Source organism: Winogradskyella costae (assembly GCF_013403865.1).
In the GTDB taxonomy this organism is placed as follows: Bacteria; Bacteroidota; Bacteroidia; order Flavobacteriales; family Flavobacteriaceae; genus Winogradskyella; species Winogradskyella costae.
On record NZ_JABFDK010000010.1, the window covers coordinates 57,672 to 101,100 of the forward strand.

The 43,429-nt window shown below is 33.8% G+C and carries 34 protein-coding genes and 1 tRNA gene (1 of these 35 running past the window's edge); 16 read left to right on the plus strand and 19 right to left on the minus strand.

All coding sequences use genetic code 11. The features are described 5' to 3' along the window. The 9 genes from HM986_RS15995 to HM986_RS16035 form a co-directional block, all read right to left on the minus strand. Positions 1 to 585 carry the 5' portion of a Lipl32 family lipoprotein gene (locus HM986_RS15995; protein WP_179336067.1) on the minus strand. 96 nt of this gene lie to the left of the window's left edge, so 585 of the gene's 681 nt are visible here — the first part of the coding sequence; the start codon lies at positions 583 to 585; its stop codon lies off the left edge, out of view. Between the two features lie 44 nt (positions 586 to 629). Beyond that, entirely contained in the window at positions 630 to 1,247 is a 618-nt protein-coding gene (locus HM986_RS16000; protein ID WP_179336068.1) for an SIMPL domain-containing protein, read from the minus strand. Positions 1,248 to 1,282: 35 nt separating this feature from the next. Further along, positions 1,283 to 1,702 (minus strand): hypothetical protein, encoded by a 420-nt coding sequence (locus HM986_RS16005; RefSeq protein WP_179336069.1) that lies wholly within the window; start codon positions 1,700 to 1,702, stop codon positions 1,283 to 1,285. Positions 1,703 to 2,058: 356 nt separating this feature from the next. Continuing rightward, on the minus strand, positions 2,059 to 2,700 hold the full coding sequence (locus tag HM986_RS16010) for a response regulator transcription factor (RefSeq protein ID WP_179336070.1): 642 nt from the start codon (positions 2,698 to 2,700) through the stop codon (positions 2,059 to 2,061). 4 nt (positions 2,701 to 2,704) lie between these two features. Beyond that, the gene (locus tag HM986_RS16015) at positions 2,705 to 4,738 is read right to left on the minus strand and encodes a tetratricopeptide repeat-containing sensor histidine kinase (protein WP_179336071.1); all 2,034 of its coding nucleotides are present in this window, start codon (positions 4,736 to 4,738) and stop codon (positions 2,705 to 2,707) included. A gap of 217 nt (positions 4,739 to 4,955) precedes the next feature. Next, entirely contained in the window at positions 4,956 to 5,675 is a 720-nt protein-coding gene (locus HM986_RS16020; protein ID WP_179336072.1) for a hypothetical protein, read from the minus strand. A 30-nt stretch (positions 5,676 to 5,705) separates the two neighbouring features. Further along, positions 5,706 to 6,464, minus strand: a complete 759-nt coding sequence (yaaA, locus tag HM986_RS16025) for a peroxide stress protein YaaA (RefSeq protein WP_179336073.1) — start codon at positions 6,462 to 6,464, stop codon at positions 5,706 to 5,708. Positions 6,465 to 6,851: 387 nt separating this feature from the next. Next, positions 6,852 to 7,889, minus strand: a complete 1,038-nt coding sequence (locus tag HM986_RS16030; protein ID WP_179336074.1) for an RluA family pseudouridine synthase — start codon at positions 7,887 to 7,889, stop codon at positions 6,852 to 6,854. A 9-nt stretch (positions 7,890 to 7,898) separates the two neighbouring features. Beyond that, positions 7,899 to 8,447 carry a PASTA domain-containing protein gene (locus HM986_RS16035; RefSeq protein WP_179336075.1) on the minus strand — a complete coding sequence of 183 codons (549 nt, stop codon included), beginning with the start codon at positions 8,445 to 8,447 and terminating at the stop codon, positions 7,899 to 7,901. Positions 8,448 to 8,572: 125 nt separating this feature from the next. Between HM986_RS16035 and HM986_RS16040 the strand changes: the two genes are divergently transcribed. The 3 genes from HM986_RS16040 to HM986_RS16050 are packed head-to-tail and all read left to right on the plus strand — an operon-like array spanning position 8,573 to position 10,768. Beyond that, positions 8,573 to 9,550 (plus strand): D-alanine--D-alanine ligase, encoded by a 978-nt coding sequence (locus tag HM986_RS16040; protein WP_179336076.1) that lies wholly within the window; start codon positions 8,573 to 8,575, stop codon positions 9,548 to 9,550. A gap of 60 nt (positions 9,551 to 9,610) precedes the next feature. After that, entirely contained in the window at positions 9,611 to 10,072 is a 462-nt protein-coding gene (coaD, locus tag HM986_RS16045; protein WP_179336077.1) for a pantetheine-phosphate adenylyltransferase, read from the plus strand. Between the two features lie 33 nt (positions 10,073 to 10,105). Further along, positions 10,106 to 10,768 (plus strand): hypothetical protein, encoded by a 663-nt coding sequence (locus HM986_RS16050; RefSeq protein WP_179336078.1) that lies wholly within the window; start codon positions 10,106 to 10,108, stop codon positions 10,766 to 10,768. A gap of 86 nt (positions 10,769 to 10,854) precedes the next feature. On the opposite strand, the gene HM986_RS16055 is transcribed toward HM986_RS16050, so the two are convergent. Both HM986_RS16055 and alaS read right to left on the minus strand, forming a co-directional pair. Then, positions 10,855 to 11,805 carry a GSCFA domain-containing protein gene (locus HM986_RS16055; protein WP_179336079.1) on the minus strand — a complete coding sequence of 317 codons (951 nt, stop codon included), beginning with the start codon at positions 11,803 to 11,805 and terminating at the stop codon, positions 10,855 to 10,857. Positions 11,806 to 12,034: 229 nt separating this feature from the next. Then, positions 12,035 to 14,647, minus strand: a complete 2,613-nt coding sequence (gene alaS, locus HM986_RS16060; protein ID WP_179336080.1) for an alanine--tRNA ligase — start codon at positions 14,645 to 14,647, stop codon at positions 12,035 to 12,037. A 132-nt stretch (positions 14,648 to 14,779) separates the two neighbouring features. On the opposite strand from alaS, the gene HM986_RS16065 reads away from it, so the two are divergent. From HM986_RS16065 to HM986_RS16090, 6 genes are all read left to right on the plus strand, one after another. Next, a complete protein-coding gene (locus HM986_RS16065) occupies positions 14,780 to 15,751 on the plus strand; it encodes a M23 family metallopeptidase (RefSeq protein WP_179336081.1) in 972 nt (323 codons plus the stop codon). A gap of 1 nt (position 15,752) precedes the next feature. Continuing rightward, entirely contained in the window at positions 15,753 to 16,082 is a 330-nt protein-coding gene (locus HM986_RS16070; RefSeq protein ID WP_178984514.1) for a MerR family transcriptional regulator, read from the plus strand. A 12-nt stretch (positions 16,083 to 16,094) separates the two neighbouring features. Continuing rightward, positions 16,095 to 16,691 (plus strand): LemA family protein, encoded by a 597-nt coding sequence (locus HM986_RS16075; protein ID WP_179336082.1) that lies wholly within the window; start codon positions 16,095 to 16,097, stop codon positions 16,689 to 16,691. 13 nt (positions 16,692 to 16,704) lie between these two features. Beyond that, complete coding sequence (locus HM986_RS16080) at positions 16,705 to 17,142, plus strand: TPM domain-containing protein (RefSeq protein WP_179336083.1); 438 nt, start codon at positions 16,705 to 16,707, stop codon at positions 17,140 to 17,142. Beyond that, positions 17,142 to 17,966, plus strand: coding sequence for a TPM domain-containing protein (locus HM986_RS16085; RefSeq protein ID WP_179336084.1), 825 nt, complete (start codon positions 17,142 to 17,144; stop codon positions 17,964 to 17,966). The genes HM986_RS16080 and HM986_RS16085 overlap by 1 nt, the downstream gene beginning before the upstream one ends. A gap of 62 nt (positions 17,967 to 18,028) precedes the next feature. After that, the gene (locus HM986_RS16090) at positions 18,029 to 18,538 is read left to right on the plus strand and encodes a TPM domain-containing protein (RefSeq protein WP_179336085.1); all 510 of its coding nucleotides are present in this window, start codon (positions 18,029 to 18,031) and stop codon (positions 18,536 to 18,538) included. Here the strand turns inward: HM986_RS16090 and HM986_RS16095 are convergent. From HM986_RS16095 to der, 3 genes are all read right to left on the minus strand, one after another. Further along, positions 18,535 to 21,315, minus strand: coding sequence for an outer membrane beta-barrel protein (locus tag HM986_RS16095; protein WP_179336086.1), 2,781 nt, complete (start codon positions 21,313 to 21,315; stop codon positions 18,535 to 18,537). The genes HM986_RS16090 and HM986_RS16095 overlap by 4 nt on opposite strands. Before the next feature lie 87 nt (positions 21,316 to 21,402). After that, complete coding sequence (locus tag HM986_RS16100) at positions 21,403 to 23,841, minus strand: T9SS type B sorting domain-containing protein (protein ID WP_179336087.1); 2,439 nt, start codon at positions 23,839 to 23,841, stop codon at positions 21,403 to 21,405. 16 nt (positions 23,842 to 23,857) lie between these two features. Further along, complete coding sequence (gene der, locus HM986_RS16105; protein WP_179336088.1) at positions 23,858 to 25,162, minus strand: ribosome biogenesis GTPase Der; 1,305 nt, start codon at positions 25,160 to 25,162, stop codon at positions 23,858 to 23,860. A gap of 352 nt (positions 25,163 to 25,514) precedes the next feature. Between der and HM986_RS16110 the strand changes: the two genes are divergently transcribed. The 5 genes from HM986_RS16110 (at position 25,515) to HM986_RS16130 (ending at position 37,062) form a co-directional block, all read left to right on the plus strand. Further along, positions 25,515 to 27,713 carry a LysM peptidoglycan-binding domain-containing protein gene (locus HM986_RS16110; RefSeq protein ID WP_179336089.1) on the plus strand — a complete coding sequence of 733 codons (2,199 nt, stop codon included), beginning with the start codon at positions 25,515 to 25,517 and terminating at the stop codon, positions 27,711 to 27,713. Between the two features lie 319 nt (positions 27,714 to 28,032). Continuing rightward, positions 28,033 to 33,693 carry a gliding motility-associated C-terminal domain-containing protein gene (locus tag HM986_RS16115; protein WP_179336090.1) on the plus strand — a complete coding sequence of 1,887 codons (5,661 nt, stop codon included), beginning with the start codon at positions 28,033 to 28,035 and terminating at the stop codon, positions 33,691 to 33,693. Between the two features lie 15 nt (positions 33,694 to 33,708). Then, positions 33,709 to 34,647 (plus strand): PorP/SprF family type IX secretion system membrane protein, encoded by a 939-nt coding sequence (locus HM986_RS16120; RefSeq protein WP_179336091.1) that lies wholly within the window; start codon positions 33,709 to 33,711, stop codon positions 34,645 to 34,647. Between the two features lie 10 nt (positions 34,648 to 34,657). Continuing rightward, positions 34,658 to 36,541, plus strand: coding sequence for an OmpA family protein (locus HM986_RS16125; RefSeq protein WP_179336092.1), 1,884 nt, complete (start codon positions 34,658 to 34,660; stop codon positions 36,539 to 36,541). Between the two features lie 20 nt (positions 36,542 to 36,561). Next, positions 36,562 to 37,062, plus strand: coding sequence for a GTP-binding protein (locus tag HM986_RS16130; protein ID WP_179336093.1), 501 nt, complete (start codon positions 36,562 to 36,564; stop codon positions 37,060 to 37,062). Here HM986_RS16130 and era read toward each other — a convergent pair. The 4 genes from era to proS all read right to left on the minus strand — a co-directional run bounded on the left by era (position 37,053) and on the right by proS (position 40,099). After that, entirely contained in the window at positions 37,053 to 37,934 is an 882-nt protein-coding gene (gene era / locus HM986_RS16135) for a GTPase Era (RefSeq protein ID WP_179336094.1), read from the minus strand. The genes HM986_RS16130 and era overlap by 10 nt on opposite strands. 232 nt (positions 37,935 to 38,166) lie before the next feature. Then, the gene (rpsT, locus tag HM986_RS16140; protein ID WP_092468925.1) at positions 38,167 to 38,418 is read right to left on the minus strand and encodes a 30S ribosomal protein S20; all 252 of its coding nucleotides are present in this window, start codon (positions 38,416 to 38,418) and stop codon (positions 38,167 to 38,169) included. 25 nt (positions 38,419 to 38,443) lie between these two features. Beyond that, positions 38,444 to 38,515: transfer RNA gene (locus HM986_RS16145), tRNA-Glu, on the minus strand. 105 nt (positions 38,516 to 38,620) lie between these two features. Continuing rightward, on the minus strand, positions 38,621 to 40,099 hold the full coding sequence (gene proS / locus HM986_RS16150) for a proline--tRNA ligase (protein ID WP_179336095.1): 1,479 nt from the start codon (positions 40,097 to 40,099) through the stop codon (positions 38,621 to 38,623). Positions 40,100 to 40,200: 101 nt separating this feature from the next. Here proS and HM986_RS16155 point away from each other — a divergent pair, with 101 nt between their 5' ends. Next, entirely contained in the window at positions 40,201 to 41,253 is a 1,053-nt protein-coding gene (locus HM986_RS16155; RefSeq protein ID WP_179336096.1) for a hypothetical protein, read from the plus strand. A gap of 41 nt (positions 41,254 to 41,294) precedes the next feature. Then, positions 41,295 to 42,815 (plus strand): OmpP1/FadL family transporter, encoded by a 1,521-nt coding sequence (locus HM986_RS16160; protein ID WP_179336097.1) that lies wholly within the window; start codon positions 41,295 to 41,297, stop codon positions 42,813 to 42,815. A gap of 407 nt (positions 42,816 to 43,222) precedes the next feature. Here HM986_RS16160 and HM986_RS16165 read toward each other — a convergent pair. Next, on the minus strand, positions 43,223 to 43,429 hold a 207-nt coding region (locus HM986_RS16165), incomplete at its 5' end, for a T9SS type B sorting domain-containing protein (RefSeq protein WP_179335924.1).

Consider the following 43,429-nt stretch of genomic DNA (forward strand, 5'->3'; position numbering starts at 1 on the left):
TTCACCTGTTTTGTAAGTTGTAAAACCAATACGGTACAAACCAGCAGTTAAAGCTTTTGTAGGACTCCCCACTTCACTCTTATATCTTAATAAAGAATTGTAGCTGCTTCCACTAGGTTGCTTAGGCATTTCGCTATTATCATCATTACTAGCAAGGGTTGTCCAAGTAGCGCTTTTAGCACCCTCTTCAGTAATACCTTCTTTTGTAAAAATAGTAGAACGCTCTAAAGTAATGTACGTATCAAAATAATCGCTTGAAGATGCATTTTCTGTATACTCCTCAGAAGTGAAAGCATCTTTAACCTTCGTTTTAGCTACTGGCGATAACATTCTCACTCCAAGTTCTGGTGCCACAGCAGGAACCCATAAGTAAATATAATAAAACTTCTTACCGTCTACTATTTCATCTTCATTACCTGCCGAGGCATATCCTAAATACGATATCACATCTGTGTATGGTACTTTAATGGTTTTTGGTCCCACTTTTTTCTCAACTGAACTTCCAAACTTTTTTAATTTTTGAGCTTCTGCGTTAAACACACAACAGAGAGTAAATACTGATAATACTACTAATTTAATTTTCATGATTTTTAAATGATTTTGATTATTAAAAGACTTTCGTTATTTTATTATTTTAATTCGAAAGAGACGGTCACAGCATGACTTTGTAACGTTGAAGTTCCGTAACTTTGAATATACCGTGTACTTGAATTTTGATCTACAATAGAAATAATTTCTCCAAGAGTTTTATTCATTTCTTTTGCTAAAGCGTTTGCTCTTTCTTTTGCATTATCTATTGCTTTTTTTGAAAGATCGACCAACTCTTCATTGGTTAATTTCTTAGCTTCTACCTCAGTATTAACAACAGACATTCCTGCTGATTTTAACTTTGATAATTTTCGAACATCTTCTTTATTTGATGTTTTGAAGTGGTAATATTCCGACTCTCTGTTTTGTGAATACGACATGGCAAACTCATAGTATGTATTTCTAGTAAGCTGGCTAAATTTGATTCCTGAAGCTTCTAATTTTTTAATGTAATTCTTTTTAACTTCATCTAAAGAGGTTACTTCTACTTCACCTTGTCCTTCATAAACAAGCACTTGTTGCAATCCGATTAGAACTATATAACTGTCGTCATCAACTATTGTTTCTGTTTCACCAACTACAGTAATTGTATTTTTATGTTCCTGGGCTATTAAAGGCACTGCAAATAACAATGCCATTAAAAAGATAATTTTTTTCATGTAAAAATTTGATTTTAAAATTTTAAAAGACTCGATTAAAAGAAAAGGATTGAAGCAACGATCATCCATCCACCAACGAACAACCCTACAATACCGAGCTTTCCTTGTTTTGGCGCTAATTTCTCTCTAAGTATAATCGCTTTTTCTTTAGCTGCCTCATTTTTAGATAAAACGTATTTATTAATAAGGCTAAATCCTAACATAAATCCTAGAACAGCTTGTACAATACTTCCTGCTAATAATGTTGCCCACCAGATAGGGAATGTTGTCAACCAGCCTAAGTTTAAAATGGAAAAAACAATACCCCAAATACCATAGAAACATAAAATAAGTCCAATCCAACCTTGGTAAGGTTCTATTTTTTCTAACAACTCCTTTGCGTTAGGTTTTTTTGACAATAACAAAGAAGGTACCGCGATGATACTCAATAAAATAAGTGTAATTCCGAAAGTCATAATTTAGTTTTAATGGTTAATTTGCTTGTTTTTATAATTGAAACACGTTTAGTTTTTATAATGTTTCTTATGCAAATTTATACCAATAGCTACCCTGTGTTAACCCCGTTTAAAGTGAAACACAACACCCTGTTAACAGGGTAACACATCGTAACCCCATAAACATCAACACGTTATTCATGTTTTAAATTTGTCTTTTTTAGATAAAATCACATTAAACATTTACTTAGTTAAGAATCTATATATTAAAGACATTAAAAGACTTACATTTAGGAAACAAAAAAGCAACTATAAAAAAGAGGTTCTATTTAAAAATAGAACCTTTGTTTATAATTGGTGATAGTATATTTATATCATTAAGATACATAGCCTTTTTTAATAGCGTATTTGGTAAGTCCAGCGAGGTTTCTAACATTAAGTTTAGTAATCAGGTTCTTTCGGTAGCTTTCAATCGTATGCTTACTTAAAAATAGCTGATCTGCGATTTCTTGAGTCGTAAACTCTTCTGCAATAAGTGAGATGACTTCTACTTCTCGTTTGGTCAGTTTGATTTCCTTTTCTTTATTCTTTTCAAATTTATTTTGAAGGTAAATATCTTTTATTTCCTTAGAGAAGTATTTCTCACCGCTTAGAATGGTTTCTATTGCTTTTAAAAATTCCTCTTTTTGGGCATTTTTCTGAAGATACCCATCCACATTATTTTCAATGAGGTTATCAATAATTTTTGGGGAATTGTGCATACTCACCACTAATGTTTTTATATTTCGATCCGTGTCCTTTATCCACTTGTTTAAAGTAATACCATCAACTTCTGGCATTGTAACATCAGTAATTACAAGGTCTATTTTTTCCTCTGTATTTATCGAAATATATTTTTGAACATGGCCACCATGCTTTGCGGTATATAAAATATTGTAACTACTTTCTGTACTTAGAATACTTAGTAACCCATCTAAAAACATTTTGTGATCGTCTGCTATAATGAGGTTATGCTTCATTTATTTATGCTTTTAGTGGAATTTCTATATTAATGTTAGTACCTCTATTGGGTTTAGAATCGATATGCAATATACCGTTATAATTTTCTATTCTATTCTTTATATTCGTTAAGCCTATACCTAAGGTGGTCATCGATAAATCAAACCCAACACCATCATCTTCATAAACAAAAAACAGACATTTATTTAAAACATCTAACTGAATATCTATAGTATTTGCTTTTGCGTATTTAAGAGTATTGGTTGTTAATTCCTGAAAGACCGAAAACAATTCGTTTTGCAAAATCTTGTTGAGCGCATTAATTTTATCTTCATCATAAAAAGAGACGCTTATGGTTAACTCACTGGCTTCTTCAACAGTGCGAATGTATTCTTTAATTAAAAATACAAAGTCGTTTTCTCTGATTTTTTTAGGCAATAAATTGTGTGATAAATTTCTTACTTGTTCGTAAGTATCGTCTAATTGACTATAGATTAATTTTAGTTTATCTGGCTGATTATTAAGTTGACTAAATTGTAATTTAATCGCTGCCAAATTGCCCCCAACACTATCGTGCATTTCTTGAGCAATTTTTTTACGTTCTTGGTCTTGGCCTCTAATTGAGGCTTTAATTAACTTTATTTCCTGATCCTTTTTTAATGAAATTACTTGTTGTTCATTAATTTCCTTCTCTTTTAAGTTAAGTAAACCTTGCGCTTGTAATTTTTGATAATAGATAATTAAAAGTCCAACAATAGGAATTAATAAAATGAAAAATGCTACAAGAACAATGTATTTTATAGTCTTTTCTCTATCTAGTTCTACAGCTTTTAAAGCTTCTTTTTCTTTTAATAGTGCTATTTCGTTCTTCCGTTTTTCAACTCCATTTTGTAGTTGTAAAACCTGGTTTTCATTTTGCTTTGCAATTATAGCTTTCTGAAGTTTATACTTTTCTATATCTGCATCTTTGTTCTTAATGTTTAACGTCTTATTAAGATTTTCTATCTGTAATAGCTTTATCTTTTTTTCTTTTTCAAGCGTTTTAAATTTAACTTCTAAACTATTAATCTCTTTTTCAGCTTGGGAATTTTCGATAGAGTCTTTGATCTGATAATAGTATTTCCCATAATTATAAGCACTGCGATGGTCCCCTTTTCTAAGAGATAGTCTTTCTAACATCAGATAACTGTTCATCTCAATATCTAAATTCCCTAAATTCACGGATTTAATAAGCGTATTGGTAAAAATTATGAGTGCTTCGCTATCTCTCTCTTCATTGAATAATATGGTGCCGATTTTACCTAAGATAATGAGCTCTAAATCATGAAATCTATTGTCATTGCTTATTTCTTTTGCTTCGTTGAAAGCAGAAAGCGCTTTATCCATTTCTCCTCTTCCTAGATAATTATCCCCTATGTTGATAACAACATTTACTAAGGCTTGTTTTCTATGGGTGTCCTTCTCACAAATATCTTTTGCTTTCTGCAAATAAGCATTTGATATTTCATATTTAGAAAGCGACGAATAAATAGAACCTAAATTGATATAACTCCCTAAAATAAGTTCCTCATCATTAGAAAATTTAATACATTTTTCAAAAAGATCTAAAGCTTCTTCCGTTTTTCCAAGAGTAACATAGGTACTCGCCAAACCGTGTAAATGCGTATAATATAGATTTGTTTCATTATGTTTTTCACTAAGTTCCGCTCCTTTAATATGCCACTTTTTACTTTCTTGATATAAACCTTTATTTTTATTATTTAAAGCAAGTAATTGGTAAGACAATATGGTTAATCTAACCCCTAAAGAGTCATTAACATTCTTTTTACTATTCAATGCTTGATGCGTATAATAAATAGAGGAATCTATGGCAACATATTTATTATGGTAATAAGCCAATAATAAATTAGTATTCGTTATGGCTTTATTAGATTTAAAAATGCGCAATGATTGGTGAGCTTCTTTAAATGCTTTTTTATCATAACCATTGTTGAAATAGTAAAAAAGCTGATTCACTTTTTTGTTTTCACTTTCAACTACAGGAGTTGTTTGCGCCAAACAAATTGAAGTATAGCACAAAAATAAAAAAACAAAAATGTTTTGGGGCTTAATAAACATGCGCAAATTTAGGGATAGTAGAACTTGTATTCATCCCCGAAAACAGGTATTTAAAAAATTTATCAACTTCGTGTAAAATTGAGGTGTTTAAAGCAAATTATATCATCATGTTATTGACGGCAGCCAAACAAATTCCGTGCAACACTTTGAAGGGAAATTAAAGCGAAGCCAACAGACGCTCAACCTCAACAATCGTGGCTCCGTAAAGTTTTCTGTTTGGTTTTGTTAAACGTTTCGACTCAGTAGATATCTCATTTAGCAACTCCTTTCCTTCTGAAATTCTATTATTTTCTACATAAAATTTAGCGAGTGCTAAACGTTCTGCATAATTTGAATAGGGTCTATCAATTTGCTTTAATTGAGCTTCTGCCTCTACAGGCTTACCCAATTCGTTTAATGCCAAACCATAATAGAATTGTTGCTTTGAGCCGTTAAATTCCGATTTATCTTTAATTTGCTCTGCATGTTCAATAACGGCAACATAATCCTTCATTTGAAAATAGCACAACACCAAATTTTGCCTCGCATATAAATCATCTTGAACTGTATCATCTAACGTTTTCTTGTAATTAACAATAGCATTTGGAATATCTTTATTCGAAAAATACGCATCAGCCAACTCCATTCTGTTGGCATAGGTATCTATAAATTCTAACTTCTTTTCTAAGTCTTTTATTTTTTTTGTTGGATTAAGAACTGTTATTATTTCTTCCTGAATTTTTTCTGCATCATTCTTATTATAAATTTGAGTAATAATGTAAATTAAAGACCCAATGGCAGGAATAAAAAATATAAGAAAATACCAATAGTAAGGCTTGCTATTTTTATAAGCATGGTACAAACAAAGCACCTGAACAATTATAAGTAAGTAATACATAGTTGAAATTTAAACCAAAATAAGTCTTTTTTATCTCGTAAACACTAATTCGTTTTCTGAAGACAATTCTTCGCTAAATCCGTAGTTCTCGTAATTAAAGCCTTTAATATCGTCTAACGTTTTAGCATTAGTATCAATGACATATCTAGCCATTAAGCCTCTAGCAAGTTTAGCAAAAATGGCTATTATTTTATACTTTCCGTTTTTAAATTCTTTAAATGCAATAGTTATTACGGGTACTTTTAAAGTCTTTGTATCTATGGCTTTAAAATACTCCTGGCTTGCTAAATTAAGGAAAATTTCATCATCCTCTAATTCATCATTTAAGGCTTTTGTTACTTTCTTTTGCCAGAATTCATAAAGATTTTTATTCTTTCCTACTGGCATTTTAGTTCCCATTTCTAATCGGTAAGGTTGTATGAGATCCAAGGGTTTTAATATACCATATAAGCCAGAAAGAATCCGAACGGTATCTTGAACTTTATCTAGTTTTTCAGTATCAATAGTATAGGCATCCAACCCTCTATACACATCACCACTAAATGCATAAATAGCTGACCTAGCATTGTCTTTTGTAAATGGTAATTCCCACTCTTGGTTACGCTCATAATTTAACTGACTTAAATTATCTGAAATATGCATTAGTTCTGATAAGCTCTTGGCTGATTTCTTTTTTAATACCTTATTTAAGCGTTCTGCGTCATCTAAAAAAATACCTTCTGTGGTTTTAGAAGTTGGCAATTTAGTATCGTAGTCTAAAGATTTTGCTGGTGATAGTACTAATTTCATTTTATGCTGAATTTATTTCAGTAACGACTTCCTTCAAAACAGGAATCTCGTTAAAGGTTAAACAATTTTTCTCTTTCGAATGTAAAAATACGGTGGATTTGAAAAACCTTCTAACATTAGTAAGAACTAATATTGATAGTGTTATAACGCTTAACTATAAAGCCACACGCACCAAAAATTTGAGACTAGAGAAACACTATATGTTAATCTTTAGGCCATGTCTCAATGTAAGACGCATTAAGGATGGAGAAATGGCATCTTTTTTATTTGGTAGCTGAGCGAAGTAGAAGCTATTTAAAACAAAGATATAATGGACAGCCTAATCAATTTTACTACAAGCTTGAAAACTTTAAAAACTTGTAGCAAAATTGAAATGCTATAAAAATATTAGTCTTTAGCATGTTTTGCGTAGTGCCTCCACTTCTCAATACATTGTGTCATATCATTAGGAACTTCAGATTCAAATCTCATGAATTCATTTGTAGTTGGATGTACAAACCCTAATGTTTTGGCATGTAAAGCCTGGCGTGGTAAAATTTTAAAACAGTTATCTACAAACTGTTTGTATTTAGTAAATGTAGTTCCTTTTAAGATACGTTCTCCACCATAACGCTCATCGTTAAATAGCGTATGTCCAATGTGCTTCATATGAACACGGATTTGGTGCGTACGCCCTGTTTCTAGCTTACAAGTCACTAAAGTAACATAACCTAAACGCTCTAAAACCTTATAATGTGTTACGGCTGGTTTTCCTTGTTCGTCTTCATCATCTAAGAACACTGTATTCTGTAATCGATTCTTTGGATGACGACCAATATTCCCTTCAATCGTACCTTCCTCTTCTTCTATATTACCCCAAACAATTGCAATATATTCGCGTTCACTCGTTTTCTTAGCAAATTGATTAGAAAGGTGAGCCATCGCTAATTCTGTCTTAGCAACCACTAATAACCCGCTAGTATCTTTATCTATTCTATGAACCAAACCTGGACGCTCGCTTGAGTTATTTGGAAGGTTTTCAAAATGAAAAATAAGTGCATTTATTAATGTCCCTGAATAATTACCGTGACCTGGATGCACAACCATACCTGCAGGTTTATTTACAACAAGCAAGTCATCGTCTTCATAAACCACATCGATAGGGATGTCTTCAGCTACAAGAAGGTTCTCGTGAGGAGGGTGTTCAAATTTTACAGTAATATAATCGTTAGGCTTCACTTTGTAGTTGGACTTAACGGGAACATCATTTACAAAAATACTACCGTCTTTTGCGGCAGCCTGAATTTTATTACGCGTTGCGTTTTCTATAAAATTCATTAAGTATTTATCGATACGAAGTGCTTGCTGACCCGCAACAACTCTAAAAGCGTGATGCTCGTATAATTCGTTTTCGTCTTGGTCTGAGATATCAGAAATATTTGGCATTATTTTAAATTATAGTTTACCGTTACCTAATACCAAGTCTATCTTAGAAGTTAAGGGTAATGATGTACCTGGTTTTAATGTTTTACCTTTGTGAGACATAGAAATAACTCCTTCCCCAATGGCATCTTTATAGGTGATGTCTCCTATTTCAAACTCCAACGCTTCTAATTGAGGTTTAGCTTGTCTAAATGTACGTTTTAAAATATTTGGCACTTCTACTTTACGGTAATCAGAAGGGTTTAATATTAAATATATTTTGCGATTTTCCTTAACTTGTGATCCTGCTATTGGGTTTTGCTCAATCACAGAATATTTTGGATATTTTGGGTTAAAATTGGCAGAATCTTGTATTTCCATTGCTAAGTCATGATCCTTTAATTCGATACCAACAGTCTCTAAAGACTTCCCTTTTAAATCTGGCACAATAATAAACTCACCATGATTAGTGGTTACACTTAACCATTTTAAGGCTACAAAACATATCACCACAAGGGCTATAAGGGCTAAGACCAGTTGTTTAAAAAACACTTTACTCGTAAGAAACTTGACAAAACTCATATGAAAATAATTGTTCACAAAACTAAGAAATAATAACGACACAAAAATAAAATACGTACGAATTAGAGAATTAGATTATTGAAAATAAATGATACTTTTACACTGTGACATTTTTAAACTAAAAAATGAAAAAAAATATTGCAATAATAATGGGTGGTTATTCTAGCGAATACAAAATATCCCTTAAGAGTGGCAACGTCGTTTTTGAGACTCTAGATAAAGATAAATATAACGCATATCGCATTCATATTTTTAAAGACAAATGGGTTTTTGTTAATGATTTGGACGAAGAGTTTCCTATAGATAAAAATAATTTTTCTGTTTTAATAAACGAAACCAAAATTGAGTTCGATTGTGTGTTTAATGCTATCCATGGTTCGCCTGGCGAAGATGGTTATATGCAGGCCTATTTTGAATTATTAGGAATGCCACAAACCAGTTGCTCAATGTACCAAGCAGCACTGACTTTTAACAAGCGCGATTTGTTAGCGACTTTAAAACCGTATGGTATTAAAACCGCTGAAAGCTATTATCTTAATTTTGGTGATACAGTTGATGAAGACGCTATAATTACTAAAGTTGGTCTCCCTTGTTTTGTAAAGGCAAACAAAGCTGGTAGTAGTTTTGGAATTTCTAAAGTCTATAAAAAAGAAGATTTACAAATGGCAATTGAAAACTCTTTTAAAGAAGACAATGAAATTATTATTGAACAGTTTTTAGATGGAGTTGAAGTTTCTGTTGGTGTAATTTCGTATAATTCAGAAACTCTAGTTTTACCTATCACAGAAATTGTTTCTGAAAATGATTTCTTTGATTATGAAGCAAAATATTTAGGCCAATCACAAGAAATTACTCCTGCGCGTATTTCTGAAGATTATGCCAATAAAGTAAGAACCGAAGCTAAGAAAATATACGAAACTTTAAAAATGAAAGGCTTTTCTAGAAGTGAATTTATTTTTAAAAATGACGAACCTTATTTATTAGAAGTAAACACAGTTCCTGGTTTAACAAAAGAAAGCATATTACCGCAACAAGCTACAGAAGCTGGCATTAGTTTAAAGGACTTATTTGGAAATGCTGTAGAGGAAGCTTTGAAGAAATAATATTTATATTTGAAATTATAAATGTTTCTAAATTATTACAGAAACATTAAAACCTAGTTTATGAAACGAGCGATATTCCCTGGTTCCTTTGATCCTATTACAAACGGTCACTACGATATTATATTACGTGGTATTAAATTGTTCGATGAAGTAGTTGTTGCTATTGGTATCAATGCCGAGAAAAAATACATGTTTTCTTTAGAAGAACGAAAAGCATTTATTGAAGACGCCTTTAAGGATGAGCCTAAAGTAAAAGTGGTTACTTATAAAGGCTTAACCATTGATTTCTGTCAAAAAATTAATGCTCAATTTATCTTGAGAGGCCTTAGAAACCCTGCTGATTTTGAATTTGAAAAAGCTATAGCCCATACCAATAGAAAACTCTCAAAAATTGAAACTGTATTCTTGTTAACTGCAGCTAGAACTTCTTTTATTTCATCATCTATTGTACGCGATGTTATTAGAAACAATGGAGATTATACCGTTTTGGTGCCAGATAGTGTTAGGGTTGATGTGACGTAATTTTAATTTTCATTCAATTTAATAAATTTAGAAATGGAAGACAATTATGCGATATTTAGAAAGTTCCCGAGTTTAGAACAAGCCTCTGAATTGAAAGTTTTGCTGAATGAAAATAACATTGAAACGATACTTGACGATAATGTACCCTCTGTTGATGTTACTTTCTCCGGAAATACTTTACAGAACGAGATTGAAATTAGAATAAAACAAACCGACTTTAAAAAAGCTGAAAGTATTCTTCAAAAAGACGTTGAGAATTTAATTGAAACGGTAGATAAAGATTACTATTTGTTCGAATTTACAAACGAAGAACTTTACGAAATTTTATTAAAGTCAGACGAATGGAATGCTTTTGACTATACATTAGCTCAAAAAATATTAATTCAAAGAGGCAAACCGATTGACAAAAAATTATTAAATTCTCTAAAAAATGAACGCTTAAAACAATTAGCTGAACCTGAGCGCAACCAAAAGTCTTGGATTATTGCAGGCTATTTTTTTGCTGTTTTAGGCGGTTTTCTAGGCTTAATAATAGGGTACTTTTTAAGGACATCTAAAAAAACCTTACCAGATGGACAGAAGATTTATACTTATGCTGAGAATGACAGAAAACATGGTAAATATATATTCTATATAAGTTTAGTAATTGCACCAACTGCCATAATTTTTAGAGTAGTGAGTCAAATTTTAAATTAACACATTAGTTTTTACTACTAGCAACTCTCTCATTATATATTATACGCTTTCTAATACAACTTCAGAAAGCATAAGAGCATTAGTCATTAAAACGATATATGAGGAAATTTTGCACACACACCTTCCACTTCTAATTGAAGTTTTGAAAGAAATTTTTGATGTGCTTCAGAATTTATATTAAAAGGACGATGTGATTTTTTTGTTTGGATAGCTGCAACCATATCTAAAGTTTGTAAAGCCTCTGCTGATAACCAAACTTTTTTAAATTTATCCCAAATATATTGTATCGCAACATCATTTGGATGAAGCATATCTGGATTATAAAAACGATAATCTCGTAATTCATCCATCATAATCTCGTAAGATGGAAAATAATAAATACCATTTCTAGGTTCAATAACCTTATGAATTGCCGTAACTAAATGCGCTTTACTTTGTGTGTTTTCTACAAAACCATCTTTAAGATGTCTTACAGGCGAAACCGTAAAGAGAAAACTAACTTCTGGATTCACACTTCTCACTAATGCGATAATGGCTTGAAGTGATTCTGTAATCGTATCTACAGCAAGTAATTCTTTGAGAAACTGTTTTTGGGGTAGTTTATGACAGTTAGCAACAACGTTATCCGATTCAATATGTCTATAAACCCAACTTGTTCCTAAAGTTATTATAACATGACTTGTATTAACTAAATTATTATGAGTCTCATCAATTTGAGAATTTAAAACACTTAATAATTCGTCTTTTGAGGTCTTGTTTAATTTTGAGTGTGCATCTAAGCAAAACCATTGTTCGTTATGAAAGTATAAGTCATCTTCAGAATAATAGTCCTTATTTATGGCACGCGTAATTAGATGCTCTATCGCTAAGGGATGAAATAAAATACCAAATGGATTAACTATAGACTGAAACTTAAAATAATTAAACTTCTCACTTATATTTTCAGAAAAGCATGAACCAAGCAACAACACTTTAGAAATGTAATCTATTTGATTATGCTTCTGTAGTTTTAATGGTATCTGAGTTTGAAGATTCATTTGTTAATTATTACTTAGGGTTTAAAGTTATTACACAAAGATTCGCGGAGTCTCTCAGAGATTCATTGAGAAAAACAGGAATTCAAATCACATTTTTTTTTAGTTTCTAAAAGCGTTTCAAGCATTTAGTACAATAAAAAAAAAAAAAAAACGTAATCATGAAAATTTAAAACTAACCCTCTGTGAATCTCTGCGCTTTTGCTCTGCGAAACTCTGTGTTACAACCGTTCTATAAATAATCCTTAGCAGCCTCCAATGCAGCCTCAATTCCATTAGGATTCTTACCTCCCGCAGTGGCAAAGAACGGCTGACCTCCACCTCCGCCTTGGATGTGTTTTCCTAATTCTCTAACGATAGTACCAGCATTTAAACCTTTACTCGCTACTAATTCCTTAGAAATGTAACAAGACAAGATTGCTTTTCCATCATTTTCTGCACCAAATAATAAAAATAGGTTATCAAATTGACTTCCCAACTCAAAACAAACATCCTTAACTCCAGAAGCATCTAAGTCTAATTTCTTAGCTAAGAATTGTATTCCGTTAATTTCAGTTAACTCATTTTTAAGCTCTCCCTTAATATTTTTAGCTTTATCCTTTAAAAGTTCTTCTATTTGTTTTTTTAGTTCGCTATTTTCACCTTGTAGATTTTCTAATGCTTTTATAGGTTCTTTAGCATTATTTAACAAGCCTTTCATTTCAAGATAAGCTGAATTATTTTCAGAGAAATAATCCCTAACCGATTTATTTGTTATAGCTTCAATTCGTCTAATACCTGCCGCAACTGCGCCTTCAGAGACAATTTTAAAATGCCATATATCTGAGGTGTTCTTCACGTGAATTCCCCCACACAATTCCATAGATTTTCCAAAACGAATCGTTCTTACCGTATCGCCATATTTCTCTCCGAATAAAGCCATAGCTCCTTCTTCAATAGCTTTTTCCATTGGTATATTTCGCCCTTCTTCTAAAGGTAATTTACCTTCAATTCTAGCATTTACAAAATCTTCTATTTCTTGTAATTGCTCTGGCGTAACTTTTGAAAAATGAGAAAAATCGAATCGTAATGATTTCGGTTTTACTAAAGAGCCTTTTTGCTCTACATGCTCACCTAATATTGTCCTTAAGGCTTGATGGAGCAAATGTGTCGCCGTATGGTTACTAGAGGATAATGCTCTATGTTCACTGTTGACAACAGCTTTAAAACTTTCGTTTAAATGTTCTGGTAAATTTTTACATAAGTGAATAATAACATTATTCTCCTTTTTAGTATCTAAGATATAAACGACATCTCCATGTGTGTCTTGCAATACTCCTTTATCACCAACTTGGCCACCTCCCTCAGGATAAAATGGCGTTAAATTGAAAACTAACTGATACATTTCACCATCTTTCTTAGAGGTTACTTTACGGTATCTTGCAATTTTAACATTAGCTTCTTGACTGTCATAACCTATAAACTCCTGAACATCATCGTCAAATAAAATGGTCCAATCTTCGGTAGACGTTTCACTAGCAGAGCGCGATCGTTGTTTCTGCTTTTGTAATTGATCGTTAAATCCTTTTTCGTCTAATTTTAAATTCTTTTCAGATAAAATTAAAGCCGTTAAATCAATAGGAAAACCGTAGGTATCATACAATTCAAATGCCTTTTCACCTGAAACAGTAGTACCTTTTGTTTCTTCAACAATACGATTTAATAATACTAAACCTTGATCTAAGGTTCTTAAAAAAGAAGCTTCTTCTTCTTTAATGACATTTTCAATTAATACTTTCTGCGCTCTTATTTCAGGAAAAGCCTCGCCCATTTTTTTACTTAACACATCGACTAAGCGATATATTAGAGGCTCTTTTTTATCTAAAAATGTAAATCCATATCGCACGGCTCTTCGTAAAATTCTACGAATAACGTAACCAGAACCTGTGTTACTAGGTAATTGACCGTCTGCAATTGAAAATGCTACAGCTCTAACGTGGTCAGAAATAACACGTATTGCAATATCAACGTCCTCATTCTCACCATAGGTCTTTCCTGTTATAGCTTCTATTTCTCGAATAATCGGAGTAAAAACATCGGTATCATAATTAGATTGTACATCTTGTAATACCATACATAGGCGTTCAAAACCCATTCCGGTATCGATATGCTTATTGGGTAACGGTTCTAATGAACCATTTGCTTTGCGATTGTATTGCATAAAAACGAGATTCCATATTTCAACCACATGCGGATGATCCATATTTATCAAAGTCTTAGCATCAACCTTTGCTTTTTCTTCTGCAGATCTAATATCTACATGGATTTCACTACAAGGTCCACAAGGTCCCTGATCTCCCATTTCCCAAAAATTGTCTTTTTTATTACCTTTTAAAATGCGGTCTTCTGAAATATATTTTTTCCAAATATCGTAAGCCTCTGTATCCATTTTAAGGTTATCCTCATCATCACTTCCTTCAAAGACGGTTACATAAAGTATACTTTTATCAATGCCGTAAACTTCGGTAAGCAACTCCCAAGCCCAAGCAATTGCTTCTTCTTTAAAGTAATCACCGAAACTCCAGTTACCTAACATCTCAAACAATGTATGGTGATAGGTATCATAACCAACCTCCTCTAAATCATTGTGTTTACCAGAAACACGCAAACATTTTTGTGAGTCCGAAATCCTATTTTTCTTTGGTTCTGAATTCCCTAAAAAATATTCTTTAAAAGGCACCATACCCGCATTAACAAACATTAATGTTGGGTCATTCTTTAATACCATTGGTGCAGAAGGCACAATAAGATGTTGTTTTCCTTCAAAGAATTTTAAAAATTTAGATCGTACGTCTTGAGACTTCATATACTGAATTTATAGCTTGTTTGTATTTAATTACCACAAATGCAAAACAATTTTTTATCTTTGGTTGCTTTGCGAATAAATTACAAACCGAAATTATGTCTGTAATGCTGCAAAAATAGCATAAATTCAAACATGGCTAAAGTAAAATATTATTATGATTCCGAAACGCTTTCTTACCGAAAGATAAAGCGTAAAAAAGCAACAACTATTAAGTATGCCGCTGTATTTTTAACTGCTGCTGCCTTATTTGCTTTTTTAATGATTTTCATTGCTAGTCAGTATATTGAGTCGCCAAAAGAACGGCAAATGGCGAGAGAGCTACAAAATATGGAATTGCAATACGAATTGATTAACAAACGTATGGATGATGCCATTGCTGCGCTAGAAAATGTAGAAGAACGAGATAACGCAATTTATAGACTCTATTTTGAGGCCAACCCTATACCAACAGAACAACGAAGAGCGGGGTTTGGTGGAATTAACCGTTATAAAAAATATGAAGGTTTTGATAACACAAAATTAATTGCTGAAAGTAATAAGCGCTTAGACATTTTAGAAAAAGCTATTGTTGTGCAATCTAAATCTTTAGATGAAATTGCAAAATTAGCAGAAGATAAAGAAAAGTTTTTGGAAGCTATACCCGCTATTCAACCAATAAGTAACGAGAACATGACGCGCATGGCATCTGGTTATGGCTACAGAACAGATCCTTTTACAAAGGTCAGAAAATTCCATTACGGTATGGATTTCACAGCACCTCGTGGTACTCCTATCTATGCTTCAGGAGATGGTGTAATTACACGTGCTGACAGTCAATCTACAGGCTATGGAAATCATATTAGAATAGACCATGGTTATGGTTATATTTCGCTATATGCACATTTATATAAGTACAATATAAAAGTAAATCAGCGTGTAAAACGCGGTGATTTAATAGGCTTTGTAGGCAGTACAGGACGTTCTGAAGCTCCGCATTTACACTACGAAATCTTTAAAGATGGTGAGCGCATCAATCCTATTAATTTTTATTATGGTAACTTATCTGCTGAAGAATATGATATTTTACTTAAGAAAGCATCATTAGAAAACCAATCCCTCGATTAAGATGCATATAGACTTACCAGAAAAGCGATATTACGGCATTGGAGAAGTAGCCAAAGCGTTTAAAGTGAATGCCTCTTTGATCCGGTTTTGGGAAAAAGAATTTGATGCTTTAAAACCAAAGAAAAATGCCAAAGGCAATAGAAAATTTACACCTGAAGATATTAAGAACCTTAAGTTTATTTACCATTTAGTAAAAGAAAGAGGATTTACTTTAGAGGGGGCAAAAACACATCTTAAAGAAGAAAAAAAACAAGCTTTAGAAAAATTTGAAATTATTGAAAAACTCGAAGGCATCAAAGCACAACTTAATAAAATTAAAACACAACTTTAAAAAATAACTATTATGAAAAAATGGCTAATTCCAGTTATTATTATCGCACTATTAGGCTTTGCACTTTATCAATGGGCTGTAGGATTTAACAATACAGCTATAGAGTATGAGGCTAATGCAAAAACAGCTTGGTCTAATGTAGAGAGTTCTTACCAAAGGAGAAACGACCTTATTGGTAATTTAGTTAAAACGGTACAAGGAGCTGCTGATTTTGAAAAATCAACATTAACGGCTGTAATTGAAGCGAGAGCAAAAGCAACATCAACAACTATTGATGCTAGTAATTTAACAGCAGATAATATGGCACAATTTCAGCAAGCGCAAAGTGGCTTAAGCGGAGCATTATCTAAATTATTAGTATCTGTTGAGCGCTACCCAGAGTTAAAAGCGAATCAAAATTTCTTAGAACTTCAAAGTCAATTAGAAGGTACAGAAAACCGTATTAATATTGCTAGAGATCGCTTCAATGAAAAGGTAAATATTTATGATATCCATACGTCCAAATTCCCAGGATCAGTTTTAGCAGGATGGTTTGGATTTGAAGAAATGCCTAGATATAAAGCAGATGCTGGTAGCGAAAATGCACCAGATGTTAATTTCGACTTTTAATTAAAATCTAATTATGCCAAATATTGAGCAATTCCTAACATCCAAAGAAGAAGCAGAAATTGTTGAAGCAATTAGAATTGCTGAAGGCAATACTTCAGGTGAAATTCGCGTACATATAGAACAAAAATGTGATATTGATGTCTACGAACATGCCTTAGAAGTGTTTCATTATTTGAAGATGGATAATACCATTCAGCGTAATGGTGTGCTCATCTATGTTGCGGTAGACAACAAATCGTTTGTAATTTTTGGAGACCAAGGTATCAACAATATTGTTGGTGCTGACTTTTGGAATTCTACACGCGATAAAATAGCAACTCAATTTCAGTCAGCTAATTTTAAAAAAGGCTTAATAGATGGCATTCACGAAGCAGGTAAAGCATTAGCGCAACATTTCCCTTGGGATCATAATGATAAAAACGAGTTAGATAATACAATCTCAAAAGGGTAATGCAACAATCAAAACATATCGTATTTAAAGTTTTAGTTCTATTACTTTTGGCGAGTCCATTTATAGGATTAGCACAATATAATATTCCTGAAAAGCCAAAATTTCAAACTAGTGTTTACGATGAGGACATTAATTTGTTGTCAGCGTCAGAAAAAAGTAATCTAGAGCAAAAACTAATACGCTATTCTGACTCTACCTCAACCCAAATTGTTATTGCCATTATTGGTTCTACTAACGGGGAATACATAAATTACTTAGGCGCACAATGGGGCGAAAAATGGGGAATTGGTCAAGCGGATAAGGACAACGGTATTTTTATTCTTCTAGCCAGAAACGATCGTAAAATAAATATTAGCACTGGTAAAGGTGTTGAACACTTATTAACTGATGCCTTAAGTAAGCGTATTATTAACAATGATATTATACCCTACTTTAAACGCAATGATTATTACGGAGGATTAAACCGTGCTACAGATGTTATTTTTGAAGTTATGACTGGCGAATATCAAGGTACACGCCAAACAGAAAGCGGGTTCCCTGCTGAAGTTATCTTTTTCTTGTTTATCATTTTCATCATTTTTATTATAGCTATTTCTAAAACTCGTGGAGGAGGCAATGGTGGCAATAGAGGAAACCGCTCTGGAGCCGGAGGACTTCTCGAGGCCATTATTTTAAGTAATATGGGACGGGGAAGTTATTCTAGAGGGTCATCTTCAGGTGGCTTTGGTGGTAGCTCAGGAGGAGGCTTCGGAGGCGGAGGTGGTTTTGGCGGAGGCTTTGGCGGCGGAAGCTTTGGTGGCGGAGGAGCTTCTGGTGGCTGGTAAATTTAGGGACAGTTTTCAGTTGCAGTATTCAGTATATTTTGTTTCAATTTAAAAATTTATACATGCGATTAAAATTTGTCTTTCAACTTACAATGGTCTGCATTTTGTTTTTGAATTGTAAAGAAACAAAAACTGATGCTGAAACAATACCATCGTATATTCCAGAAAACAAATCTCAAAAACGAGTTGTAGATTTAGCTCACTTATTTTCAAACGCTGAAAGCAATTCTTTAGCTTACAAAATCATTCAATACGAAACACAAACGACCAACCAAATTGCGATTCTAACCATAGATTCATTACCTAAAAACACAAACATTCAAAAATTTGGAACTGAAGTTGGAAATTCTTGGGGAATTGGTACTAAAGAAAAGGATAACGGCCTTATTATAACTATTTCAAAATTTGATAAAGCGGTTGCTATTTCAACAGGAATTGGAACAGAACAAACTATTTCTGAATATGATTGTGAAGTCATCATTGATCGTATCATAATTCCTCAATTCAAAACTAGCAATTACTACAAAGGTGTTGATAAAGCTATAGATTCTTTAATTTTACTCTGGGATTAATCAAAGAAAATAACACCACCATCATTAGTTTCTCCTTTACTTCCCAAGCTATTAAACTTATAACTTAGACTTAGCATAAAGTATTGTCTTAAAACAGTACTCTGTTTGTCTTCAATATAATCTTGAGTTGCTATACGCATCGCATTAGTGTTTTGATTTAATAAATCATAAACCTTTAATGTTATAATAGCTTTATCCTTAAACATACTATAAGCTAGTGTCGAATTCCAAAACCAAGCACTTTTCTGAAAACCATCTGCGACATTTGGATTGTAGTTAAAACTAACGTCATTTCTCCACTCAAAGTTTTTAGGCAAAAAAGTAGCTGTTCTTACACCTGCATTATGACTTGTAAATTGACGATCATCAAAAGCCTCAATATCATAAGCCGTATTAGTAAAACTAATTTGGTAATAAGGTTTAAACTCTAATACGTTATCCCAGATAAAATCTATACCTAGTCTTGGTGAGATTCTATCGGACTTACTAGCATATTTTACATCATTATTAAAATTAATTCGTTCTGACGTATTATAACTAGCCCTAAGCTTTAATTTAATAGTTCTTAAGGTATCAACTTTAAAGTCTTTATTGTAGTTTACCCAAGAACCGATATTATAATTCCCATCAACGTTTACATAAGTCGTCGTTCGCTTCAACGTTTCTTCATCTATAGTCGTTTTTGCCACTACTTGATTATTTGAAACACTAGCATTAACACCTACATAAAAACCTGTACGCTTCTGCCAATCAAACCCATTATAACCAAGATATAAACTATGATTATTTGAAGGTTCTAAATTAGGATTACCAATTACAGTTTGCAATGGGTTTGATACATCTTCAAAGGCTTGAAGCTGTCTTAATCCTGGCGGCTGATTTTCTAACCAATAATTTACATAGATTGACGACTTGGGACTAAACGTATAGCTGATATAAGAATTAGCTTCTATATTTTCAAAATTGCGCTCTACATTAAATTCTGGTCTTAATAAATCTTGATTTTTTAAAGTTCTTATATTATAACCTAAATCGAAACTTGTAGACAATTTTTCACCTCTATACGACAATCCCACTGACGGAATACTTCTATAATCAGTATATTGAAAATCAGTACTTAGATCCGTATTAAAATCCGTAAAATCTTGTGTACCATTACTAAAATCATAAGTGCTCTCTCGGTTATTATCTTTATCTCTGGCGTATTCGTAATCCAAATTCAAGAAGAATTTCTTAGTTATTATTGGTAATCTGTAAGATAATTTTGCGGAAACACCATAACTATTATTTTCGCTATCTGTAAATTGATTTCGATCTATAATCTCTGGATTGGTTCCAAAAACTTCAGTATGGGAATTTAAAAAATCATCACTTTCTTGCTGATTGATACTTGTTTCTAATTCGGTTTTAATAAAAGCACCTCGTTTTCCTAATCGCTTGGTTATAGAGATTTCATTAGAAAACCGTTTCACATAACTCTCTACATTGGAGTCGACGTTAGATTGATTCGTTAGAATTAAATCGTCATCTAAGGTTTCCTCATTATTATTATATAAAGTTCTCGATTTTGAATACCCAAATGATGGCTCAATATTAATTTGAAAGGTAGAATCGGTTTCAATTTCAAATTCTACATTAAAGGAATGATTATCCGTATCATTATCCGATCTCGAATCTGAATTGGTAAAATAGCGTGAATCCGATAAAATAGTTTCGCGTTCAGATGACGATTCATTTTCTGAATTACTCGATGAGAAAAAATAATCTGCGGATACATCTGTTTTTTCACCTATAATATCAGCATAGTTAACACCTGCATTTTGCGATGTTGTAATTCCTTCTCCTCCTCCAAAAGATCGACCACCTATAGTAAAAGAGCCATTACTACTAAAAGAAGATCCGCCTCCACGTCCAAACATTTTTGAAATCTCACCAAAGCTAAACCCTGGAGTATTGGTATTATTGCCACCCGCAAGCACACTTACGCGTCTATCGTTATCAAACAAGTTGACCATACCTGCAAGCTCGTAACGTTCATCAGTTCCGGCACCTGCAGAAACACGCCCAAAAACCCCTTTATTGTTTTCTTCTTTGATGGTAAGATTTATGGTTTTATTTTCTTTATCACCTTCCTCTCCTGTAAAGGCTTCAGATTTAGTTTTAGTATCAACAACCTGAATTTTTTCAATAATATCCTTCGTTAAATTCTTAGTTGTAATAGTCGGATCATCACCAAAAAAGGGCTTACCATTCACCAATATTTTATTGACACTTTTACCATTGACTGTAATATTACCTTCGTCATCAACTTCGACACCTGGTAATTGTTTTAATAAATCTTCAACATTGGCATCTTTTTTCGTTTTAAATGATTTTACATTAAACTCTAAAGTGTCTTTTTTAATCGTAATCGGAGCTGTAGATTTCACTAAAACTTCTCCTAATTGATTATCCAAAGGCATTACTATTGTACCTAAATCTATTTTTTCTTTATCTATTGCTATTTTCTTAAAATATGTTTTATAACCCACATAAGACACGTAGAAATTTAGATCTTTATCATAGGTTGAATTTTCAATTTTAAATTTCCCGTCCTTATCTGTAATTGTATAAGTTACTACCGAACTATCCTTTACACGCTCTAAATAAACGGTTGCAGACTCTAATGATAACTCTGTATCTTCAGCTTTAAGTGTTCCTGTAATTTCGAATGATTTCTCTTGGGAAAATGATTGTAATGCAAATAAGATTGCAAAAACTAGTGATAGTTTTTTCATGTTGAGCGGTTGATTGATTGATGAATAGCATTTTAAAAACGCAAGAGAATTAGAAATCGTATGCAATTTCTTAAAATTTTTGTAAAATTACCGCTTCAGTGTAAAATGTCCCTTAAAAGTTCTACCATCTGATAAGGCTGCAGTAAACCAATAGTCATCTGTTGGTAACAATTTTCCATTAAAAAAACCGTCCCATTTTGGGTTTAAATCATTAATTAACCCCACTAGACTCCCATAACGATTGAATATTTGAATACGTACGTTTTTAGATAATTCTAAAGAGAATGCCTTAATTTGCCATGTGTCATTTATAGAATCCCCATTAGGTGTGAAGAATTTTGGAAATCCTAAAACAACAATATCACTTGAGACTATTCCGCAATTCGCTCTTACATCTTTAACATACACGGAATGAAGTCCTGCTGGCACGTTTTCAAAAGTGTTTGAAGTTTGATATATACCGTTTTCTTCATCTAAAGCATAAACATACGTTCCATCTCCTGAAACCAATACTGAAATTGAATTATTTTCAGATAAATCAGTAACCTCAATCGTTTCAAACATTGCCGTATCGGATGGCAACACTGTTATCGTTCTCACATTAGAACAACCAAAAGGTTTAGTTACTTCTACTGTATAAGTGCCTGGCTCATTTATTTCAATAGTCATTGTCGTTTCACCTGTAGACCAATTATAATAAAAGTTATTTGAAACATCATCAACGATTCCCCCACTGAGCGATATGGTATTAGGGAATGTATTGGTACAATAAAAAACAGTATTGTCTTCTAATAAGTTTGGTAAGGTATTCACCTTTAAATTTATCTCTGCAATACTATAGCAACTCCCATTTTGTTCTAATCTTGCAAAAATGGTTTGATCATAAGCTACAGTATTCGTAAAATTAGTAGTCAGTGGATTCTCTTGCAACAGAGCATTTCCATAAGTTTCATAATAACCTAAAACAATAACATCTGATGCTAAAGCATTTAGAATTTGATTTTCGGCTAGTGTAAGATCAAAACTAACTAAACCTGTCTCATCTAAATTATCGCACGCAACGAGCGTTCCATAAGTCGAAGCGTTAGTATTTACAGACAATAACACTTCTGCTATTGCACTACAACTTGTAACCGTATTTAGTACCTGAGCATAAACCACCTGATTGTTGGTTCGATTGGTATAATTAATAGCATCTAGCGGCACAGACAAGTTTGCCATTTCAAAAAAATTAATTTCTAAATTGCTTAAACTGCCGTTAACAATGACATCATTATAAGTACTTAGGTTGAAATTAGAAATACCATCTATAACCTCATCTTCACATTGGCTAATACTAATATTATTAATACTTGGAATCGTGTTTATGGTTACCGCTAATGGGTATCGTTCAGTATTAATTACACATCCCTGTACAACTGGTGACAACCAATAGGTTGTACTTGCACTAATATTTACGTTATAGGTTAAACCTGTGTGAATTGGTGTCATTGACGTTGACGTTTCGAACCACCAAATTTCTGAGGTTGAAGCTTCAGCCGTGAGAGTATACCTATCTGATCCACAAACCACTAGGTCATTACCTAAAACTCTTGGCATAATCAGCTCTGCACTAGCAGACAATCTAATCTCAGGCTCATTGGGCATACCTCCATATTCAACAATATAACCTTGCGGATGATAAGGATTATTTAGGCTTGTATCTCCTGTATTAGACAAATCATTCCAAGCTCCTAAAATACCAATTGACGGGTCCGTGATGTGTGCATAATCTTCATTTGCTACATTATTAGGTTCATTATAATTCCAAAATGAGAATTCATTATTGGGAGCACTTCCATTTGCGTTACCTTGCCAAAATACAGTACCTGCTTCTGGGCCCGTAACCCATTTCCAAGTGCCTTCAATTTCTGCATCAGACCCTCCAATCCATCCCGTTCCTGCACTTTGCTCACCCGCCAATTGCGATTCTTCTTGCAATGTTAATGTGGCTAAATAACCTTGTAGACCAAAATAAGTTTGTTGGGCAGCAGCATCTCTAGCTTCGGTCCATGTAATTCCAGGACTTGGGACATAGAAATAATAATGTCCCGTACTTGGTAGGTAATTAGCGTCTCCTAAATTTATTGAAAATTGCCTATCTTGAGTAAATACAGTTTGTGTTGTTCGAAAAACTACATTTCCAATAGCGTTATCAAACTCAGCAAATGTGGCCGGCCCGGATAGAGTTAAAAGCCCCTCTACCGGATTCCAACTAGATGCAATATTTGGATTGACTCCTATTAATTCTAAAGTATCTTGTCCGTTCTGATAACCTTCAGCTATTTGTACAAAGATCTCGGATAGCGATGTATCCTCCGGATCAGGATCGGTAATCGCTACAGAAGTTACTATTGCCGTTTGTGATCCTGGACAATAAACTTGTTCACCTGTAACGATTATTTCTGGCGGCAAATCTTGGGCAAACCCAATGCACTGACAAAAGCAATAACATAAAATAAAAACAGATAACTTTATTCTTTTCATAAGAAAAATAAAGCTACTACTTTTTTCTCATATAAACACTTATAGGAACACCGTTAAAATCAAACTGTTCTCTTAATTTATTCTCTAAAAAACGTTTATAAGGTTCTTTTACATATTGCGGTAAATTACAGAAAAACGCAAACTGTGGTTGCGGTGTTGGCAATTGCATTATGTATTTTATTTTAACAAACTTCCCTTTATTTGCTGGTGGTGGCTGATGTTCTATAATAGGCAATAAAGCTTCGTTAAGCACACTTGTCTTAATTCGCTTAGTTCTATTTTTATAAACCTCTACAGCTGTTTCAATAGCTTTATAAATACGTTGCTTATTTAATACTGAAATAAAAACGATTGGCACATCTGTAAAAGGTGCAATTTCTTGTCTAATGTGCTGCTCAAATTCTTTAGCTGTTTTAGTGTCTTTTTCAACTAAATCCCATTTATTAACAAGAATCACAATACCTTTTCGGTTGCGCTCGGCTAACCAAAATATATTTTGCACCTGTCCGTCAAATCCACGAGTTGCATCTAATACTACTAAACACACATCAGAATGTTCAATTGCTCTCACACTTCGCATCACGGAATAAAACTCTAAATCGTCCTTAACTTTAGTTTTACGACGTATACCTGCCGTATCTACTAAATTAAATTCAAATCCAAAACGATTGTATTTTGTATCAATAGAATCGCGAGTTGTACCTGCAATATCTGTAACAATATAACGATCCTCACCAATCAATGCATTAATGAATGAAGATTTCCCGGCGTTTGGTCTTCCAACGACTGCAAAACGCGGCAATTGATCCTCTTCAACGTCTTCCTTTTCTGGCAACGCCTCTACGATAGCATCTAATAAATCTCCTGTTCCACTTCCGTTGATACTTGCAATAGCAAAATAATCACCTAAACCAAGAGAATAAAACTCAACAGCATCCTCTAAACGTTTATTGTTATCAACCTTATTAACGACTAAGAATACAGGTTTTTTAACTTTTCTCAAGAGTTTAGCAACGTCTTCATCCATGCCTGTAACACCAGTCTCAACATCTACCATAAATACTATAGCATCTGCTTCATCAATAGCTAATTCTACTTGCTTATCTATTTCAGCTTCAAAAATATCATCACTACCTACAACGTATCCACCGGTATCGATTAAAGAAAATTCTCTACCGTTCCAATCTGTTTTGCCGTAATGACGATCTCTTGTGACACCACTAACAGCATCAACAATAGCTTCACGCCTTTTTATTAGACGATTAAAAAATGTGGATTTCCCTACATTAGGACGACCTACGACCGCTACTATATTGCTCATTGATTTTTATTTAAGGCTACAAAGATACTATATACTTACGTGTTATAGAGAACTAATATTGACTTTTCGCTGTATATCTCAAATCCTAAAAAAACCCAATGAATATTAGCCCACAATAATGTTAACATCCTGTTGATAACAAGTATTGATTTAAGATAGGTAGCGTTAATTTTTAGTATTTTTAATGCGTGTATTAAATAGGATTTTATTTACATTTGTTGTGCCTGATTTAGAGGTCATTTTTTTTCAAGAACTGCTCCTTTCTTGTAGACTTACTTATGTTCACAAAGGCAAAACACATTTCACACAAACACATACAATACAATGTGTTATATTTAAATTACGAAAAATAATGGGGAGATTCTTTACGCTTATATTACTTTGGATTTTAGGCTCTAATCTTAGTTTCGCTCAAGAAAATTATATAGACCATATCATACAAAAAGGCGAAAATGTTTATAAGATCTCTAGACAATATGGAGTCAGTGTAAATGCTATCTTTAAACTTAACCCTGGTTCTGAAGTTGTAATATATGCCGGTAACACCTTACGTATTCCAACCTCTAACAGTGCCAGCACCTCAACTACCACCACCGTAATCCACGATGACAACATCAGTAATTATGTTGTAAAATCAGGAGAAACAAAATCGGGTCTTTCTCGTCGTTTTGGAGTCAGCATCAACGTATTAGAACAACAAAACCCTCACATTATAGCAATGCTTCAAGCAGGTCATATTTTAAACGTTGACAAGACCATTAAAGAAGCTCCACGTGCAACGAAAGAAGGTGAACATTATGTAATAAAAGGAGAAACGCTTTGGGGAATCGCTAAAAACAACGGTATTAGTCTTGCACAATTGGAAGCTGCAAATTCTGGTCGCTTGTCTGAGTTCTTACAAATAGGACAAACTTTAATTATCCCTGATAAAAATTCAGTTAGCTCTACAGAAGAAGGTTACTTAGTGCAACGTGGTGACACAAAATTTGGATTAGCTAAACGTTTTAGCATGACTATTGCTGAACTTGAACAAAAAAACCCGCACACCGTACCAATGTTAATGGCAGGTCACAGATTAAATATTGACGATTTAGATATCCATGATTTTGAAGAAACTCCGACTACAAATGACATTAAAATTACTAAAGTAGACTCTACTAATAGTTATAAGAATTATGTGATCGAACCCAAAGAAACACTTTTTGGATTGGCTAAAAAAGCAGGTATGACCATTGATGATTTTACCAACCTCAACCCTAAACTACTTACGTCGGTTAATGTTGGTGACATTATTAAAATGCCAATTGAACCGTCACAGACCATAACCACTGCTGATATTACAGATGTTGACACTGTTGATACTGTTGATACTGTTGATACTGTTGATACTGTTGATACTGTTGATACTGTTGATACTGTTGATACTGTTGATACTAACCCAAAAAATCAAACGACGAAAATTTATTCGAATAAAAATGAAACTTTATTTGCTAACCTAGTTACAAAAACATCAACCGGACTATACTTCTACTCACCCTTTTCTAGCGAAGAGCTCGGTGCATCAGAGGAACGACAAAAGATGATTAGCATCAATGCAGACTTCCAAAAGTATATTGATTTTTTCCAAGGCGCTCAAGTCGCTATTGATTCTGCTAAAGCACTTAATCTCAATTTCGATGTTACACTAATTAAGAAAAATATCGCAAAATCGAAAATCACAATCGATAGTCCGCATAATAAAAATGCTATTCTTGTGCCATTTATAGATAATCGTTCGAATTTTCCAAGTGTTGAATCCAACACACCAATAGCTATAATTGATATTGAATCTAATTTAGTTTCTAAAGACAGTATTAATGTTTATAGATCAATTCCTTCAGACACCATTCAAAAAATAAAAACATTAAACTATTTAGCTCAACAAAATGCAAATGTTATTGTAATTAGTGATCTTGATAATGCTAGAAATAAAGATTTAATTACAAGCACTATTCCTGATGCTAAATTCCTAAGGGTTGATAATGCAGGCTTTTTTAAATCTGACGACCTAGATAATGAATTAAGTAAAAGCAAACTCAATTACATTGTTTTTGATAGTAAAAAAACAATTGTTTTACTTAACACAACAACAGCGTTAATGGGGAAACTATCTGATCACAATATTCAATTGGTTATGCTCGAATCTTCATTACTCCCAAAACAGAGTGAGGTTTCTGACATGAGATTTAGAATCTTACAACTTATTTTTCCGGCAATTACAAACCCACAAAACGAAAAAGATATTAGCGATTTTGAAATTAAATATGAAGGTATATTTAGTGCCAAACCTACTCAAAATGCTATTTTAGGATTTAACGTAACTTTTGATATTCTCTTAAGAATTTCTCAAACCTCTTCATTTGAAGACATTATAAATACGACACTATCAGAACAACCTCATTTAAAGTTTGATTATCAAAAAACAACAGGCAGAAACTATTCAAACACTGGTATATATTTAATGCAATACAACTCTAACGAAGGCATGATTGAACTTATAAATGGCGAGTAAAACTAAATGCACTAATGCACTTAAGGGTATATTAATTGAGAGTTACATACTTACAAATAAAATAGTTTAAATCAAAATAATGTAATATATCACTGAGGTATTGAAGGCAAAAATAAAAACCTCCGCGAACACCTTGTTTTAATTCACTTTTGAGACCGGTAAAAAAACTATAAAACTGTAGGTTTTAATTTTGCTATGTAAGGGCTATTTACATATATTTGTTTTCCCTCGATCTCTCAATTTAGCAAGACAAGAGAACTTGCTGTTCTTAAATATATGGCGTTGATTTCAACAAAAGTAATTATTTTAAATTTTTTTAATGAAAGCCAAACAGTACAGTTTTAAAAGATATCCTATACAATTAGCGTTTCTTCTTATTTCAATTTTCTGTGGATTAACAGCAGTTAATGCACAGTGCCCTACAGTTACAAACAGCTCGCAATCGCTCTGTGATGTACAATCTGTACTTGTTGGCGATTTACAAGCTATTGATAATGGCGGTGGTGTTGTTTGGTACGATTCCCCTACTTCAACTGTTCCCTTACTCGATTCGGACAGTCTTATTAACGGAGAAGATTATTATGCTGACGACAACTCAGGAAGTTGTGGCACAAGAGCTCGAGTAGATATTACAGTTTATGGCCCCCCTGTTGGCGATAATTTCCAAGGAGTTTGTTTAGATGACCCACTATTAGCAACAGTAAGCAATTTAATAGCCATAGGAAATGACGTGCAATGGTATTTATCATCTTCTGGAGGTGCTCCTTTAAATGAAACTGATATTTTAAGCGATAATACCATATATTACGCCGATCAAGCGAGTCCAGATGGAAGCTGTAGAACATCAAGATTATCTGTTTTGGTTTTGGTTGGCTCTACGCCTGTTCCTACTGGGGACATGGTTCAAAACTTTTGTGTAACTACAGAGTTCACTCCTACAATTGGTGACTTAGTAGCAAGCGGTAACAATAATTGGTATATTTCCTTGTTTTCGGCATTAGAGTTGCCACCCTCTACACCTTTAATAAATGGGCAAACATATTATGCTACAACTTTAGATCCACCTTGTGAAAGTACGGGGCGTTTAGCCGTTTTAGCCATTTTAGACAATGCACCAAATGCTGGAGAAGATAATATTTTAGATATATGCAATAATACTAACGCTACAGTAAATTTATTTACAGAACTTCAAGGCACACCCGATTCAGGTGGTATTTGGACACCTGCTTTAAATAGTGGTACAGGTATTTTTGACCCTAGTATTGATGCTGAAGGCACATATACTTATACCGTCAGTTCCAATAATAGTTGTCCTGATGAATCTGCAACAGTGACGGTCACTTTAATACCTGAAACTAATGCTGGCACAGATGGAACTTTAGAATTATGTAGCACTAGTGATGTTGTCGATTTGTTTTTAAGCCTAGGGGGTGCACCTGAAACTGGTGGTGTATGGTCACCTACGCTTGCAAGCGGCACGGCTGAGTTTAACCCAGCCATAGATTCAGATGGTATCTATACATATACAGTTAGTGGTACGCCACCATGTATGGACACTACTGCAACAGTTACTGTTTCGGTTACTCCTTTTAAAGATCCGGGCGAAGACGGAAGTATAGACATTTGCAATTCTACAGGAACGATAGATTTATTTAATAGTTTAGGTGGCACACCAGATTCTGGAGGTATTTGGTCTCCTGCCTTAAATAGTGGAACAGGAATTTATGATCCTTCGATCGATAGCCCTGGTACTTATACTTATGAATTTGCGGGAAACACTCCTTGCCCTGATGAATCTGCAACTGTCACCGTTGTTGTAAACCCATTACCAAATGCGGGTTCCAATGTAATATTAGAAATTTGTAGTAGTAATTTAGCAACAGTAGATTTATTTGATAGTTTAGGAGGTACACCTGAAACTGGCGGTACATGGCTTCCTGCACTTAACAGCGGAACGGGGTTTTTTAATCCTTCGGTAGATGCCGCTGGTATTTATACTTATACAGTAGCAGGTATTTCTCCTTGCCCTGATGCATCAGCGAACGTTAATGTTATCATTATAACAGAACCAAATGCTGGTTTAGATGCCACAATTGATATCTGTAGTAACATTGGAACATTTGATTTATTTGATTATCTCGGAGGTACTCCTGAAATTGGAGGTACATGGTCGCCGGCACTTTCAAGCGGAACAAGTATATACGATCCTTTAATAGACTCAAACGACACTTACACATATACAATCTTAGGAACATCTCCATGTGCCGATGCAACAGCAACAATTACATTGACTGTAACTCCCTTCCTAGACGCAGGGATAGACGCAGCTATCACAGTTTGTAGCGATGATAGTACAATTGACCTTTTTGATAGTCTTGGTGGCACACCTGAAGTTGGAGGAACTTGGTCCCCTGCATTAATTAGTGGTACAGGATTTTTTGATCCGAGTATTGATACTGAAGGCACTTACACTTATACAACTGCGGGAACAGAACCCTGTTCGGACGATTCTGCCATTGTCGTAGTCACCTTAGAGCAGTCTCCAAACGCTGGGACTAATGGCACTTTACTTTTATGTAGTCTATCAAATACAGCAGATTTATTTGACAGTCTAAACGGTACACCTCAAACTGGAGGAGTATGGTCACCTGCCCTTGCCAGTGGCACTGGAGTTTTTGACCCTAATAGTGATACTGATGGAATTTATACTTACACAATAAGCTCTATATGTGGTGATGTTTCGGCAAATGTATCAGTAACTACAATTGACGCTAATAATGCTGGCACAAATGGAAGTGTTGAATTTTGTAGTACAGAAACGATAACTGTTGACTTATTTGATCGTTTAGGAGGAACACCTGATGTTGGTGGAACTTGGTCGCCTGCACTTGCAAGTGGCACAGGAATGTTTAATTCAAGTCTAGATACAGCAAATTCTTACACGTATACGGTTTCAAATAGTACTACACTTTGCCCTGATGATTCGGCAACTGTTCTAATTTCAATTTTACAAGGACCAAACGCTGGAAATGACAGTACATTAAACTTATGTAATTCAACAAATTCAGTGAATTTATTTGACAGTCTTGCCGGAAGTCCTGATGCTGGTGGAACCTGGTCTCCTACTCTAAATAGTGGAACTGGCGTTTTAGATCCTAATATAGATTCAGAAGGTATTTACACCTATGCAATAAATAATTCATGTGGAACAAGTTCTGCAACTGTTGACGTTTCGTTTTCAAATACCAATGATGCAGGAACCGATGGCTCAATTGCACTTTGTAGCACGGATACTTCTATCGATTTATTTAATAGTTTAGGGGGCACGCCAAATGTTGGTGGAACGTGGTCTCCGACACTTGCTAGTGGCACAGGGATTTTTGATCCCAGTATTGATGCTGCTGGTTTGTATACTTATACAATTTCAAGCGTAAGTCCTGCTTGTCCTGATGCAACGGCTACAGTTGAAGTTTCTATTTCACAAGGTCCAAATGCAGGAAATGATGGAACACTAAATTTATGTGATTCAACAAATACAGTAGATTTATTTGATAGTCTTTCTGGAACTCCTGAAATTGGCGGAACTTGGTCTCCTGCTCTAAATAGTGGCACCGGAGTTTTAGACCCTAATACTGATCCAGAAGGTATTTATACCTATACATTAAACAATTCTTGTGGCACGAGTTCTGCAACTGTTGACGTTTCTTTTTCAGACACTAATGATGCTGGTACTGATGGGGCAATTGATTTCTGCAGTATTGACACAGGATCAGACTTATTTAATAGTTTAGGTGGCACACCTGATGTTGGAGGGACATGGTCACCTTCCTTAAATAGTGGAACAGGAATTTTTGATCCTAGTATTGATGCTGCAGGTTCTTATACCTATACAATTTCTAGCCCTAATTGTCCTGATGCTATGGCTTCGGTTATCGTTTCAGTTGCCCAAGGACCAAATGCAGGAAGTGATGGAACCCTAAACTTATGTGATTCAACTAATGCAGTAGATTTATTTGATAGTCTTGCAGGCACACCTGAAACAGGAGGAACTTGGTCGCCAGCCCTAAATAGTGGTTCCGGAATTTTTGACCCAGCTATAGACCCAGAAGGCAATTATACTTATATAGTAACTAATTCTTGTGGTTTTAGTACCGCCACTGTTGACGTTTCTTTATCTTCTACTAACGATGCAGGAACAGATGGATCAATTAATTTTTGTAGTACAGATACAGCGGTAGATTTATTTAATAGTTTAGGCGGAACTCCAGATATTGGAGGAACGTGGTCACCTACGCTCACAAGTGGAACTGGAATATTTAATCCTAGCACTGATACTGCTGGTTCTTATACCTATACTATTTCTAGCCCTACTTGTCCTGATGCTACAGCAACAGTCATCGTCTCTCTTTCTCAAGAACCTGATGCAGGAAATGATGGGACATTAAATTTATGTGACTCAATAGATACTGTCGATTTATTTGATAGTCTTTCTGGTACACCTGAAACTGGTGGAACTTGGTCGCCTGTGCTAAATAGTGGTAATGGAGTTTTAGATCCTAATATAGATTTAGAAGGTACTTACACTTATACCATTACTAACTCTTGTGGTACAAATTCTGCAACAGTAGCGGTATCTTTTTCAGGTAATAATAACGCAGGAACAGATGGAATAATTGAATTATGTAGTAATTCTCCAATTATTGATTTATTTGATGTTTTAGGAGGTGATCCTGATGTTGGAGGAACATGGTCTCCACAACTTACAAGTGGAACCGGAATATTTGATCCAAGCATTGATATTCCTAGAACGTATACCTATACCATTTCTAGTGCTGGTAATGCCTGTCCTAGTGATACCTCTAAAGTTGTTGTATCAATTATACCAGACCCAAATGCAGGAAGTGATACGGCACTCAATTTGTGTATCGACGAAACAGGAACAGTAGACCTATTTGACAGTCTTGGAGGTATACCAGATATAGGAGGAGTTTGGACACCTGCGCTAACAAGTGGAACTGGTGTTTACGATCCAATGATAGACCCTGTAGGTGTTTACACCTATACCGTTACTTCTGAAACATGTGGATTAACAGACTCCGCAGATGTAACCGTAAGTATCATCGATATTCCAGACATTTCAGGCTTCACCATGTCAATAATTAATGATATTGTTTGTGTTGGTTTAGAAGAAGTTACGATTGATATAACAGGTGCTAATCAATTGCCAGATGGAGAATATTCTATAGTGTATGAGCTTACCAATGCTAATAATTCAGTAAATACAATAGCCATTACTATCGTCGGAGGTAATGCTATGTTTACTATTCCACAATCTTTATTACCTAATTCAGGTTTAACATCCGTTACACTTACTCAATTATTCGTTTTAGGCCAAAATTGTAGTGCTATTACAGATGCTGTAGAACCTGTAATTATATCAATAGAAAATTTACCAACACCTCAAATTATTAGTAGTGGTGATGAATTTTGCTCGGAAGACAATCCAACAATAGCAGACCTATCAGCTAATATTATTAATGAAGAAATTGTTATATGGTATAATCAACCAACTGAAGGTACTCCTTATGATAATACAGAAATATTGCAAGAAGGGGTTACATATTACGGAGTTTTAACATCGGAAGATGGTTGTGAAAGCGTAACAAGATTAGAAGTTAGTATCGATTTTATTACTTGTGTAGACGAACTTTTAATTCCTGATGGATTCTCTCCAAATGGAGATCCTATTAACCCAGTCTTTGACATCATCAATTTAGATATATTGTACCCTAACTTTAAGCTAAGTATATTTAACCGATATGGAAATATACTTTATGAAGGAGATATTAATTCTCCTAAATGGGATGGTACATCAAAAAACAGTAATACAGTGCTTCCTGCTGGTGTCTATTTTTATATTATAGAATTTAATGATGGCCAACGCCAACCACAACAAGGGAGAGTTTATCTGAATAGATAATTATGACATATTAAAATGATACGTAAATTAACAACATATTGTATTGCGATTATAACTCTATTCTTAGGGTTCTCATTACATGCGCAACAAGATCCTCAATTCACCCAATATATGTATAATATGAGTGTCATAAATCCTGCTTACGCAACTGATGATGATACTTCTATGAACTTTGGTTTAATTTACAGGTCACAATGGGCAAGCTCTGTTGGCGGTCCTACAACTGGCTCACTATTTATGCATTCTAAAATTACAGATCGCTTGGAAGGCGGGCTTTCTTTTGTTCATGATGAAATCGGTGATGTTGTAAAACAAACTAGTGCTTATGCTGATATTGCGTATGTTATTCCTGCAGGAGATAATTCTAGTTTATCTTTTGGAATAAAGGCAGGAGCAACATTTTACAGTACTAATTTTGATGGTTTCGTATATTCAGATCCATTACCAGACCCTTTATTTGCAGAAAATATAAACAGAACGCTTCCCAATGTCGGAGCTGGTTTATATTATTTTTCGGAAAATTATTATTTAGGACTATCCGTACCTAATTTATTACAAACCAAACACCTTCAAGATGATAGTGGAATTATTTCTGAAGCCTCTGAAAATATGCATGTATTTCTAACAGGTGGGTATGTCTTAAATTTTGGAGATAATTTCAAATTTAAACCAGCATTTATGACTAAATATGTTAATAATGCACCATTGTCTGTAGATGTAACTGCCAATGTGTTAATCCATAATAAGGTTGAGTTTGGGGTTGGTTATCGGTATGATGACTCCGTAACAGGTATGCTTAATTTTTCTATGTCGTCAGCGGTTCGTATTGGCTATGCTTACGACCATACAATCTCTAATTTAGGACGATTTAATTCTGGCTCGCACGAACTATTATTATTATTTAACATCGGTAATCTCGGAAAAGGCTACGATAAATCCCCTAGATTTTTCTAATAGAAGTCACATGAAAACCTTTAAACTATATATATTATTAGCAGCCTTAACAACAGGAACCCTGTGCTTTTCACAATCGTCTAAAAAAGCAAATACACTTTATAAAAACAAAGCGTATGTTGAGGCAGCAGAGATTTTTTCAAGTCTTCCAAAAACAGTTCATAATTTAACAAAATTAGGAGATTGTTATTATTATAATTCTGAATTTGAAAAAGCGTATAAAGCATATAAGCAGGTTTTTGATGCTAAAATTAATACTGAGTTAACCGAGGATTTCTATTTTAAATATTTTCAAGTTTTAAAAGGCATTAAAAATTACGAAAAAGCAGATGAAATTTCAACACTATATCTAAATGATACTATAAACACACCCAAATTAAAAGCCTTACTAAAGCGTATAGTTCCTTATAAATATGAATTAAAAAATCTCACAGAAGATGTTGGAGGTTCAAGTTTCGGAATTGGACTTCATGGTGATAAAGTTGTTTTTGCATCTACTAAAAATATAGAGAATCCAAATTACAATTGGAATGGTAAACCCTATTTAGATTTATACGAAGGTGTTGTAACTAAAGGTGATGATATGGCTTTAGATAGTATACAGCCTCTTAGCGATAATATTAATACGTCTAAGCAGCATGAAAGCAATGCCGTGTTTACTAAAGATGGTAAAACCATGTATTTTTCTCGAAATCTAAAAAAACGAATCGATTTAGATTCAACAAAAATTGCAGTTGTTAGTATTTTTAAAGCAGATCTAGTTGAGGATGAGTGGACAAACATAGCCCCTGTTTCTTTTTCAAGCGACACCTATTCCACAATGCACCCATCATTAAATAGTGACGAAACTCGATTATACTTCTCTAGTGATATGCCTAATACTATAGGCTCTTTTGATATCTTCTATGTAGATGTTTATGCCGATAATTCTTTTGGAACTCCGATTAACCTAGGAGAAAATGTTAACACCATTCGCAGAGAACAATTTCCTTTTATATCTAAAGATAGTACAATTTACTTTTCTTCAAATGGTAAACATGGATTTGGAGGTTTAGATCTTTTTGCTAGTCGTGTCAATAATTATGAATTTTTGGAGGCTCTCAATTTAGGCGAAACTATAAATAGCGAAAAAGATGATTTTGCTTTTGTAGTTGTGGATTCCATTAATACAGGATATATCTCATCTAACAGATCTGGTTTAGATAATATATATACATTTAAACGTATCGACAACAACAGAACTTATTTTATTGAGGGTTTAGTTACAGATAAAGTAACAGGTAAAATACTACCAAATACAACGGTCACATTATTTGATAAAAATGGTAATGTTATTGCAGAGCAATTAGTAGGTGAAGATGGACGGTATAAACTTCCAACGCAACCAAGTCAAAAATATTCGGTAGAAGGCTTTAAGCCAAAATACATTCCTCAACTAGAATTTTTTGACACCAATGATAAGGGTAATATTGAGTTTAATATTGAGTTAGAAATTGAATCTTATAAGGATGCCGAGGAAATTGTTACGGATGACGATGAAGGCAATACATATATCGAATTAGAGAATATTTATTTCGATTTTGCAAAATGGGATATTAAACCTCAAGCAGCACGAACATTAGATGTATTAGTTGCTTTATTGACTAAATATCCAAGGATGGAAATCCAACTTGGTGCACATACCGATTCTAGAGCAGGCTATGATTTTAACATGGACCTTTCTGAAAAAAGAGCACGTGCTACTTTAGAATATCTTGTAGAGAATGGCATACCTAGAGCACGTCTAACCTCAAAGGGGTATGGCGAAACGAAGCCATTAGTTCCTTGCGGTTCAAATTGTACGGAAACTGAATTTTCAATTAATAGACGTTGCGAATTCCTTATTCTACGATAAAAATGCTTACAAGATAAACTATGGGACTGCCTAATGATATCGTTTTAAGACCTCGATTTAAGCTTGAAGTTAATTCGAATAACGAAACTGTATTAGAAATTTTTGAGGCTATGAAAACGACTCAAGATGAATTTATAGTCTCTAGGGTAGATGATCACGTATTTATAAGGTTTCCCAAAAAAAATCAGCACTTTTGGTCCCCACAGCTGCATTTAGAGATTAACGCAGATACAAGCCATAAAGCAATTATTCATGGCCTATTTGGACCTAATCCAACAGTTTGGACTATGTTTATGTTTTTTCATTTTATCGTAGCAACTTTATGTCTAGGCTTTGGAGTATGGGCATATACAAATGCTAGCTTAGGAAACTCTTATGCTATACAATTATTTGCATCTCTATTTATGATCGTTATTTGGTTTGCCCTCTATTTTGCAGGTCGCTTAGGACGCACAAAAGGAAAACTAGAAATGCATCGACTACATAATTTTATGGTAGAAACTATCAGTGCTTATCGTTGATTATAACCAAAACGTTTTAACTGATTCTGATTACTTCTCCAATTTTTATTTACTTTAACATACAATTCTAAGTGCACTTGCTTTCCAAAGAATTTTTCTAAATCTTTACGCGCTTCTACTCCTACACGTTTTAATGCAGAACCTTTATGTCCTATAATAATACCTTTCTGGGTTTCACGTTCAACCATTATAACAGAACGCATTCTGATAATATCAGCTTCTTCAAAAAACTCCTCTGTGTCTACTTCAACAGCATACGGAATTTCTTTCTTATAATGAATTAAGATTTTTTCTCTAATAGCTTCGTTTACAAAAAATCGTTCCGGTTTATCTGTTAATTGGTCTTTTGGATAAAATGCAGGAGACTCAGGTAATAGTTCAATGATTCTATCAAATACATTTTGAACGTTAAAACCTTCAGTTGCAGATATAGGAAAAAATTCAGCATTAGGCACTTTGCTTTGCCACAATACGGATTGTTCCTCTAATTGTTCTTGATTAGATGTGTCAATCTTATTTAACAATAATAAAACAGGAATTTTAGAATTGGTAATTTTATTAAAGAAGGCTTCATCCTTTAGTTCCTTCTCACCAATTTCAACCATATAGATTAAAACATCAGCATCATCAAAAGCAGACTTTACAAAATCCATCATAGATTCTTGCAATTCGTAAGCTGGTTTTATGATACCTGGTGTATCACTAAGAATGACCTGAAAATCTTCACCATTTACAATGCCTAAAATTCGATGTCTCGTTGTTTGTGCTTTCGATGTAATTATTGATAACTTTTCACCAATAAATGCATTCATCAAAGTCGATTTACCAACATTTGGATTACCTATAATATTTACAAAACCAGCTTTATGCATATTAATTATTTTAATGCAAAGTTAAGATTAATAATGATTGTATCTATAAGAATCTTTTTTTCTAAACTGCAAGCGTTTTAGCCAAGTAGAAATGTCTTATTCTGATATAACGAAAAATTCTTACCTATATTAATTATAACTTTGTTTATATATGGATACTATTAAAAACAGAAGAAACAAAAAAAGTCTTTCCAAAAAGGAAAGACTTTTACTATTCTAGTAGAAACTACAATTAGATTGCAGCAACATGTTTAGTTAACTGAGATTTTAAGTTACCAGCTTTATTAGCATGAATAACATTTCTCTTTGCTAATTTATCTAACATACTGATAACAGAAGGTAACATAGTTTGCGCTTCTTTAGCATCAGTAATCTCACGTAATTTTTTTATAGCATTACGAGTTGTCTTATGCTGATACTTATTAAGTACACGTCTCTTTTCGTTACTTCTTATTCTTTTTAAAGCTGACTTATGATTTGCCATTATATTATTTTCTTATTAAAAATTGTAGCCCGTAGGGGAATCGAACCCCTCTTACATGGATGAAAACCATGCGTCCTAGCCGATAGACGAACGGGCCATTTGGTTGTTAAAATATTTAAATGAACCTGCAATGTTTCCATTGCGGGTGCAAATATACAACTATATTTCACTTTTGCAACACCAATTTAATTTTTTTTTAAAATTAATATGCTTTTGCAAAAAGCACACGCCGCATTGATGGCTTTCCGCTATACACACAAGTGCCTTCTTCCTTACTATTTGCCATAGGAATACATCTTATTGTCGCTTTTGTTAACTCTTTAATTTTTTGTTCTGTTTCAGCAGTTCCATCCCAATGAGCCGAGATAAAACCGGTTTTAGTTTCTAAAACTTTTTTAAACGTTTCAAAATCGTCTACTTCTGTGGTATGTTCATCCCTAAAGTTTTTGGCCTTGGAGAATAATTCGTTCTGAATGACTTCTAAAAGATCTTTTATAATTGAAGCTATATCATCGATCTGAACACTATCTTTAGTTAAAGTATCACGTCTAGCGAGCTCAACAGTATTGTTTTCTAAATCTTTAGGACCAATAGCGATTCGTAATGGTACACCCTGCAGTTCGTGTTGTGCAAATTTAGCTCCTGGTCTGTGCGTTGTTCTTTTATCATATTTACAACTAACGCCAAACGCTTTTAGCTCTTTAATAATACTTTCAGCTTTATCTGAAATAGCTTCAAACTGTTCGTCAGTTTTAAATATAGGTACAATAACCACTTGGAATGGCGCTAAATTTGGAGGCAACACTAAACCTTTATCGTCACTATGCGTCATAATTAAAGCACCTACTAATCGTGTAGAGACTCCCCAAGACGTTGCCCAAACATGGTCTAATTTGCCCTCATTATTAGTAAACTTAACATCAAAAGCTTTTGCAAAATTTTGGCCTAAGAAATGAGATGTACCCGCTTGGAGTGCTTTTCCATCTTGCATTAAAGCCTCTATACAATAGGTCTCAACTGCACCTGCAAAGCGCTCACTTTCTGTTTTCACACCTTTAATAACAGGTATTGCCATAAAATTTTGAGCAAACTCAGCATAAACGTCATTCATCTGTTCCGCTTCTACTAATGCCTCTGCTTTTGTAGCATGAGCGGTATGGCCTTCTTGCCATAAAAATTCAGCTGTTCGTAAAAACAAACGTGTTCTCATTTCCCATCGTACGACATTAGCCCATTGATTTATTAAAATCGGCAAATCTCTATAGCTTTGAATCCACCCTTTATAAGTATTCCATATAATAGCTTCGCTAGTTGGCCTTACAACCAACTCCTCTTCTAATTTAGCATCAGGATCTACTCTTAGCTTTCCTTCGTTGTCAGGGTCATTTTGTAATCTATAATGTGTAACTACAGCACATTCTTTAGCAAAACCTTCTGCATTCTTCTCCTCCGCTTCAAATAAACTCTTGGGAACAAATAATGGAAAATACGCATTTTGATGTCCTGTTTCTTTAAACATTCTATCCAATTCTGCTTGCATTTTCTCCCAAATCGCATAGCCATAAGGTTTAATAACCATACAGCCTCTAACGGCTGAATTTTCTGCTAAATCAGCCTTTACAACTAACTCATTGTACCATTTTGAATAATCCTCAGCTCTACTTGTAAGATTTTTGCTCATTTTCCTTGTTTTGGCACAAATATTGTGCTTATGTTAAATGTATTAAATAATACAGCAAAACTAACTATTTTTGCTATGTTCAACAATAAAATAAAAGAGATATGCAATTTAAAACTATAATAAATCGAAAATTGCCATTTTTTGTTGCACTCGGTTTAATAACCGCGTTAACTTCTTGTGGTTCGTTTCAGTATGCAGGTTATGATAATGACGGCATTTATGCTACTGAAGAGTACGAAAATGATACAGAGGAAACTGCAGTTACCACTTCAACAAACAATTCCAATTATTATAAAAACTATTTTGCCGAAAATTCGGCTGAAGTTGATGCTATACAAGAAGAATCAGAGGTCTTCACAGATGTAGATTCTTATGAAGGAAATTATACAGAAGAAATAATTGATACCCAAGAAGAACGTCCTGCATACGGGGGATGGGGACAAAACAGCAATTCTGTTACTATTAATTACATAGATAATGGCTGGTATGGCTATAATAATCCGTGGATGATGAATGGCGGGTTTGGTTACGGCTATTACGATTGGGGACGTCCATGGGGATGGAACAATCGTTGGTCTTATGGAGGTTATTATGGCTATGGATACGGTGGCTATGGCTATGGCCATTATACTCCTTGGGGATATGGTTATGGTTATAATAATTATGGTTGGAATAATGGTTACTATAGAAATAACCGATATGCTTACAATAATTCTAGAAGAGGATCCTTATTATACAATAATAGCTTAAATCGTAGAAGCAATTCTGCATTGTCGAGAAGTAATTATTCTTCAAGGAGAATATCAAATCCTTCCAGTCTATCCCGAAATAGTCTTAATAGTAATTTACGATCAAATACTTCTAATACTAGAACTATTAGAAATACATCAACATCAAGACCTTCAAGTACTATTAGAAACTCATCTACAACGACAAGATCAACCACAACAAGAAGAGTGACTAGACCTACCACAACGAGAACCACAACCACAAGATCAACGACTCCAACAAGAAGTACAAGATCTTCAGGAACAATGCGTTCAGGATCTAGTAGTTCGTCTAGATCAACAGGGACTGTCAGATCTTCTTCAAGTAGCTCTAGGTCATCTAGCGGTGGTAGCTCATCTAGCAGTAGTAGACGAGGAGGTAGATAGGGGATAAAATTATAGTACTTCTAAAATTTAATAAATTATATATGAAAAAGTTACTTATGTTAAGCATAGGCTTAATAAGCACGTCTTATATTTTAGCGCAAGACATTACAGATGCACTTAGGTATTCTATGGATGAGATTCAAGGAACTGCTAGGTACAGAGCGATGGGCGGAGCATTTGGTGCTTTAGGTGGAGACATGTCTAGTATTAATATTAATCCTGCTGGTTCTGCTATATTTAATAGTAGCCATGGTTCAATATCGTTAGGTTTATTGAATACGAATAATGACGTTAGTTATTTTAATGGGGCTAATTCCTCTTCTAATTCAAACGTAGATTTAAATCAGTTGGGTGCTGCTTTTATTTTTAGAAATACAAATGAAAACTCGGGTTGGAATAAATTCTCATTAAGTTTTGCCTATGACCGGTCTGCTGATTTCGATAATGAATGGGTTGCCAATGGTGTAAACCAAAATAATTCAATAGGTGATTATTTTTTATCTAATGCTCAAGGCCTGCAATTTGATGAAATTTCAGCTTTACCAGGCGAATCAATTTCAGAAGCTTATTCAGAAATAGGATCATTCTTTGGTTATAGAAACCAGCAAGCATTTTTAGGCTATGAAGGATTTATTATTGATCCATCGGATAATACAAATGAAAATACAGCCTATAACTCGAATATAAGAGGTGGCAATTACAACCAACGTTATGCTTACTCTAGTCGTGGCTACAATGGTAAATTGGCTTTTAATGTTGCGACAAGCTATAAGGATAAATTTTATTTTGGATTGAATTTAAATTCACACTTTATAAATTATGAACGAACAACACTTTTTAATGAGTCTAACTCAAATACCAGCTCACTAATCAATGGTGTGGATTTTGAAAATAATTTATTAACTACAGGTAGTGGTTTTTCATTTCAATTAGGTGGAATAGCAAAAATCACTGAAGAGTTAAGAGTTGGACTATCTTACAATTCACCTACATGGTATAGAATTTCTGATGAAACCTCACAATATTTAGCCACGTCGCGCTTAGAGGGAGGATCTAACGTTATTCAAGTTGTAAACCCAAATGTTATTAACGTATATGAAGAATATAAATTACAAATCCCAGGTAAGGTTACAGGAAGTTTGGCTTATGTTTTTGGTAAATCTGGCTTATTAAGTTTTGACTATGCTGTGAAGGATTACAGTAATGCAAAATTCAAACCAACTACAGAAGCGCTTTATTCAAGCTTAAATAACAGTATAAGTAACGATTTAGATTCTGCTGTTTCTTATAGATTGGGTGGGGAATATCGATTTAAACAAATAAGTTTTAGAGGCGGTTATCGTTTTGAAGAGAGCCCTTATAAAGATGATAATTTTTATGGAGACCTCAATGGATACTCTCTAGGTCTAGGATATAATTTTGGTAATCTTAATATAGATTTTGCTTTCAGCCAATCCGAGCGCGATTATAATTACCAATTATATACAGCAGGCTTAACTGATGCCGCAGAAATACAATCAAAATTGACAGACTTTGTTTTAACCTTAGGTTTTAATTTATAAACAAATTAAATTTAAAAAGAATTAAAAGACGTGAACATATTTAATATGTTCACGTCTTTTTTTGTTTCGTAATGCTGTTGGTAATAAGAAATTCGGATAAAAACCTAATTTATTTGCCTTAATTAGATCATTTAAAGCTCTTTTAAATGAATACGAGCCTATTTAAAAGAAACAGGTTATACCTCAATGTGAATTCTATACCCTATAGACCTTTATTATAAATAAACTTAATCTAATACGCTTTAAACAGCTTTAATAATTCTGATTACCTGTTTAACAATAAGCTAAACTTACCAAAGTGCCTATCAGAAAAACAAATACCGTTTTAACTTCATATCGCAATAAAGCAAAAAAAAAAGCCTGAACATACTTAAATGTTCAGGCCTTTTATATTTCATAATTACAATTTACCTCTTTAAAGTAAAATGGGCTTTAAATTCTTTACGTACCCCGTCACTTGGTTCGTCGTATTCTACTGTAAACCAGTAGTCACTCGTTGGCATAGCTTCTCCTTTAAAGGTTCCATCCCACCCGTTACCATCAGGACTTAATTGTTTCAGTAACTTTCCGTACCGGTCAAATATATAAATTTTTGCATTACTTCCAATACGTTC

What these genes read in the sequence shown, in the direction of transcription:
- HM986_RS16000 (WP_179336068.1), bottom strand. Translation starts at nt 1,247, where the DNA reads ATGAAAAAAATTATCTTTTTAATGGCATTGTTATTTGCAGTGCCTTTA.
- HM986_RS16005 (WP_179336069.1), bottom strand. Translation starts at nt 1,702, where the DNA reads ATGACTTTCGGAATTACACTTATTTTATTGAGTATCATCGCGGTACCT.
- HM986_RS16010 (WP_179336070.1), bottom strand. Translation starts at nt 2,700, where the DNA reads ATGAAGCATAACCTCATTATAGCAGACGATCACAAAATGTTTTTAGAT.
- HM986_RS16020 (WP_179336072.1), bottom strand. Translation starts at nt 5,675, where the DNA reads ATGTATTACTTACTTATAATTGTTCAGGTGCTTTGTTTGTACCATGCT.
- yaaA (WP_179336073.1), bottom strand. Translation starts at nt 6,464, where the DNA reads ATGAAATTAGTACTATCACCAGCAAAATCTTTAGACTACGATACTAAA.
- HM986_RS16030 (WP_179336074.1), bottom strand. Translation starts at nt 7,889, where the DNA reads ATGCCAAATATTTCTGATATCTCAGACCAAGACGAAAACGAATTATAC.
- HM986_RS16035 (WP_179336075.1), bottom strand. Translation starts at nt 8,447, where the DNA reads ATGAGTTTTGTCAAGTTTCTTACGAGTAAAGTGTTTTTTAAACAACTG.
- HM986_RS16040 (WP_179336076.1), top strand. Translation starts at nt 8,573, where the DNA reads ATGAAAAAAAATATTGCAATAATAATGGGTGGTTATTCTAGCGAATAC.
- coaD (WP_179336077.1), top strand. Translation starts at nt 9,611, where the DNA reads ATGAAACGAGCGATATTCCCTGGTTCCTTTGATCCTATTACAAACGGT.
- HM986_RS16050 (WP_179336078.1), top strand. Translation starts at nt 10,106, where the DNA reads ATGGAAGACAATTATGCGATATTTAGAAAGTTCCCGAGTTTAGAACAA.
- HM986_RS16055 (WP_179336079.1), bottom strand. Translation starts at nt 11,805, where the DNA reads ATGAATCTTCAAACTCAGATACCATTAAAACTACAGAAGCATAATCAA.
- alaS (WP_179336080.1), bottom strand. Translation starts at nt 14,647, where the DNA reads ATGAAGTCTCAAGACGTACGATCTAAATTTTTAAAATTCTTTGAAGGA.
- HM986_RS16065 (WP_179336081.1), top strand. Translation starts at nt 14,780, where the DNA reads ATGGCTAAAGTAAAATATTATTATGATTCCGAAACGCTTTCTTACCGA.
- HM986_RS16070 (WP_178984514.1), top strand. Translation starts at nt 15,753, where the DNA reads ATGCATATAGACTTACCAGAAAAGCGATATTACGGCATTGGAGAAGTA.
- HM986_RS16075 (WP_179336082.1), top strand. Translation starts at nt 16,095, where the DNA reads ATGAAAAAATGGCTAATTCCAGTTATTATTATCGCACTATTAGGCTTT.
- HM986_RS16080 (WP_179336083.1), top strand. Translation starts at nt 16,705, where the DNA reads ATGCCAAATATTGAGCAATTCCTAACATCCAAAGAAGAAGCAGAAATT.
- HM986_RS16085 (WP_179336084.1), top strand. Translation starts at nt 17,142, where the DNA reads ATGCAACAATCAAAACATATCGTATTTAAAGTTTTAGTTCTATTACTT.
- HM986_RS16090 (WP_179336085.1), top strand. Translation starts at nt 18,029, where the DNA reads ATGCGATTAAAATTTGTCTTTCAACTTACAATGGTCTGCATTTTGTTT.
- HM986_RS16095 (WP_179336086.1), bottom strand. Translation starts at nt 21,315, where the DNA reads ATGAAAAAACTATCACTAGTTTTTGCAATCTTATTTGCATTACAATCA.
- HM986_RS16100 (WP_179336087.1), bottom strand. Translation starts at nt 23,841, where the DNA reads ATGAAAAGAATAAAGTTATCTGTTTTTATTTTATGTTATTGCTTTTGT.
- der (WP_179336088.1), bottom strand. Translation starts at nt 25,162, where the DNA reads ATGAGCAATATAGTAGCGGTCGTAGGTCGTCCTAATGTAGGGAAATCC.
- HM986_RS16110 (WP_179336089.1), top strand. Translation starts at nt 25,515, where the DNA reads ATGGGGAGATTCTTTACGCTTATATTACTTTGGATTTTAGGCTCTAAT.
- HM986_RS16115 (WP_179336090.1), top strand. Translation starts at nt 28,033, where the DNA reads ATGAAAGCCAAACAGTACAGTTTTAAAAGATATCCTATACAATTAGCG.
- HM986_RS16120 (WP_179336091.1), top strand. Translation starts at nt 33,709, where the DNA reads ATGATACGTAAATTAACAACATATTGTATTGCGATTATAACTCTATTC.
- HM986_RS16125 (WP_179336092.1), top strand. Translation starts at nt 34,658, where the DNA reads ATGAAAACCTTTAAACTATATATATTATTAGCAGCCTTAACAACAGGA.
- HM986_RS16130 (WP_179336093.1), top strand. Translation starts at nt 36,562, where the DNA reads ATGGGACTGCCTAATGATATCGTTTTAAGACCTCGATTTAAGCTTGAA.
- era (WP_179336094.1), bottom strand. Translation starts at nt 37,934, where the DNA reads ATGCATAAAGCTGGTTTTGTAAATATTATAGGTAATCCAAATGTTGGT.
- rpsT (WP_092468925.1), bottom strand. Translation starts at nt 38,418, where the DNA reads ATGGCAAATCATAAGTCAGCTTTAAAAAGAATAAGAAGTAACGAAAAG.
- proS (WP_179336095.1), bottom strand. Translation starts at nt 40,099, where the DNA reads ATGAGCAAAAATCTTACAAGTAGAGCTGAGGATTATTCAAAATGGTAC.
- HM986_RS16155 (WP_179336096.1), top strand. Translation starts at nt 40,201, where the DNA reads ATGCAATTTAAAACTATAATAAATCGAAAATTGCCATTTTTTGTTGCA.
- HM986_RS16160 (WP_179336097.1), top strand. Translation starts at nt 41,295, where the DNA reads ATGAAAAAGTTACTTATGTTAAGCATAGGCTTAATAAGCACGTCTTAT.